The organism is Ruegeria jejuensis, from assembly GCF_041537905.1.
Taxonomy (GTDB): domain Bacteria; phylum Pseudomonadota; class Alphaproteobacteria; order Rhodobacterales; family Rhodobacteraceae; genus Ruegeria_C.
The window spans coordinates 1-56,130 of record NZ_JBGRUO010000013.1 but is presented as its reverse complement, the minus strand read 5'-3'; the positions used below and the strand labels follow the sequence as shown (position 1 = coordinate 56,130).

Annotated in this window: 55 protein-coding genes, 1 tRNA gene and 1 pseudogene (1 of these 57 only partly in view); 30 read left to right on the top strand and 27 right to left on the bottom strand. The window is 61.8% G+C overall.

Annotation, left to right across the window (positions count from 1 at the left end):
* The 3 genes from AB1E34_RS15485 to AB1E34_RS15475 form a co-directional block, all read right to left on the bottom strand.
* Window positions 1-380 carry the 5' portion of a Hint domain-containing protein gene (locus AB1E34_RS15485; protein WP_372573242.1) on the bottom strand. 298 nt of this gene lie to the left of the window's left edge, so only the first 380 of its 678 coding nucleotides appear in the window; it begins with the start codon at window positions 378-380; its stop codon lies off the left edge, out of view.
* 206 nt (window positions 381-586) lie between these two features.
* A complete protein-coding gene (locus AB1E34_RS15480; RefSeq protein WP_372573241.1) occupies window positions 587-1,234 on the bottom strand; it encodes a sulfotransferase family 2 domain-containing protein in 648 nt (215 codons plus the stop codon).
* A gap of 38 nt (window positions 1,235-1,272) precedes the next feature.
* Window positions 1,273-2,214 carry a DMT family transporter gene (locus AB1E34_RS15475; protein ID WP_372573240.1) on the bottom strand — a complete coding sequence of 314 codons (942 nt, stop codon included), beginning with the start codon at window positions 2,212-2,214 and terminating at the stop codon, window positions 1,273-1,275.
* Between the two features lie 126 nt (window positions 2,215-2,340).
* On the opposite strand from AB1E34_RS15475, the gene AB1E34_RS15470 reads away from it, so the two are divergent.
* Window positions 2,341-3,354, top strand: a complete 1,014-nt coding sequence (locus AB1E34_RS15470; RefSeq protein WP_372573239.1) for a PI-PLC domain-containing protein — start codon at window positions 2,341-2,343, stop codon at window positions 3,352-3,354.
* 4 nt (window positions 3,355-3,358) lie between these two features.
* Here the strand turns inward: AB1E34_RS15470 and AB1E34_RS15465 are convergent, their stop codons facing one another.
* The 6 genes from AB1E34_RS15465 to AB1E34_RS15440 form a co-directional block, all read right to left on the bottom strand.
* Window positions 3,359-4,123, bottom strand: a complete 765-nt coding sequence (locus AB1E34_RS15465) for an SPOR domain-containing protein (protein ID WP_372573238.1) — start codon at window positions 4,121-4,123, stop codon at window positions 3,359-3,361.
* 75 nt (window positions 4,124-4,198) lie between these two features.
* Window positions 4,199-4,831 (bottom strand): uracil phosphoribosyltransferase, encoded by a 633-nt coding sequence (gene upp / locus AB1E34_RS15460; protein ID WP_372573237.1) that lies wholly within the window; start codon window positions 4,829-4,831, stop codon window positions 4,199-4,201.
* Window positions 4,828-5,814, bottom strand: coding sequence for an adenosine deaminase (locus tag AB1E34_RS15455; protein ID WP_372573236.1), 987 nt, complete (start codon window positions 5,812-5,814; stop codon window positions 4,828-4,830). The genes upp and AB1E34_RS15455 overlap by 4 nt, the downstream gene beginning before the upstream one ends.
* Window positions 5,815-5,905: 91 nt before the next feature.
* Window positions 5,906-7,213 carry a thymidine phosphorylase gene (locus AB1E34_RS15450; RefSeq protein WP_372573322.1) on the bottom strand — a complete coding sequence of 436 codons (1,308 nt, stop codon included), beginning with the start codon at window positions 7,211-7,213 and terminating at the stop codon, window positions 5,906-5,908.
* A gap of 4 nt (window positions 7,214-7,217) precedes the next feature.
* Window positions 7,218-7,634 (bottom strand): cytidine deaminase, encoded by a 417-nt coding sequence (locus AB1E34_RS15445; protein ID WP_372573235.1) that lies wholly within the window; start codon window positions 7,632-7,634, stop codon window positions 7,218-7,220.
* A gap of 48 nt (window positions 7,635-7,682) precedes the next feature.
* Entirely contained in the window at window positions 7,683-8,768 is a 1,086-nt protein-coding gene (locus tag AB1E34_RS15440; RefSeq protein ID WP_372573234.1) for a cupin domain-containing protein, read from the bottom strand.
* 144 nt (window positions 8,769-8,912) lie between these two features.
* Between AB1E34_RS15440 and AB1E34_RS15435 the strand changes: the two genes are divergently transcribed.
* The 3 genes from AB1E34_RS15435 to prpE all read left to right on the top strand — a co-directional run bounded on the left by AB1E34_RS15435 (window position 8,913) and on the right by prpE (window position 13,731).
* A complete protein-coding gene (locus AB1E34_RS15435) occupies window positions 8,913-11,186 on the top strand; it encodes an NADP-dependent malic enzyme (protein WP_372573233.1) in 2,274 nt (757 codons plus the stop codon).
* A gap of 31 nt (window positions 11,187-11,217) precedes the next feature.
* On the top strand, window positions 11,218-11,607 hold the full coding sequence (locus AB1E34_RS15430; RefSeq protein WP_372573232.1) for a GFA family protein: 390 nt from the start codon (window positions 11,218-11,220) through the stop codon (window positions 11,605-11,607).
* Between the two features lie 234 nt (window positions 11,608-11,841).
* Entirely contained in the window at window positions 11,842-13,731 is a 1,890-nt protein-coding gene (gene prpE / locus AB1E34_RS15425; RefSeq protein ID WP_372573231.1) for a propionate-CoA ligase PrpE, read from the top strand.
* Window positions 13,732-13,766: 35 nt separating this feature from the next.
* Here the strand turns inward: prpE and AB1E34_RS15420 are convergent, their stop codons facing one another.
* Complete coding sequence (locus AB1E34_RS15420; protein ID WP_372573230.1) at window positions 13,767-15,146, bottom strand: peroxidase family protein; 1,380 nt, start codon at window positions 15,144-15,146, stop codon at window positions 13,767-13,769.
* A gap of 323 nt (window positions 15,147-15,469) precedes the next feature.
* Here AB1E34_RS15420 and AB1E34_RS15415 point away from each other — a divergent pair, with 323 nt between their 5' ends.
* Entirely contained in the window at window positions 15,470-16,924 is a 1,455-nt protein-coding gene (locus AB1E34_RS15415; RefSeq protein WP_372573229.1) for an amidase family protein, read from the top strand.
* Between the two features lie 352 nt (window positions 16,925-17,276).
* On the opposite strand, the gene AB1E34_RS15410 is transcribed toward AB1E34_RS15415, so the two are convergent.
* A complete protein-coding gene (locus AB1E34_RS15410; protein ID WP_372573228.1) occupies window positions 17,277-18,038 on the bottom strand; it encodes an NAD kinase in 762 nt (253 codons plus the stop codon).
* A gap of 169 nt (window positions 18,039-18,207) precedes the next feature.
* Here AB1E34_RS15410 and glyA point away from each other — a divergent pair, with 169 nt between their 5' ends.
* The gene (gene glyA / locus AB1E34_RS15405; protein ID WP_372573227.1) at window positions 18,208-19,503 is read left to right on the top strand and encodes a serine hydroxymethyltransferase; all 1,296 of its coding nucleotides are present in this window, start codon (window positions 18,208-18,210) and stop codon (window positions 19,501-19,503) included.
* Between the two features lie 70 nt (window positions 19,504-19,573).
* On the opposite strand, the gene AB1E34_RS15400 is transcribed toward glyA, so the two are convergent.
* On the bottom strand, window positions 19,574-19,948 hold the full coding sequence (locus tag AB1E34_RS15400; RefSeq protein WP_372573226.1) for a hypothetical protein: 375 nt from the start codon (window positions 19,946-19,948) through the stop codon (window positions 19,574-19,576).
* 92 nt (window positions 19,949-20,040) lie between these two features.
* Between AB1E34_RS15400 and AB1E34_RS15395 the strand changes: the two genes are divergently transcribed.
* A complete protein-coding gene (locus AB1E34_RS15395; RefSeq protein ID WP_372573225.1) occupies window positions 20,041-20,799 on the top strand; it encodes an alpha/beta fold hydrolase in 759 nt (252 codons plus the stop codon).
* Here AB1E34_RS15395 and AB1E34_RS15390 read toward each other — a convergent pair whose 3' ends face one another.
* Together AB1E34_RS15390 and rsgA are read right to left on the bottom strand one after the other, a co-directional pair.
* Entirely contained in the window at window positions 20,800-20,991 is a 192-nt protein-coding gene (locus AB1E34_RS15390) for a hypothetical protein (RefSeq protein ID WP_372573224.1), read from the bottom strand.
* A gap of 136 nt (window positions 20,992-21,127) precedes the next feature.
* A complete protein-coding gene (gene rsgA / locus AB1E34_RS15385) occupies window positions 21,128-22,216 on the bottom strand; it encodes a ribosome small subunit-dependent GTPase A (protein WP_372573321.1) in 1,089 nt (362 codons plus the stop codon).
* Between the two features lie 483 nt (window positions 22,217-22,699).
* On the opposite strand from rsgA, the pseudogene AB1E34_RS15380 reads away from it, so the two are divergent.
* From AB1E34_RS15380 to AB1E34_RS15370, 3 genes and pseudogenes are all read left to right on the top strand, one after another.
* Window positions 22,700-22,915, top strand: a pseudogene (locus AB1E34_RS15380) (hypothetical protein); the annotation flags it as partial.
* A 40-nt stretch (window positions 22,916-22,955) separates the two neighbouring features.
* On the top strand, window positions 22,956-23,639 hold the full coding sequence (locus AB1E34_RS15375; RefSeq protein WP_372573325.1) for a hypothetical protein: 684 nt from the start codon (window positions 22,956-22,958) through the stop codon (window positions 23,637-23,639).
* A 604-nt stretch (window positions 23,640-24,243) separates the two neighbouring features.
* Window positions 24,244-24,633 carry a hypothetical protein gene (locus AB1E34_RS15370; protein ID WP_372573223.1) on the top strand — a complete coding sequence of 130 codons (390 nt, stop codon included), beginning with the start codon at window positions 24,244-24,246 and terminating at the stop codon, window positions 24,631-24,633.
* Between the two features lie 147 nt (window positions 24,634-24,780).
* On the opposite strand, the gene AB1E34_RS15365 is transcribed toward AB1E34_RS15370, so the two are convergent.
* From AB1E34_RS15365 to AB1E34_RS15355, 3 genes are all read right to left on the bottom strand, one after another.
* A tRNA-Leu gene (locus AB1E34_RS15365) sits at window positions 24,781-24,866 on the bottom strand.
* Window positions 24,867-25,051: 185 nt separating this feature from the next.
* Window positions 25,052-25,618, bottom strand: coding sequence for a tetratricopeptide repeat protein (locus AB1E34_RS15360; protein ID WP_372573222.1), 567 nt, complete (start codon window positions 25,616-25,618; stop codon window positions 25,052-25,054).
* Between the two features lie 42 nt (window positions 25,619-25,660).
* Window positions 25,661-26,137 (bottom strand): Lrp/AsnC family transcriptional regulator, encoded by a 477-nt coding sequence (locus tag AB1E34_RS15355; RefSeq protein ID WP_372573221.1) that lies wholly within the window; start codon window positions 26,135-26,137, stop codon window positions 25,661-25,663.
* A 103-nt stretch (window positions 26,138-26,240) separates the two neighbouring features.
* On the opposite strand from AB1E34_RS15355, the gene putA reads away from it, so the two are divergent.
* The 3 genes from putA to AB1E34_RS15340 are packed head-to-tail and all read left to right on the top strand — an operon-like array spanning window position 26,241 to window position 30,789.
* On the top strand, window positions 26,241-29,642 hold the full coding sequence (gene putA / locus AB1E34_RS15350; RefSeq protein WP_372573220.1) for a bifunctional proline dehydrogenase/L-glutamate gamma-semialdehyde dehydrogenase PutA: 3,402 nt from the start codon (window positions 26,241-26,243) through the stop codon (window positions 29,640-29,642).
* Window positions 29,643-29,683: 41 nt separating this feature from the next.
* Window positions 29,684-30,427 (top strand): rhomboid family intramembrane serine protease, encoded by a 744-nt coding sequence (locus AB1E34_RS15345; protein WP_372573219.1) that lies wholly within the window; start codon window positions 29,684-29,686, stop codon window positions 30,425-30,427.
* On the top strand, window positions 30,424-30,789 hold the full coding sequence (locus tag AB1E34_RS15340) for a GFA family protein (RefSeq protein WP_372573218.1): 366 nt from the start codon (window positions 30,424-30,426) through the stop codon (window positions 30,787-30,789). Before AB1E34_RS15345 ends, AB1E34_RS15340 begins: the two co-directional genes overlap by 4 nt.
* Window positions 30,790-30,794: 5 nt before the next feature.
* On the opposite strand, the gene AB1E34_RS15335 is transcribed toward AB1E34_RS15340, so the two are convergent.
* From AB1E34_RS15335 to AB1E34_RS15325, 3 genes are all read right to left on the bottom strand, one after another.
* Window positions 30,795-31,586: an inositol monophosphatase family protein gene (locus AB1E34_RS15335; RefSeq protein ID WP_372573217.1), complete on the bottom strand. Its 792-nt coding sequence runs from the start codon at window positions 31,584-31,586 to the stop codon at window positions 30,795-30,797.
* A 92-nt stretch (window positions 31,587-31,678) separates the two neighbouring features.
* Window positions 31,679-32,584 (bottom strand): LysR family transcriptional regulator, encoded by a 906-nt coding sequence (locus AB1E34_RS15330; protein WP_372573216.1) that lies wholly within the window; start codon window positions 32,582-32,584, stop codon window positions 31,679-31,681.
* A gap of 6 nt (window positions 32,585-32,590) precedes the next feature.
* Window positions 32,591-32,785 (bottom strand): YqaE/Pmp3 family membrane protein, encoded by a 195-nt coding sequence (locus AB1E34_RS15325; protein WP_372573215.1) that lies wholly within the window; start codon window positions 32,783-32,785, stop codon window positions 32,591-32,593.
* 89 nt (window positions 32,786-32,874) lie between these two features.
* Here AB1E34_RS15325 and metF point away from each other — a divergent pair, with 89 nt between their 5' ends.
* From metF to AB1E34_RS15310, 3 genes are all read left to right on the top strand, one after another.
* On the top strand, window positions 32,875-33,741 hold the full coding sequence (gene metF, locus AB1E34_RS15320; protein WP_372573214.1) for a methylenetetrahydrofolate reductase [NAD(P)H]: 867 nt from the start codon (window positions 32,875-32,877) through the stop codon (window positions 33,739-33,741).
* Between the two features lie 59 nt (window positions 33,742-33,800).
* Window positions 33,801-34,286, top strand: a complete 486-nt coding sequence (locus tag AB1E34_RS15315; protein WP_372573213.1) for a PaaI family thioesterase — start codon at window positions 33,801-33,803, stop codon at window positions 34,284-34,286.
* A 298-nt stretch (window positions 34,287-34,584) separates the two neighbouring features.
* Complete coding sequence (locus tag AB1E34_RS15310) at window positions 34,585-35,430, top strand: hypothetical protein (protein WP_372573212.1); 846 nt, start codon at window positions 34,585-34,587, stop codon at window positions 35,428-35,430.
* A gap of 138 nt (window positions 35,431-35,568) precedes the next feature.
* On the opposite strand, the gene AB1E34_RS15305 is transcribed toward AB1E34_RS15310, so the two are convergent.
* Complete coding sequence (locus tag AB1E34_RS15305) at window positions 35,569-36,645, bottom strand: T6SS phospholipase effector Tle1-like catalytic domain-containing protein (protein ID WP_372573320.1); 1,077 nt, start codon at window positions 36,643-36,645, stop codon at window positions 35,569-35,571.
* A 343-nt stretch (window positions 36,646-36,988) separates the two neighbouring features.
* On the opposite strand from AB1E34_RS15305, the gene AB1E34_RS15300 reads away from it, so the two are divergent.
* The 4 genes from AB1E34_RS15300 to AB1E34_RS15285 all read left to right on the top strand — a co-directional run bounded on the left by AB1E34_RS15300 (window position 36,989) and on the right by AB1E34_RS15285 (window position 41,520).
* Window positions 36,989-37,849, top strand: a complete 861-nt coding sequence (locus AB1E34_RS15300) for a phytanoyl-CoA dioxygenase family protein (RefSeq protein ID WP_372573211.1) — start codon at window positions 36,989-36,991, stop codon at window positions 37,847-37,849.
* The gene (locus AB1E34_RS15295) at window positions 37,846-38,469 is read left to right on the top strand and encodes an HD domain-containing protein (protein WP_372573210.1); all 624 of its coding nucleotides are present in this window, start codon (window positions 37,846-37,848) and stop codon (window positions 38,467-38,469) included. The genes AB1E34_RS15300 and AB1E34_RS15295 overlap by 4 nt, the downstream gene beginning before the upstream one ends.
* Window positions 38,470-38,517: 48 nt before the next feature.
* Entirely contained in the window at window positions 38,518-39,267 is a 750-nt protein-coding gene (locus AB1E34_RS15290; protein ID WP_372573209.1) for a dienelactone hydrolase family protein, read from the top strand.
* 189 nt (window positions 39,268-39,456) lie between these two features.
* A complete protein-coding gene (locus AB1E34_RS15285; protein ID WP_372573208.1) occupies window positions 39,457-41,520 on the top strand; it encodes a Hint domain-containing protein in 2,064 nt (687 codons plus the stop codon).
* A gap of 29 nt (window positions 41,521-41,549) precedes the next feature.
* Here AB1E34_RS15285 and AB1E34_RS15280 read toward each other — a convergent pair whose 3' ends face one another.
* Entirely contained in the window at window positions 41,550-42,329 is a 780-nt protein-coding gene (locus tag AB1E34_RS15280; RefSeq protein WP_372573207.1) for a gamma-glutamyl-gamma-aminobutyrate hydrolase family protein, read from the bottom strand.
* 225 nt (window positions 42,330-42,554) lie between these two features.
* On the opposite strand from AB1E34_RS15280, the gene AB1E34_RS15275 reads away from it, so the two are divergent.
* Complete coding sequence (locus AB1E34_RS15275) at window positions 42,555-42,809, top strand: RidA family protein (RefSeq protein ID WP_372573206.1); 255 nt, start codon at window positions 42,555-42,557, stop codon at window positions 42,807-42,809.
* Window positions 42,810-42,926: 117 nt separating this feature from the next.
* Here the strand turns inward: AB1E34_RS15275 and AB1E34_RS15270 are convergent, their stop codons facing one another.
* Entirely contained in the window at window positions 42,927-43,352 is a 426-nt protein-coding gene (locus tag AB1E34_RS15270) for a GlcG/HbpS family heme-binding protein (RefSeq protein WP_372573205.1), read from the bottom strand.
* A 77-nt stretch (window positions 43,353-43,429) separates the two neighbouring features.
* Window positions 43,430-45,571 carry a malate synthase G gene (locus AB1E34_RS15265; protein WP_372573204.1) on the bottom strand — a complete coding sequence of 714 codons (2,142 nt, stop codon included), beginning with the start codon at window positions 45,569-45,571 and terminating at the stop codon, window positions 43,430-43,432.
* Between the two features lie 190 nt (window positions 45,572-45,761).
* Between AB1E34_RS15265 and pepN the strand changes: the two genes are divergently transcribed.
* The 6 genes from pepN to AB1E34_RS15235 all read left to right on the top strand — a co-directional run bounded on the left by pepN (window position 45,762) and on the right by AB1E34_RS15235 (window position 53,476).
* Complete coding sequence (pepN, locus tag AB1E34_RS15260) at window positions 45,762-48,314, top strand: aminopeptidase N (RefSeq protein ID WP_372573203.1); 2,553 nt, start codon at window positions 45,762-45,764, stop codon at window positions 48,312-48,314.
* Between the two features lie 3 nt (window positions 48,315-48,317).
* The gene (locus AB1E34_RS15255; RefSeq protein ID WP_372573202.1) at window positions 48,318-49,058 is read left to right on the top strand and encodes an SDR family oxidoreductase; all 741 of its coding nucleotides are present in this window, start codon (window positions 48,318-48,320) and stop codon (window positions 49,056-49,058) included.
* Window positions 49,058-49,486, top strand: a complete 429-nt coding sequence (locus AB1E34_RS15250; protein ID WP_372573201.1) for a hypothetical protein — start codon at window positions 49,058-49,060, stop codon at window positions 49,484-49,486. The genes AB1E34_RS15255 and AB1E34_RS15250 overlap by 1 nt, the downstream gene beginning before the upstream one ends.
* Window positions 49,487-49,625: 139 nt before the next feature.
* Window positions 49,626-50,897, top strand: coding sequence for a hypothetical protein (locus AB1E34_RS15245; RefSeq protein ID WP_372573200.1), 1,272 nt, complete (start codon window positions 49,626-49,628; stop codon window positions 50,895-50,897).
* A 77-nt stretch (window positions 50,898-50,974) separates the two neighbouring features.
* Window positions 50,975-52,486, top strand: coding sequence for an Asp-tRNA(Asn)/Glu-tRNA(Gln) amidotransferase subunit GatB (gene gatB / locus AB1E34_RS15240; protein ID WP_372573199.1), 1,512 nt, complete (start codon window positions 50,975-50,977; stop codon window positions 52,484-52,486).
* A gap of 15 nt (window positions 52,487-52,501) precedes the next feature.
* A complete protein-coding gene (locus AB1E34_RS15235) occupies window positions 52,502-53,476 on the top strand; it encodes a hypothetical protein (protein ID WP_372573198.1) in 975 nt (324 codons plus the stop codon).
* Between the two features lie 25 nt (window positions 53,477-53,501).
* On the opposite strand, the gene AB1E34_RS15230 is transcribed toward AB1E34_RS15235, so the two are convergent.
* Complete coding sequence (locus tag AB1E34_RS15230) at window positions 53,502-53,819, bottom strand: hypothetical protein (protein ID WP_372573197.1); 318 nt, start codon at window positions 53,817-53,819, stop codon at window positions 53,502-53,504.
* Window positions 53,820-54,043: 224 nt separating this feature from the next.
* Between AB1E34_RS15230 and AB1E34_RS15225 the strand changes: the two genes are divergently transcribed.
* Entirely contained in the window at window positions 54,044-54,520 is a 477-nt protein-coding gene (locus AB1E34_RS15225; RefSeq protein WP_372573196.1) for a DUF4177 domain-containing protein, read from the top strand.
* A 19-nt stretch (window positions 54,521-54,539) separates the two neighbouring features.
* On the opposite strand, the gene AB1E34_RS15220 is transcribed toward AB1E34_RS15225, so the two are convergent.
* Complete coding sequence (locus AB1E34_RS15220) at window positions 54,540-54,794, bottom strand: BolA family protein (protein WP_372573195.1); 255 nt, start codon at window positions 54,792-54,794, stop codon at window positions 54,540-54,542.
* Window positions 54,795-54,899: 105 nt separating this feature from the next.
* Between AB1E34_RS15220 and AB1E34_RS15215 the strand changes: the two genes are divergently transcribed.
* Together AB1E34_RS15215 and AB1E34_RS15210 are read left to right on the top strand one after the other, a co-directional pair.
* A complete protein-coding gene (locus tag AB1E34_RS15215; RefSeq protein ID WP_372573194.1) occupies window positions 54,900-55,523 on the top strand; it encodes a DnaJ domain-containing protein in 624 nt (207 codons plus the stop codon).
* Window positions 55,524-55,679: 156 nt separating this feature from the next.
* A complete protein-coding gene (locus tag AB1E34_RS15210) occupies window positions 55,680-55,949 on the top strand; it encodes a hypothetical protein (RefSeq protein ID WP_372573193.1) in 270 nt (89 codons plus the stop codon).
* 48 nt (window positions 55,950-55,997) lie between these two features.
* On the opposite strand, the gene AB1E34_RS15205 is transcribed toward AB1E34_RS15210, so the two are convergent.
* The coding region (locus AB1E34_RS15205) for a transposase (protein ID WP_372573319.1) at window positions 55,998-56,130 on the bottom strand (133 nt) is incomplete at its 5' end.

Genomic DNA, 56,130 nt, shown 5'->3' with positions numbered 1-56,130 from the left:
GCATTTGCCGGAACAACCGCATAGGGATCCCCCATGGCATCGCAAACCTCATCGCTTTCGATGATCACGCCCTGTTCGGGCATCAGAAAGGTCTCGTGATCGTTGAACAGCGCCCCGGCGGGCACGCGAACCGGTCGTTGATCGTCACGCAGGTTTCCTTCTGGCGGTGCAAAGACGTCGCGCTGAATGTCGGTGACGGTCTGCATCCGGTGATCGAATGTCAGAACCCTGTCGCCCAATGTCAGCGACTCGACCGGGCACCAGCCACGATGGGTCGCGACCGATGTTCCGCTGAGCAGGCCGGACCGACCGGTTATCAGAAACCCGCCCAACGCCGCAGAATCTTCACCGGACGCCAGCACCGCAGCGTCATCTCTCATGTTCCATCCGATCACGTGCCCGTCCTTCCCTGTGGCAGCAGCAAAGCCTGACTGGCCGGAGTGTTGACCTGGGGGAAGGAGCACCGATTCGCGTGCCTTATTCGTGCCCAAAGAAGGGCAAAAATGTGGCATTGATCGGGCAGAATTGGACAATGACACAACCAAAGAGTGATTGAACCACAACCAGAAACAACAGAACATGGGGTTCACTCAAAGTGATAGTTCAACCTGCGGATGTCATCGGCGCAGGCCTCGGCAAGCGCATCGACCATGGGAGGTGTATAATAACCCCGATAATCCGCCTGCCGTTCTGATCGGTTGACATGCGGCACCTCCAGCACAAATCCCAGATGCTGCCAAAGCGCTGCCGCGTCCGCCTCGATATGCTCTATACGAATAAGGTGATCGCCACGCTCGATACCTGCGGCGTCACGCATATAACTGCCATAGGGGTTGCTGCGAAAACTGGCCAGCGTATCGGGATGCAGCAGGAAGGCTTCAAATCCCAGCCGTTTTGACAAAGTGACCGCCGGATGGTCAAAACTCTGCTCTTGCAACCAGTGGTAGTAGCTGACCGCGCGATCCCAGGGGTTGCGCACCAATGTGAAAACAAAAAGGCGATCCAGCTCGGCAGCGCTGACCAGCCCGTCGATGTCCCGCAGCTTTGCATGCTTCCAAAGTCGCCCGCGCGCGGGCAGCGATTTCAGCCGGTGACGGCGGCGTTGGGCCTTCGGGGTGTCGCCGATCAGGATGTCATCTTTCATCGCCCGCGCCTCCAGCGCCAGCGCCAGCGAGGTGCCCCCGGTCTTGGGGATGTGAACAAAGATATAGGATCGGCCGCGCGAGATGATCATGGGGCCACGCTAACCGTATGTGCCGCCAGGCAAAACCTTTAACCGGATCGGAGTGCGATGGTGATCCCGGCGCAGGCGATCAGGGCGATCCCGAGGATCTGCAGCGCATTCAGCGACTGACCAAAAGCGACCCAGGCAAAGAGCGGCCCGAAGATCATCACCGAATACTCGAAAACCGAGACGTAAGAGGGTTCGGCCAGCTGGTAGGCCTTGGTCAGCATATAGACCGCGATCACCGATCCCATGGCCTGCAGCAGCACAAACGGGATCGCCGGGGTCATCGGCCAGACCCAACCTCGGGCGACAAACCCCTCGGGGCCCGGCGCAGCCTCAAGCGGAAACAGGGACAATCCCAAAAGGGCAACGCCCCCGATAAGCCCAAGCGCGCCAATCGCCGCCCCGAGCAGGACAACCGTGCTTTCCCCGGCACACAGGCTGCGGGTGCTGATCGCGCTCAACGCATAGAAGAAGCCGCCACAAAGCGGGATGAGCATGCGATAGTCGAAGGCGTTTGGATCGGGTTGCAAGACCAGCAGGATACCGGCAAACCCGATCAGCACCGCGCCGATCCGCCAGAAGCCAACCGGTTGGCGCAGAGCAAAAGCAGTGATCAGCAACACGAAGATCGGCGAACTGAACAGCCCGGCCAGCGCCTGCGCGATAGGCATGAAGGCCAGCGCGGTGAAATAGCACATCATCGCGGTCGCAAGCAGAAAGGACCGCAGCAGGACCGCCCAGTATCGCAGCGGTCGCAGCCCGCCCAGCCCCAGCAACGACAGACCCGCAATCAGCGGCAGCGCCACGATCGTGCGGGTCACATGGAACTGCCAGAGCCCGATAAACTCGGCCAGAACGACGATGTAATTGTCGATTACCCCAATGATCGCCATCGCCGCGATCATCAGCATGGCCGCGCTCAGCAACGCTCCCTGCGATGTTGGTTGCATATCTCGCCCCGCGCCCCATCCGATCCGGCCCATGCTGCGGCGCAAGCCCGGGTTTTGGCAATCCCGATTTCGAACCACTTTGCAGCCGCAAGGCGTTTGCGGGCCGGGCAGCCCACATGCTAGGCTGCGCCGAAAGACAAACGAGCAGTTTCAGCGCAAATGACCGCCCTTTCGCAATATGACCGGATCGAGGCCACCGGGCTCTGGCGTCCGCATCCTGATGAGCAGCGCCGCGAGGTTGTTGTCTCGATCGGTGAGGCGACGCTGACCATCTCGGATTTCAACGATCAGGCGATCACCCATTGGTCGCTGGCCGCGCTGGAGCGCCAGAATCCCGGCGCCTTCCCCGCTATTTTTCACCCGGATGGCGACCCGGATGAAACGCTGGAACTGGCCGACTCTGAAACCACGATGATCGAGGCGATCGAGCGGCTGCAAAACGCCATCGCACGGGCGCGCCCGCATCCAGGCCGCCTGCGTTGGCTTAGCGTGACGGGCGTGATCGCGGCGGTTGCCGCGCTCTTGGTGTTCTGGCTACCCGGCGCCTTGCAGCGGCATGTGACATCCGTGGTGCCCGACATCAAACGCGCTGAGATCGGGCGCGCCGTTCTGGGCCGCATCGAACGCGCCGCCGGTCGCGCCTGTTCCTCCACCGATGCCAACGCAGCCTTGGATGCGCTGGCGCGGCGCACCGGCGTCGACCGGCTTGTGGTGTTGCCCGGCGGCATTGCCGACACGCTGCACCTGCCCGGCGGCATCATCGCGATCAACAAGACCCTGATCGAGGATCACGAGGACCCCGCCGTCGCCGCTGGATATATTCTGGTAGAGCGCGCGCGCGCTCAGGCGATGGACCCGCTGGCCGAGTTGCTGGAGAGTGCGGGGCCCCTCGCCGCGTTCCGCTTGCTGACCACCGGCGACCTGACCCGGGACAGCCTCGATCACTATGCCGAGCAGGTGCTGTCCTCGCCCCGCGCCGAGTTGCCAAATGATGTCATGCTGTCGGTCTTTGGCCAGGCGGCGGTGCCCTCGGCCCCCTACGCTTATGCCCGCGATATCACAGGAGAAAGTGTTCTGGGTCTGATCGAGGCGGACCCGATGGCCGGTCGTACACTTGAACCGGTGCTGCCGGACAGTTCCTGGGTGCGGCTGCAGAATATCTGCGGCAACTGATCCGCTACTTGATCAGACGCGCCTTGCGGAACCCGGCCTTACGCGCCGTGACCAGCGCAGATTTCGCGGCAGCCTCGCTCTCGAAGGGACCGGCCAGTACCAGAGTCTGGCCCCCTTTGCGCGTCACGCCAAATCGCGTCGGCAGCCCTGCCGCCTGCACTTTGCCCGTGGCTGCGGTCGCTGCTGCCTTGCTCTCATGCGAGGAGATGCGCAGATAGAATGCAGGCTTTGGCGCGCCCGCAGCAGGGTCCGACCGGGTCGAGACGCGCAACACACCCTTTTCATCCGGCGTCGCCGCCAGCAGGTTATCAGTGTCGGGCAGATCATAGACGGGCTGATCGGTCGGCAGTTTCACCAGTTTGCGCGGCACGGTGCGCTGCCAGATCCGGTCACTCTGCGCATCGCCCGCAGGCGTGCGCAGCCCGCGCCGGGGGTTAAGGCGATCATCCTCACGCACCACATAGCGATATCCGCGCGGCACCTTGTAGGTCTGGCGCGTCACCGCAACCGCCGGGGCAATGGTGATCTCAGCGCGATGGGTGTTCAGCCGATCATCATCCCAGACCCGGCGATAGCCGGGCGGGACATACTGACCCGTGGTGTTACGCCGGTTGTCATAGACATGGCGCGGCACGATCCGCGTCCCCGGTTTCAACGTGATCGTCTGCGCCGCCGAGCCTTGAGGCTGGGTCGAGCTCTGCGCCAAGGCGTCCCCACCACCAATCAAGGCTGCGGCAAGTGCGGATACGATTGTTCCCGTTAACTTCATGACGACCTCGCAAGATTTTGAAAATCATGGCCTATCGGACGCCGCGAGTAAAGAACGCAACCGTTGGACTGCCCGCTACTTGGTGCCAAACATCCGGTCACCCGCATCCCCGAGACCCGGCATGATATAGCCTTTGGAATTCAACTCGCGATCCAGCGACGCGGTGACGATGGGCACCTCGGGATGCGCCTCTTTCATCCGCGCAACGCCTTCGGGGGCCGCCAGCAGGCAGAGGAACCGGATATCGGTCGCGCCCGCCTCTTTCAGCAGATCAACCGCTGCGGCCGAGCTGTTGCCGGTGGCCAGCATCGGATCAACCGCGATCACCATCCGGTCCTTCAGCCCCTCGGGCACCTTGAAGTAGTACTGCACCGGCTTCAGCGTTTCCTCGTCCCGGTAAAGCCCGACAAAGCCTACCCGCGCCGAGGGGATCAGTTCCAGAACGCCGTCCAGCATGCCGTTCCCGGCCCGCAGGATCGACACAAGAGCCAGCTTCTTGCCCGCCAGGATCGGCGCGTCCATCTCTTCCATAGGGGTCTCGATATGGCGCGTGGTCATGGGCAATTCGCGCGTAACCTCATAGGCCAGCAACTCGGTGATCTCACGCAAAAGCTGCCGGAACGTGGCGGTAGAGGTGCCCTTGTCCCGCATCAGCGTCAGCTTGTGCTGCACCAGCGGGTGATCAACAACGGTCAGATGTTCGCTCATGATGTCTCCAGTCTTTTTACAACGCGCGTGCGCGTGTCCTCGTCGCAGAATGCAGCCTGCAATGCGGTCTTGTTGATCTCTGCGAAATCTCCTTCTTCCCAACCGAAGGCCGCGTTCAGCATCTCATACTCGCGCGCCATGGTGGTATGGAAAAACGGCGGATCATCGGTCGAGACCGTGACCTTGACGCCCGCCTCGCGCAGGCGCTGGATCGGATGCGCCGCGATCTCGGGGTAAAGCCCCAGCACCACGTTCGAGCCCGGGCAGACCTCCAGCACGATCTCGCGGTCGGCCAGTTCCTTGACCAGTTCCGGGTCTTCGATGGCGCGCACGCCATGGCCCAGCCGCTCGACGCCCAGATCGCGCACCGCGTCACGCACGCTCTCTGGCCCGCCGAACTCGCCTGCATGGGTGGTCAGGCGCAGCCCGGCCTCGCGGGCGCAGTCAAAGCTCCAGGCAAAATCGCCCTGTTTGCCCATCCCCTCATTGCCGCCCATGCCAAAGCCAACGATCCGGTCCCCAGCGGTTTCCGCCGCACAAAGCGCACTGTCGCGCGCCAGGTCCGGCCCGCGATGGCGAATGCAGGTCACCACAGAGCGCATGGTGATGCCGAGTTTCCGCTCTGCCTCGTCGCCTGCCTCGTGAATGGCATGCACATATTCACGCCAGGCATGCAGATCGCCGCCACCACAGAAATCCGGGCTGACAAAGGTCTCGGTATAGACCACACCGTTCGCCGCGCTTTCTTCCAGAATCGCCAGGGTCAGGCGGCGGAAATCCTCGGGTGTCTGCAATACCTCGCAGGCAGCATCATAGACCGACAGGAAATGCGCGAAATCGCGGAACTCGTAAGTGCCGTCCGCGCGAAAAATCCGGCTCAGGTCGATCTTCTTTTCATGTGCCAATTGGCGAATGAAGGCAGGCGGTGCGGCCCCTTCGTGATGCAGGTGCAATTCAACCTTTGGCAATGCGGCAACGCTCACGGGACACTCCTTGTCATTCTCATCGCGCCGGCTCGCGCGGTCTCTGCGTGATCGGCGCTACCTATCACCTGTTTGCGCCCATGCAAGCGGCTCACGCCCGAATGACCTCGTGAATCAGCCCCGGTGCGTCGACCGGGTCTGGCGACAACGTGATCGCCGCGCGCACCGCCTGTTCCGCCCGCCGCGCCGCATCCTCACGCGCGGCATGGATCACCGCCAGTGGCGCACCCTTCTCGACCCGCTCGCCCAGCCGCACCACCGAGGATAACCCGACCGAAGGATCGACCACATCGCTTTCCACCTGACGCCCGCCGCCCAGCGCAACCACCGCAAGGCCCAGCGCCTCGCCATCAATAGCGCTTACATAGCCTGCCTCGCGCGCCGTCACTTCCTGAATCACATGCGCTTCGGGCAGGAAGCGCGCCCAGTTTTCGACAAACTGCACCGGGCCGCCCACGGCAGCGAGCATGCGCCCGAACCGTTCAGCGGCGCGGCCATCCGCAATGATCTGCGCCAGTCTTTCAGTGCCGGTTTCCGCATCTTCCGCAATTCCGGCATCGGCCAGCACCACGCCGCCCAGTTCCGCAGAAAGCCGCGACAATGGTGTCTCCGTGCCGCAGGTCAGCGCGCGCATGACCTCGTCCACCTCAAGCGCATTGCCCAGCGCGCGCGCCAGCGGCTGGTTCATGTCCGAGATCACCGCCGAGGTGCGACACCCGGCAGCATTGGCGGTTTCCGTCAGCGCCTGCGCCAGCGACCGCGCCTCCTCCAGCGTTTTCATGAACGCGCCCGAGCCCAGCTTCACGTCCAGCACCAGCGCATCCGGGCTGACCGCCAGTTTCTTCGACAGGATCGAGGCGGTGATCAGATCGAGGCTTTCCACCGTCGCCGTCACATCGCGAACCGCATAAAGCCGCTTGTCCGCCGGGGCGATCTGCGCCGTCGCCCCAACGATCGCCGCACCAGCGTCGCGCACGATCTGTGCCAAGCGATCCTGCCCCACTTGCGTGGTGACTCCGGGGATCGCCTCCATCTTGTCGAGCGTGCCGCCGGTATGACCCAGCCCGCGTCCCGAGATCATCGGTACATAGACACCGCATTCGACCAAAGCCGGGGCCAGAACCAGCGAGACGCAGTCGCCCACACCACCCGTCGAATGCTTGTCGACCACGGGCCCCGGCAGGTCCCAGCGCAACACATCTCCGCTGTCGCGCTTGGCCAATGTCAGCGCCGCGCGCCCCTCGGGTCCCAAGCCGCCCATGCAGACGGCCATGGCAAAGGCGCCCGCCTGCGCGTCGCTGACACTGCCATCAGCCAGACCTTGCGCGAACCAGGCCAGTTCCGCCGCCTCGGGCACCTCGCAGCGGCGCAGTTTCGCAATGATCGCCCGTGCATCCATCCGCTCAGTCACCCTGCATATGCTCCGCACCAAACGCGCCGGGCAGCAGATCGCCGATGGTCATGGTCTGTTCCACCCCACCTGTGGTCGCCATGGTGACGACCACATCCGGCGCGCCAAATTCCGACAGTTTCTGCCGACAGCCACCACAGGGAGGCACCGGCGCGGGGCTGCCTGCCACCACATAGACCTCAGTCAACCGAGTCTCTCCCGCCGCCACCATGGCCGCAATCGCCCCCGCCTCGGCGCAAGTGCCTTCGGGATAGGCGATATTCTCGACATTGCAGCCCGCATAGATCACCCCCGAGGCCGACCGGATCGCCGCTCCGACCTTGAAGTTGGAATAAGGCGCATGGGCGTTTTCGCGGACCGCAAGGGCACTCTCTTTCAAACTCATGGCGATTCCCCGGTTTTTGATCATCTGGTCAGGATTGAATATCGCAAAGCAAACCAAACGGCGAGAGTGGCGCTAAGCAAACTCGGTATTGAACACGCCCGGCAGCGTCACCTCCAACAGTTCCACATCCGCGCTCGGATCACTCAGCCTCGTCTTCATCCCCGGCGGGATCACAAAGGCGTCGCCCTGCTCCAGCCGATAGGCGTCGCGCCCCTCGCCCTCCAGCGTCACCGCGCCATCCATCACGAAGGTAAAGTGAATGTCGGTGTCATGGCTGGCCCAGACCGGGTCGCCCTGCCCCTTGCGCACCACCTGAACGCCTGCAACACCCTTGGTGTTCTCGGCAATCGTGGTGTCGCGGCAGATATAGCCCGGCAGGCGGAACGGGACCCACTTGCCCTCCGCGCCCTTGTTGAACACGAACCGTTGCCCCTGCCATTCGCGATCGGGGCGCAGATGCGGGGTGGGCAATGTCATGTCATGATCGATCTCGGTCACATGCTCGGCAGGCACGCCGATCTCGATCACCTGCACATTGTCCGATGCCTCCAGCACGCGATGCCGGATTTCGGGCGGCTGGATGAAACAATCCCCCGCATAAAGCCGCATCTTCGCTCCCTGATCCTCATAGACCACGTCGACCCAGCCGTGGATGCAGAAGATCAACTGAAAACCCACCTTGTGGAAATGCACCATATCCGGCACCGGGCCACCATCGGGGATGCGGATATGGCTGGCGATGATCGAGCCGCCCAGCCGGTCCGGCACCAGATCACGGTAATGCATCCCCGCGCGCCCGATGATCCACGGGGCCTGATCCTTGAGGCGGCGCACCACAAAGGAGTGCATTGTCTCGGGCATCACCATAGGCGGGTTACGCTCCTCAATCTCGATCCGTGTGCCGTTGGGCGCCGTCAGGGTGCGCGCGCCGTCCGCAAACCCGTCAGGGTCATCGGTGAGGATGCGGATCGTGCCGGGGGCCTCGGAAGCCTCCTTGTCCACGCGCAGCCGCAGCCCATGGCCTGAAAACACCGCAACACGGGGATCATCCGCAGGATAGATCATGTCCATCCGCATCCCCAGCACCTTGGTAAAAAAGGGAATATCATCGCGCAACTCCTGCGTCGGCAGGCGCATTTCGGCAATCGTGTCTGACATAGTGCTCGATCCTCCGGCACGGAGAGTGGCCCCGCCCCACCGCTTTTGCAAGAAGCCGCCCGCGCCAACTGTTGACGAAACCCGCCATTTCCCTCACGTAAAGGATAGTTTAAGGCTAAACTAAATTCAGTCGGGAGTTCAGGAATGTCGGACAGTCAGAAACTGCGCCAAACGGCGCTGGATTATCACGAGTTCCCGAAACCCGGTAAGCTTGAGATCCGCCCCACAAAACCCATGGCCAATGGCCGCGACCTGTCGCTGGCCTATTCACCGGGGGTGGCTGAGGCTTGTCTCGAAATCAAGAACAACGCCGAAGATGCGGCACGCTATACCGCACGCGGCAATCTGGTGGCGGTGGTCTCAAACGGCTCGGCGGTGCTGGGGTTGGGCAATATCGGCGCGCTGGCCTCGAAACCGGTGATGGAGGGCAAGGCGGTGCTCTTCAAGAAATTCGCCAATATCGACTGTTTCGACATCGAGGTAGATCAGGCCGATCCTGAAAAACTCGCCGATATCGTCTGCGCGCTGGAGCCGACCTTTGGCGCGATCAACCTGGAAGACATCAAAGCGCCGGATTGTTTCATCGTCGAACAACTCTGCCGCGAGCGGATGGGCATCCCGGTCTTTCACGACGACCAGCACGGCACCGCCATTGTGGTGGGGGCCGCCGCCAAGAACGCGCTGCATGTGGCGGGCAAAAGCTTTGAGGATATCAAGATCGTCTCGACCGGTGGCGGTGCTGCGGGCATCGCCTGCCTGAACATGCTGCTGAAGCTGGGCGTGAAGCGCGAGAATGTCTGGCTGTGCGATATTCACGGGCTGGTCTATGAGGGCCGGACCGAGGATATGAACCCGCACAAAGCCGCCTATGCCCAGCAAAGCGATCTGCGCACGCTGGACGAGGTGATCGACGGTGCCGATCTGTTCCTCGGCCTTTCCGGCCCCAACGTGCTGCAGCCCGAGATGGTCGCAAAAATGGCCACGCGCCCGATCATTTTCGCGCTGGCCAATCCCACGCCGGAAATCCTGCCACAGGCCGCGCGCGAGGTTGCACCAGATGCCATCATCGCCACCGGGCGCAGCGATTTTCCCAATCAGGTCAACAATGTGCTGTGTTTTCCGTTCATCTTCCGAGGCGCGCTGGATGTGGGTGCAACAGAGATCAACGATCAGATGCAACTGGCCTGTATCGACGGTATCGCCGAACTGGCCCGCGCCACCACCAGCGCCGAAGCCGCCGCCGCCTATCGCGGCGAGCAACTGACCTTTGGGCCGGACTACCTGATCCCGAAACCGTTTGATCCGCGGCTGGTCGGCGTCGTCTCCTCCTCCGTGGCCAAAGCGGCGATGGAAAGCGGCGTCGCAAAACGACCCATCGAGGACCTTGAGGCCTATAAGCAGAAACTGAACCAGTCGGTGTTCAAATCCGCCCTGCTGATGCGTCCGATCTTTGATGCCGCGCGGATCGCGTCGCGCCGGATCGTCTTCGCCGAGGGCGAGGATGAACGCGTGTTGCGCGCCGCCCAGGCCATTCTTGAGGAAACCACCGAAACGCCGCTCCTGATCGGCCGCCCCGAGGTCATCGAGGCCCGCTGCGAGCGTCTCGGCCTCGACATCCGCCCCAGCCGGGACTTCCAGATCGTGAACCCGGAAAACGACCCGCGCTACTACGATTACTGGAATTCCTATCACGAGCTGATGATGCGGCGCGGCGTGTCGCCCGATATCGCCAAGGCGGTGATGCGCACGAACACCACCGCTATCGGCGCGATCATGGTGCATCGCGGCGAGGCGGATTCGCTGATCTGTGGCACGTTCGGCGAGTACCGCTGGCATCTGAACTATGTGAACCAGGTGCTGGGGCGCGGTGGTCTCTACGCCCATGGCGCGCTGTCGCTGATGATCCTGGAGGAAGGCCCCCTCTTCATCGCCGACACCCATGTTTATCAACTGCCCAATCCCGAACAGTTGGCCGAGATCGCCATCGGCGCGGCCCGCCATGTCAAACGGTTCGGGATAGAGCCGCAGATCGCGCTCTGTTCGCAATCACAATTCGGAAATCAGCGCGAAGGGTCCGGCAAGCGTCTGCGCGAGGCGCTCGCCATTCTCGATAGCAAGGCCCGGGATTTCGTCTACGAGGGCGAAATGAACGTCGATACCGCGCTGAACCCGACACTGCGCCAGCGCATCTTCCCTCATAGCCGGTTGGAGGGCGCGGCCAATATCCTGATCTTCGCCCATGCGGATGCGGCCAGCGGCGTGCGCAATATCCTCAAGGCCCGCGCCGGCGGGCTTGAGGTCGGACCGATCCTGATGGGCATGGGCAACCGCGCCCATATCGTCTCGCCTTCGATCACCGCGCGCGGGCTGCTGAACATGTCGGCGATTGCCGGAACGCCAGTGACCCATTACGGTTAACCCGTCTGAGTTCAACGGGAGGTGTGTTCAGATGAAGGGACATTGCCATTGCGGCGACGTGCGCTGGGAAAGTGACGGCGCGGTCGCCTGGAGTTGTTACTGTCATTGCGCCGATTGCCGCCGCAATTGCGCGGCGCCGGTGACGGCGTTCTTCGGCGTTCCCCATGACAGCGTGCGCTGGAGCGGGGCCGAACCGCGCATCTATCGCTCGTCGAAACCGGTCGAGCGCCTGTTCTGCGGCACCTGCGGCACGCCGATGGCCTTTCGCCACGCGGAGGATCGCGACAACTTGCATCTTTATATCGCGACGCTGGAAAACCCCGAGGATATTGCACCCCAAACGCATGTGTTCCACGCTGAGCACATCAAGTGGCTGCAGATCGATGATCGCTTGCCGAAATATGCAAGTATCCCTGGCTAGGATGGGCGAATCTGGTGGCGGCACCCTTTGCACGGCGCGTCGTGTGGTTTGCAAAGTGCCACAATCAGCAAACACAAACCGCTAATAACAAGGGGGTTTGCAGAGTTTAGCAGACCTCCAAACGTCTAAATTGCAAATTCTTGCGATAATGTGACGCAACGGAACTTAAATTCCTTGCCCAGTCCGACGCGCGCTCACTAACACCTGTCCGAGACGAATGGAGGAGAGAGGCACATGGGCTATCAGGACGTGTATGACAGCTGGAAGAATGACCCCGAAGCGTTCTGGCTTGAGGCGGCCAAGGGGATCGACTGGGTCGAACCGCCGACCAAAGCGCTCTTTGACGACAACGCGCCGCTTTATGAATGGTTCTCGGATGCCAAGGTGAACACCTGCTGGAACGCGGTGGACCGGCATGTGGAGGCCGGGCGCGGCGAACAGATCGCCATCATCCATGACAGCCCGATCACCCAGAGCAAGCGGCAGATCTCTTATATCGAGCTGCGCAACCGCGTCGCCTCGCTGGCCGGGGCGCTGCGCGCCAAGGGCATCGAAAAGGGCGACCGGGTCATCATCTACATGCCGATGATCCCCGAAGCGCTGGAGGCGATGCTGGCCTGCGCCCGGCTGGGTGCGGTGCATTCGGTGGTCTTTGGCGGCTTTGCCAGCAACGAGTTGGCGGTACGGATCGACGATGCCAAACCAAAGGCGATCATCGCCGCCTCTTGCGGGTTGGAACCGGGCCGCGCCGTGCACTACAAGCCGCTGCTCGACGGGGCCATCGATCTTGCCGAACACAAACCCGAGTTCTGCGTCATCTTCCAGCGCGAGCAGGAAGTCGCGCAATTGATCGAGGGGCGCGATGTCAACTGGCACGGCTTCCAATATGGGATTGAACCGGCTGACTGTGTGCCGGTCAATGGCAATGATCCGGCCTATATCCTTTATACCTCCGGCACCACCGGCGCGCCCAAGGGGGTGGTGCGCCATACGGCAGGCCATCTGGTGGCGCTGAACTGGACGATGAAGAACATCTATAATGTCGAGCCCGGCGACGTGTTCTGGGCGGCCTCGGATGTGGGCTGGGTCGTGGGCCATTCCTATATCTGCTATGCGCCGCTGATCCACGGCAACACCACCATCGTGTTCGAGGGCAAACCGGTTGGCACCCCGGATGCGGGCACGTTCTGGCGGGTGATTTCCGAGCATAACGTCAAAAGCTTCTTCACCGCCCCCACCGCCATCCGCGCGGTCAAGCGCGAAGACCCCAATGGCGAGTTGATGGCCAAATACGATCTGTCCTGCCTCAACGCGCTGTACCTGGCGGGCGAGCGCGCTGACCCGGATACGATCGAATGGGCACAGAATGCGCTGGACGTGCCGGTGATCGACCATTGGTGGCAGACCGAGACTGGCTGGGCCATTGCGGGCAACCCGCTGGGGATCGAGGAACTGCCGGTGAAACTTGGCTCTCCAGCCAAGCCGATGCCCGGCTATGACGTGCGTATCCTGGATGAGGGCGGTCACCCGGTGAAAGCCGGTGAATTGGGCGCTATCGCGATCAAGCTGCCTCTGCCCCCCGGCACGCTGCCGGGCCTCTGGAATGCCGAGGACCGGTTCCGCACATCCTACCTCAACCAGTTCCCCGGTTACTACGAGACCGGCGACGCGGGGATGATGGATGAGGATGGCTATCTCTACATCATGGCGCGCACCGATGATGTGATCAACGTGGCGGGCCACCGCCTGTCGACCGGCGGGATGGAGGAGGTTCTGGCCGCCCACCCGGACGTGGCCGAATGCGCGGTGATCGGCGTCTCGGACCAGCTCAAGGGTCAGATGCCGGTGGGGTTCCTGTGCCTCAACGCCGGGGCCGCGCGCGATCCGTCCGAGATCACCGGCGAAGTGGTCAAGATGGTGCGCGACAAGATCGGGCCAGTGGCGGCGTTCAAACTGGCGGTGGTTGTGGACAGGCTGCCCAAGACCCGCTCGGGCAAGATCCTGCGCGGCACCATGGTGTCGATTGCCGATGGCAAGGATTACAAGATGCCCGCAACTATCGACGATCCAGCTATTCTGGGCGAGATCGAGACCGCGCTGCAAAGCATCGGCTACGCGCAATAGGCATCCGGGGCGCCTGCTGGCGCCCCGCTTTTTCTTCAGGCGAATCCGATCCCGTCAGGCTTCAGCCCCGCAAGGCGGATGATCGACGCCAGGCTCCAGGACGGATCGTCGATCTTGTCGCACTCTTCCAGCAGCGGATCGTCATCGGGTGTCCAACATGGCGCGACATTGATCCACGAACAGGGATCGCCCTTGAGCAGCCCGGCAAAGACCGCCGCGACGATGATCGAGCCCACAGCGCCCAGCGAATTGCCACCCTCCAGATCGGCCTCGCGCAGGATGTAGTACCACAGCGAATCCGGCTCACTCTCACAAAGCTCAATCGGGTCGACGCAGAATTTGCGCGCCACATCCGTCCCTGCAGGCAGCCCCATCTGCATGCTCCGCTTGAGATTGCGGAAGGCAAGGATGTTCAGATCGTCCCCGGCCGGGCCTTCATGCAGGAAGGACAGCGCATTGCTGAGTTTGGGGTCGATCTTGCGCGCCATCTGCGGGAAGGGTGGCCGCGATGTTGTCATCGGCAGGAACCAGTCCCACTGGATCGAATTCTTGGCCAGCATCGGCCGGAAGCCTTTCAGATCATCCGGATCAGGCGCACCGGAATTGTCAAAGATCGGGGCAAAATCATCGTCACCGCGCACCGCGGAATTGGTCTGATAGGCATTGCGCACCATCGAATGGCCAAAGCGATAGGCCGCGACCGAGAACTCCACCGGCATATAAGGCTGATGCTTCCAGCTATAGATATCATCCAGCCCGCAAACCCAGTGCTTGCGACCCCCGCAGGCCTCTTCGAGCGCCAACGCACAGTAATGGGTGCCGGGCAGAAGGATGCGGCGCAGGAAGTCATGCCAGACGATATGCTGATAGAGCCAGCGCAGCGTGGTACGTGCCGCCTCAAACGCGTCCGACGTGCTGATCCCGGGCGTAACGGCGCGGGCCCGATCGACCAGTCTGTTATGGGCCAGCAGGAACGCCAATTGCAGCTGGCTAACCATCGAGTTCTCATCATTGCGCATGTCGCCGATTACGGCGGTCCCGTTCAGGCGCGGCAGGTCAGGCAGCGCGGCATCGTCAGACACCGCGCCAATGGCGAGCTTGGCCTTGTCGGCAGGGTCATAAAGATAGGGTTGATCCGCCGGTCCGCGCCCATAGACATTGTCCAGATCCAACCGCGGCGTGCGGAAATTCAGCAGCCCGTTGGGATCGGTGCGGCGCATCGACAGGGCTGTGGGATCGAATGTGATGTCATGATCGACGAACTGGCCAAAATAGGTATAGCCCGCCGGGATGTCCGATCCGAACTGATCCTCCAGATCCTCGATCGTCTTGGGGTCGGTCAACTCTCCGGGCGTCTTTCCCGGCACCTCGACCATCAGATTGTTGGCGACCTGTTTCAGTTCCGCATCCTCCATGCCCGTCCATGCGGGAAGATCGGGGCAAATACGACCAAACGGGCCGTGGTAGAATTTTGAACGGGGGGCAAGAATGTCGAAATGTCTTGAGCCATGGGCCATGGTAAAATCCTCTTTAAAGTAAGCTAATTGTTAAAATGTGTATTTATATGCGCATTAATTCGCTCATTGAGTGTGCAAAAGGCCGCTCGCAACCACAACATGTCGGCGCGGGCGGGTAAAAGTTCGGCGGGTTTCCGCCCAGCAGGGTGCGCAACCCGCGTGCCCGGTTTCGCTTGAACTTATGCCGCGCCCGGCTAGGCTGCAGCGTCGGGAGGATGGGCATGAATATCACCGAGATCTGGCAGCTTACCGCAAACGAAACGGTCGAAAAAACTCGCTCGGGCGATCTGAGCGTTGAGGACGCGGTCGCCGCAAGCCTTGACCGGATGGCGGCCGTGAACCCCGCGCTGAACGCCGTGGTCGACAGTTGCGCCGAGGACGCGCGCGCGCGCGCTCACGCGCTCGACAAGGCGCGCGCGGCTGGCGACCCCCTCGGCCCGCTGCACGGGGTGCCGGTGACCATCAAGATCAACGTGGATCAGAAGGGCTATGCGTCCTCGAACGGGATTCCCGCGCTCAAGGACCTTATTGCACCTGATGACGCGCCGGTGGTGCGCAACTTGCAGCGGGCGGGCGCGGTGATCATCGGGCGCACCAACACGCCCGAGTTTTCCTTTCGCGCCGATACCGACAACCCGCTCTTCGGGCGCACCCATAACCCCTGGGGAGATCACGTCTCGGCTGGTGGCTCCTCCGGTGGGGCGGGGGCTGGGGTGATGGCTGGGATCGGCGCGCTGGCGCATGGCAACGATATCGGCGGCTCGTTGCGCTTTCCCGCTGCTGCCAACGGAGCGGTGACGGTCAAGCCGGGGATCGGTCGTGTGCCCGCCTGGAACCCCAGTCAAAGCGCCGAGCGCGGCATGCTGGCGCAATCCATGTCGGTGCAGGGGCTGTTTGCCCGCGCGGCTGAGGACCTGCATCTGTCCATGCCATCCCTGATCGCCGCCGACCCGCGCGATCCGTTCCATGTGCCGATGCCCTGGCGTCTGGACCCGCCCGAGATCCCGCTGCGCGTGGCCTTCACCCGCGAAACCTATGGCTATGATCTGCACCCCGAGGTCGAGGCCGCTTTGCTGAGTGCGCGCGACGCGCTGATTGACGCCGGGTATCAGGTGGAAGAGGTCGAAACGCCGGATGTCTTCGCCTCTGGCCGGGCGGGGTATCGCGCGCTGATGGGCGAGGTCTATTCGATGATGAAAGCGGATGTGGACCGGGTCGGTTCACAACAGATCCGCGATATCTTTGCGGTCTATTTTCAGGAATTTCCGCCCTATCTTGGGCAGGAGCTACTTGAGATGATGGCAAAGCGCAGCTTTTACACCCGCGAATGGACGATGTTCCAGCAGCGCTACCCGCTGGCCCTGACCCCGTTCCTGCCGCAACCCTTCTTTCGTCCCGACTGTGACACCGAAGGCGCGGAAGGTGTGGATGAGGTGCTCGGCAGCGCGCTCTGGTCCTATTCGATGAATTTCATGGGGCTGCCCGCGGCCAGTGTTCCGGCCCGTCTGTCGGAATTGCCCGCCGGGGCGCAGCCGATCAATGTGCAGATCGTCGCCGCGAGATGGCGCGAGGATCTGGCGGTGGATGCGGCCCTGGCCATAGAAAAACGGATCGGACGCATGTGTTCCCATCTTTGGCAACGCATGGGCCGACCCGGTCTTAGCCCCCAACTATAATATCAAAGCCCCCCAGCCTTAATACGTGCCGTGTGGCGTCCCCCCGGACTCGCCATTAAATTCACGGCTTTGTGGCGGGCCCCGGATGAAACCACTCAACCTCCATCCGGGACCACTTCACTTCAAACCGCCGACTTTTGACGAACACAGGTGCTACCCCCCGGCTTTCCCTGCGCCCACTCATGCAAAACAATGCATACTCGTTAGCGAACGCGTCCCCGAATTGCCACTCACTCAATTTGTCGGGACCATGTCGTCGGCAAGATCAAAACTAGCTGATTCTTGCCGACCGGGCTGTGACCTGCTTCACAGAGCTTTCAAAAAGTTGAAAATTCTTTTCATCGGAACCGTATCAAGTGAACTGTTCCGAAATCAGCCGCTCTTCTAGACCATGGCCGGGATCGAACAGAATCCGGTGCGCGACCGAGGCGTCGGAGCGGATTTCGACCCAGTCGATATCGGTGATCGAAATCGAATCCGCGTCCGCCATGACAGGGCGCTTTTCCGGGTCCTGCACGTCAAAGCGCACCATCGCGGTCTTGGGCAGCAGCGCCCCGCGCCAGCGCCGGGGCCGGAACGCGGCAATTGCCGTCAGAGCCAGAACATCCGCCCCGATAGGCAGGATCGGTCCATGGGCGGAGTAATTATAGGCTGTCGATCCGGCAGGTGTCGCCACCAGCGCACCATCACAGACAAGTTCCGCCAGCCGCACCCGGCCATCAATGGTGATCTTCAGCCGCGCCGCCTGCGGCCCGGCCCTGAGCAGTGAGACCTCGTTGATGGCCAGCGCCTCATGGGTCTTGCCGTGTTGATCCTTCGCCCGCATTGTCAGCGGATTGATGATCTCTTCCTCGGCTTCGGCCAGCCGATCCAGCAGGTCGCTTTCGCTATATTCGTTCATGAGAAAGCCGATCGTGCCGCGATTCATGCCATAGACCGGCATGTTCAGATGCTGCGTGCCATGCAGCGTGCGCAGCATGAACCCGTCGCCGCCCAGTGCCACGACGATCTCGGCCTTTTGCGGGGCCACATCACCGTATCGGCCGATCAGGGCGGCGCGCGCGGTCTGCGCCACAGGCGCATCGCTCGCCAGAAAGGCGATTCTCTTTGTCATGTATTTGGGTTTCCGGTGCTGCGCATATGGTTCCGAAACAAGCATACCTTTCCACATTAGGCCAGACTTGACGCCCCCAAAGGTGGAATAGTCGCTTTACAGCCTTTCTCCCCCGGTCGGTTTCCGATAGGAAATCCGCCAAATCACACCCCAACCAGTCGGAGCGACCATGAACGTCAGCCTACGTGATACCGGTTTTTTCACCCAATCCCTTGCCGACCGCGATCCTGAGCTGTTTGCCTCGATCACGTCCGAGCTGGGGCGCCAGCGCGATGAGATCGAGCTGATCGCGTCCGAGAACATCGTCTCCGCCGCCGTGATGGAGGCGCAGGGTTCGGTGATGACCAACAAATATGCCGAAGGCTATCCGGGGCGGCGCTATTATGGCGGCTGCCAGTTTGTCGATATCGCCGAGAACCTGGCCATCGACCGCGCCAAGCAGCTGTTTGGCTGTGGCTTTGCCAATGTGCAGCCCAATTCCGGCAGCCAGGCCAACCAGGGCGTGTTCCAGGCGCTGATCAAGCCCGGCGACACCATCCTGGGCATGAGCCTGGATGCCGGTGGCCACCTGACCCACGGCGCGCGCCCGAACCAGTCGGGCAAGTGGTTCAACGCCGTGCAATACGGCGTGCGCCAGCAGGACAACATGCTGGACTATGATCAGGTCGAGGCGCTGGCGAAAGAACACCAGCCCAAGCTGATCATCGCAGGTGGTTCGGCCATCCCGCGCCAGATCGACTTTGCCCGCATGCGCGAGATCGCCGACATGGTCGGCGCCTATCTGCACGTGGACATGGCGCATTTCGCCGGTCTGGTGGCCGCAGGCGAACATCCCAGCCCCTTCCCGCATGCGCATGTGGCGACCACCACCACCCACAAGACCCTGCGCGGTCCGCGTGGGGGCATGATCCTGACCAATGATGAAGATATCGCTAAGAAAGTGAATTCAGCGATCTTTCCCGGCATTCAGGGCGGCCCGCTGATGCATGTGATCGCCGCCAAGGCGGTCGCCTTTGGCGAGGCGCTGCGGCCCGAGTTCAAGGGCTATATCAAACAGGTCGTGACCAACGCGCAGGCGCTCAGCGATCAACTGATCAAGGGTGGTCTGGACACCGTCACCCACGGCACCGATACCCATGTGGTGCTGGTCGATCTGCGCCCCAAAGGGGTCAAGGGCAACGCCACCGAGAAGGCTCTGGGCCGGGCGCATATCACCTGCAACAAGAATGGCGTGCCGTTTGACCCGGAAAAGCCGACGATCACCAGCGGCATTCGCCTCGGCAGCCCCGCCGGCACCACCCGCGGCTTTGGCGAGGCCGAGTTCCGCCAGATCGCCGACTGGATCATCGAGGTGGTCGACGGCCTCGCCGCCAATGGCGAGGACGGCAACGACGAGGTCGAGGCCAAGGTCAAAGCCCAGGTCGCCGACCTCTGCGCAAAATTCCCAATCTATCCGAACCTGTAAGACGGGTCCGAAAGAAACCCATGGTGGCGCTCAATAGCGCCGCCTTTTATATTTCTCAATAGGTTACCGCTCAAACATAACCCTGCCAGAACAGCACCAAAAGTAGCAGTAGCGCAAATAGCAGCAGGTTGAAGACCAACCCGCCCAGCATGCCCAACAGCCAACCCTTGCGACGCTCGGTCAGGCTGATCGCGTCAAGATAGGCTTGTACTTTTTCCGCCGCTTCGGCCAGCTTGGGACTGTCAAGCGTCAGGCGCAGTTTCGGATGCGCGGCGCGATCCTCGACCTGCGCCAGCAACAGGGCCTGCTTGTAGATGCGCCTGGGCAGACGATGCCGCGCACGACGCAACGCGGCGGCCAGCGTCTTGCCCCGCACACCCAGCTTGGCGCGCAACATCGCAATGGTCTGCGCAATCTGCTGTTCGACACTGATCTGTTCGGCCATCTCAAACTCACTCCGACGGGCAAACTACACCGGCGACCGGGCGGCGACAATGGGGGCTGGCGGCGGCGATCCGCCATGGCTATCAAAGAGCCATGTTGAACATGATCCTGCACGGCACGCCCACCGACCGCCCCCCCTTGCTGATTGCCCATGGCCTTTATGGCTCGGCCCGGAACTGGGGCGTGATCGCCAAACGGCTGTCCGATACACGGCAGGTGATCGCCGTAGATATGCGCAATCACGGCGAAAGCCCCTGGACCGACAGCCACAGCTACCCGGACCTGGCCGAGGATCTGGCCGAGGTGATCGAAGATTTCGGCGGGGTGTTCGATGTGCTGGGCCATTCCATGGGGGGCAAGGCGGCGATGATGCTGGCACTGAGCCATCCCGATCTGGTCCGGCGGCTGGTCATCGCCGATATCGCACCGGTGGCCTATGGCCATTCGCAACTGCCCTTCATCGAGAAGATGCGCGCCGTTGATCTGGATGCCGTCACACGCAAATCAGAGGCCGCCGCGCAACTGGGCGTGTTGGGCGTGGAACCGGCATTGCAGAGCTTCTTCACTCAGTCGCTTGATGTGGCGGGCAAGCGCTGGCGCTACAATCTCGACGTGCTGGCAGCCGAGATGCCCAAGATCATGAGCTTTCCCGACACCACCGCGCATTGGGACGGCCCGACACTATTTCTGACCGGCGCGGAGTCGGATTATGTGCTGCCCGAGCACCGGGACAAAATCCGCGCCCTGTTTCCGAAAGCGCGGTTTGCCAAGATTCCCGGCGCTGGCCATTGGCTGCACGCCGACAAGCCCCGTGAATTCGAGGCTAACCTGCGCGCCTATCTGGACGCCTGATCAGCCGCGCGTAGCGGTATAGATGCGCTTGGTGATCAGCCAGGTCGCCGGGATCGCCAGCACAAACCCCGCCGCCGCCGCACCGAGGATCGCGGGTACGGTGAAATACCCCATGGACAGCACGGCAATCACTCCGGCACCCGCCAATGCAGAGGCCACAAGGGTAAATAGGACTAAGGCTAAGCGCAGCATGGATTCGCTCTCCGGGTTGTGGGTCTTGGCGGAATTTATCGCCTTGCATCCCGGCCAGCTTTGATCCGGATCAGATCGCAGATGGCCCTGGTACAAAACGGGCGCATCCCGAGACCCGGATTCGCCCGCCTCGCGACTACCGCCTGCCCCGCCCCGGCTTCTCTTTCATGACCCGCCGGACCATCTTGCCAAAGGCTTTGTCCTTACTGCGGCGTTCGGCAAGGCTTGCCGAGTTGAACGCCTCCTCTGCCGCCAGCTTGCGCCAACGCTGCAACCGGGCCTCGTCCAGCGCATCAGCCTCAATCGCCGCGCGCACCGCGCATCCCGGCTCGCTCTGGTGCTGGCAATCGTTGAAGCGGCATTGCTGCGACAGTTCCTGGATGTCGGCAAATACATCACTCAGCCCCGAGGCCGCACCGGTCAATTGCAACTCTCGCATGCCCGGCGTGTCCAGCACCAGACAGCCCGCCGATACCAGATGCAACTGCCGCCGCGTTGTCGTGTGTCGCCCTTTGGCGTCGTCCTCGCGAATGGCTTGCGTTGCGATCGACTGCGTCCCGGACAACGCGTTGGTCAAGGTCGACTTGCCCACGCCGGACGATCCCAGAAAGGCCACGGTCTGCCCCGGCTGGCACCAGCCCGACAGCATCGTCTGAGGCGCATCACCCCGCGCATCCAGCGCGACCACTGGCACCCGGTCGGAAATCGCGCCTGCCTGATCGACATAATGCTGCGTATCCGCGACCTGATCGGCCTTTGTCAGAACGATCACCGGTGCGATCTCTGCTTCAAAGGCCAGGGCGATATAGCGCTCCAACCGGGCGATGTTGAAATCCTGATTGCAGGACGTCACAACAAAACAGGTGTCGATATTGGCCGCGATCAACTGCTCCTGCCGGTCGGTTCCGGGCGCGCGGCGCTTGATCACCGTCTTGCGATCCAGAAGCTGGCTCATCTGCGGCTGATCACGATCCAGCAGCAGCCAGTCTCCAACGGTCACACCCCGAATTGGCGGAATGGTCCGGTCAATGCCCTCGCCCAGCACATGCAGCGCGTTTCGATGCACCTCAACAACGCGCACCGGTGGCGTCTCGGTCAGCGCGTCGATGCCGATCTGCTGAGCAAAAAACGCCTGCCAGCCATAGGTTTCAAGGAAAGAGGGCTGCCGGTCGTTCGATCGGCTCTGCGCGGTTTGCGGTAGAAATGCGGAATAGTCCCGTGTCATTTGGGTCAACTTTCATGTCCGGGTCCCGAGGCGGGCTCGGGCGTAGAGTCTCAAGGATATCTGAGATCGCAAATCAACAGACCAACCGAACCGCGTTCAGCAGGTGCTTGCCTTGTTGATCCTGCAACGAGAGGCACAGTGCCTCCCCTCCTCACCGGGACATAAAATCTCCATTCCAGACTTCCGAGATAGGTCAGGGCTGCCTGTCTTGCAAGCCCTGCCCGGAAGCCGCCTGAGCAGATCCTTCATACGTCACAGCGTTGTTTTTAGTCTCTGGTACCCGCGGCCGGACTCGAACCGGCACGGCGTTTCCGCCTGGAGATTTTAAGTTACTGAATCCATGATATTTTATCGCCTCATAGCACCTAATGAGGGTCCGCGGAGCCAAGAAAACAAGACATCATTGCCTCATAGCACGTCCTGAGACCTGTCAGGACCTACCCAAAATATGGCCTGAAACATGGCCTACGGAGGCGACTTGAAATGACGACGAAACTCACACAGGCCACGGTATCGCGGCTCGCCGAAGATCACCCGCCAGGCGCTCAGATCTACGACAGCGAGGCGAAGGGCCTCCGGCTCGTGGTGGGCAAGCGAGGCATCTCCTACAAGCACGTCGGTCGCATAAACGACGGCACCGACCGGTACGTGTCCGTCGTGATAGGCAGGACGGACGAGGTGTCACTGCGCAGCGCCAGGGAGCGCTCGGCGGAGCTCCGGCTGGCATTGCGACGTGGTGATGATCCCCGACGCCCACGACGTTGCTGGATCAGGACGCACACTTGCGCTGGAGCGCATCAAGATGGTGACCGGTGGCGACGAAGTCGACGTCAACCGCAAACACAGAGCCGTCGTCCAAGTCACATTGCCGACGAAGCTCATGGTGGTTGCAAACAAACTTCCGAAATTCATTGATGAAAGTGGAGCGCTGGCAGCAAGAAATCTGATCGTCCGCTTCGATCAATCGTTCTTGGGCAGGGAAGATCACGACCTTGGGCGGAAGCTCATCGACGAAATGCCTGGCATCGCAAACTGGGCCCTAGCGGGGTTGGAGCGCCTACGTTCGAATGGGCTCAAATTCACTATCGGCGAAGCGGGTCGTATCGAGGCAGCTTCCTCGCAGATGAGCCAATCGCCCGCGCTCCGCTTTGCTTGTGCCAGACTTGAGGTCACCGGGAACCAGGTTGATGCTGTCGCCATGCGCGAGGTCTACTCGGCGTATCGGGACTGGGTATTCAGCGAAGGACTATCTGGCGGTGAGGTTCGCAATCAGACCGATCTTGCCTCCGACCTGAGCGCAGCGCTCCCCAAGGTAAAGTACAGACAGCGACGCCTGAAGTCACGCGTGGGCAAAGCAGGAAAGCCAACCTACTGCCTAGTTGGCGTCAGAACCGTGACTGCTACGGAGGATTTCGACGACTAGACTAAGCGTCACCTGACGGTGTTACGCGTCAAATTACACCTATGTTGTTGATGTTAATGCGCAAAAAATCACTCCCAGGTGCCAAATGAAACTAGACCAAAATGCGCTTGCGAACGGTTTGGGTGCACGTTCGCACTTTCCGATTGAAGAGATCGGTATATGGCTGTTCTTATTTCCAAACTGTCAAATGACGCCCAAAAAGACAGTACATGAACGAACAAAAACAAAGCCTTATGCGTCATGTGACAGTGTCACTTAGCGTCACAAAGGCGGAAAGGATAGCGCAATTGGTTTGGGAAGTACTTCTCATCTCGTAAGCAACGCTGGCATCGTCGCCCCGACACACCTAGCATATCTGTTCGAGACGGATGAGGCGATCCGACAAATTTTTTTTTCGCCTATGGACTAAGGACACTGGATCCCTCGTCCCGTCTGGGGCTCCGAAAAGCCCAACCGAAACAAGGCCCTGCATGTGGCCGAATTCCAGGCCCTGCCGTGGGCCCGACGCAGGTGAACTATGGGGAATGCAGCTATACAGATCAGGCCAGCCGCAAAGGCCGACGCGCCGAGCCGGTACCGAACCCGTTCCGACATACCTTCGGACGTGGACGAGCGGTTCCTGTCGGCACTGTCCGAGTTCGGCCAGGTCACCTATGCGGCGAACGTATCCGGAATGGCGCGGCGCTCCCTCTACGAGCGTCGGCGGCGTGACCCCGACTTCGCGGCTCGGTGGGACGAGGCGATCGACACCTTCGAGGAGACGCTGACGCAGAGGGTGATCGCCACGGCGCTCCACATGGGCACCGGCCGCTGGGTCCCTGCCGTCGACCCCGAAACTGGCGAGGCGGAGCTGGACGAGGACTTCGAGCCGGTGATGCGGTTCGACTGCTCCAACGTGGACCCGAGGATCGCTGTCCGCCTCATCGGCCTGAGGATACGGCCTGACCAGACTGGACGAGGCCATATCACCGAAAATGTCCTCAACGTTTCGTAAGTACGCTCCCGGTTCCCGCGTAACGCCGTCCACCATTTGGCAGATGTAATAAAGGTCTACTGTCGACACACTTTGTAGCTGCGAAACCAAGGTGCAAAATCCCTACGAACCAGATTTCAAACCCGCTAGGCCGACAAAAGTGAGATTTGGTACCCGCGGCCGGACTCGAACCGGCACGGCGTTTCCGCCTGGAGATTTTAAGTCTCCTGTGTCTACCATTCCACCACGCGGGCTTAGCGTGTCGGGCCTATTTCGGGCCTCGAAAACTCAGTAAGGCCACAAGGCCATGAAAACAATGCGCTTTGCAGGCGGAAGCGAGGGATTTTAAGTCTCCTGTGTCTACCATTCCACCACGCGGGCACCTTCTGATGCCGTAAACCGGAACAGAAGCGATCTCAATGTGATAAAGCGGCTCTTTTCAGATGTCCTGCCCCTTGCGTTCCAACGGTCCTCCCGGCGCGGCCAGGTTGCGCTCTGGCAGCCATGGGTTGAGCTCAAGCGCTTCATCCAGAATCAGGCTGGCCTCATCGGTCCGGCCCAGCGCCATCAGCGACAGGGCCTTACCGCTCATCGCGGCCACATGACGGGGCGACAGTGTCAGCGCCCGGTCCAGATCAACAAGCGCCATCGCAAAATCCTGGCGCAGGAAGTTGACGAAAGCCCGCTGGTTGTAGCCTTCGGCATAGTCCGGGCAATAGGCGACCAGCCGGTTGAAATCCTCCAGCGCACCCAGCAGGTCCCAGGCCGCGCGTTTCGACATGCCGCGATCCAGAATGGCCTGCGATTGCTCATTGGGTGCATCGGCCCAGAATTCCCACATCTGGTTCGAAATCTGCCGCGCCTGCGCCTCGGTCGGGGCGCGCTGGATCTCAACAATCAGCGCGTCCAACCTGGCAGAATGATCGGGTGCCATCGGACAGGTCTCGGCCACGGCACTTGAGGTCGCAGCGAGACAGGACAGCATGAAAGCAGCAAGGTGTCGCATAGTCCAAGCTTGGCGCAGATTGGTTTTGCGTCAAGCCCCGCGTCACAACGGACCCAGCACGCCGGTCTCTTTCACCGCCTCCATCGCCACAAAGGTCGACGTGCTGGAAACATGCGGCAGGGTCGAAATTTTCTCGGCCAGAACAGCGCGATACTGGCTCATGGATTGGGTTCTGATCTTCAGCAGATAGTCGAAATTAGACGCGATCATATGCGCCTGCTCGATCTCGCCCACCTTACGCACCGCGGCGTTGAATTCTGCCAGTGCCTTTTCCCGCGTGTCCTTCAGACGCACTTCGACAAAGGCCACGTGATCCAGCCCCAGCCGGATCGGATCGATCAGGGCGCGGTAGCCCGCGATCATCCCATCCGCCTCAAGCCGTCGCAGCCGGGTCTGGGTCGGGGATTTCGACAACCCGATCCGCCGCGCCAGATCGGCAATGGAAATCCGCCCCTCGCTGGACACGATCTTCAGAATCGCCTGATCAAAGCGATCCATCCCGGGAAAGTCTATCTGCATGATCTTTGCCCTCTAATTCAGGTGATCCGCCTACCAATATCACAATATCAGGCGATCCGCCTTCATATTCGTCGATATACTACCCGCAACGACCGGAGGGATCATGTCGCAGCACCTGCGCAACACCATCGACCAGTTCACCTATGCCGATCAGGCCGCCATGTTGGCCAGCCTGACTGAAACGGCAGCGCTCAGCGCGACCGACCGCAGCGCGATCTGCGCAGCGGCAGCCCAGTTGGTGCGCGATATCCGCTCCACCACCGCGCCCGGTATGATGGAGGTATTTCTGGCCGAATACGGGCTGTCCACAGATGAAGGCGTGGCGCTGATGTGTCTGGCCGAGGCGCTGTTGCGGGTACCCGATGCTGACACGATCGACGCGCTGATCGAGGACAAGATCGCGCCGTCCGACTGGGGTAAGCATCTGGGGCAATCCTCCTCCTCGCTGGTCAATGCCTCGACCTGGGCGCTGATGCTGACCGGCAAGGTGCTGGACGAGGGCAAATCGCCGGTCGGCGCACTGCGCAGCGTGATCAAACGCTTGGGCGAGCCGGTCATCCGCACCGCCGTTGGACAGGCGATGAAAGAGATGGGCCGCCAGTTCGTGCTGGGCGAAACCATCCGCTCTGCCATGGATCGCGCCCGCGGCATGGAGGACAAGGGCTATACGTATTCCTACGACATGCTGGGCGAGGCTGCACGCACCGAAGGGGATGCCGCGCGCTATCACCTGTCCTATTCCCGTGCGATCACGGCCATTGCCGAGGCCTGCACCCATGACGACATCCGCGCCAATCCCGGCATCTCGGTCAAGCTCTCGGCGCTGCATCCCCGCTATGAGGTCGCGCAAGAGGCGCGCGTGATGGACGAGCTTGTGCCCCGCCTGCGCGCGCTGGCACTGCTGGCCAAGGCGGCGGGCATGGGTTTGAACGTGGATGCTGAGGAAGCCGACCGCCTATCGCTGTCACTGCAGGTGATCGACGCGGTGATGGGCGAACCGGCGCTGGCCGGTTGGGACGGGTTCGGTATCGTGGTGCAGGCCTATGGCCCCCGCGCCGGGCTGGTGCTTGACACGCTTTATGAGATGGCCGAACGCCATGACCGCAAGATCATGGTACGGCTGGTCAAGGGCGCCTATTGGGATACCGAGATCAAGCGCGCTCAGGTCGAGGGTGTCGCTGGCTTCCCGGTCTTCACCAACAAAGCGGCCACCGACATTTCCTACATCGCCAATGCCCGCAAACTGCTGGGAATGACCGACCGCATCTATCCGCAATTCGCCACCCATAACGCCCATACGGTCAGCGCCATCCTGCATATGGCGCAACACGGGCAACCTTATGAGTTTCAGCGCCTGCACGGGATGGGCGAGACCCTGCACGGGCTGGTGATGGAGCAGGCAAACACTCATTGCCGTATCTACGCCCCCGTCGGGGCGCATCGCGATCTGCTGGCCTATCTGGTGCGGCGGCTGCTTGAGAATGGCGCCAACTCCTCTTTCGTGAACCAGATCGTGGATGAGGACGTCCCCCCCGAAGAGGTCGCCGCCGATCCGTTCGACCTGATCCAAGCAGAGGCGCAGCCAATCCCCACCGGGCCAGAGCTTTTTGCCCCCGAACGCCCCAACTCCATGGGCTTCGATCTGACCCATGCGCCCACACTTGAAACCATCGAGGCCGCCCGCACCCCGTTCAAGACCCACACATGGGCCGCCGCGCCTCTGCTGGCCGGAGAGGCGCAGCCGAAGGCACCCGAACCGGTGATCAACCCCGCCCTGCCGCAAGACGCCCCCGGAGCGGTGGCGCCTGCCAGCGGCGAGGATATCGAGCGCGCGCTGACCTTGGCCAAGCCATGGGATGCCGCACCGGCAGAGCGCAAGATGATCCTGAACCGTGCCTCCGACCTTTATGAGGCCAACTACGGAGAGCTATTCGCGCTGGTCGCCCGCGAGGCAGGCAAATCGCTCAAGGACGCGGTGGCCGAACTGCGCGAGGCCGTCGATTTCCTGCGCTACTACGCCGCCAACATCTCCGCAGGCGGACCGGCAGGCACCTTCACCTGCATCAGCCCGTGGAACTTCCCGCTGGCCATTTTCACCGGCCAGATCTCGGCAGCGCTTGCCACCGGCAACGCGGTTCTGGCCAAACCCGCAGGTCAGACCCCGCTGATCGCCCATCGCGCCGTGCAGCTGATGCACGAGGCCGGTGTGCCCCGCGACGTGCTGCAACTGTTGCCCGGCGGGCCGGAAGTGGGTGCTGCGCTGACCTCGGACGCGCGGGTGAATGGTGTGGCCTTCACCGGCTCGACCAACACGGCACTGAAAATCCGCGCCGCCATGGCCGAGACCATGACCCCCGGCAGCCCGCTGATCGCGGAAACCGGCGGCCTGAACGCAATGATCGTCGATTCCACCGCCCTGCCCGAACAGGCCGTGCAATCGATCATCGAAAGCGCGTTTCAGTCGGCTGGCCAGCGCTGTTCGGCGCTGCGCTGCCTCTACCTGCAAGAGGATGTCGCCGAGGACGTATTGACCATGTTGCAGGGCGCGATGGATGCGCTGTCCCTGGGCGATCCGTGGTGGATCAAAACCGATTGCGGCCCGGTGATCGACGCACAGGCCCGTCAGGGCATCGCCGATCACATCGCCAGGGCCCGCGCCGAGGGACGGGTGCTGAAAGAACTGCCCACCCCGCCCGAGGGCATCTTCATCGCCCCCACCCTGATCGAGATCAGCGGCATCGCCGCGCTGGAGCGCGAAATCTTTGGCCCTGTCCTGCATGTGGCCCGCTTCAAGGCCTCGGAACTGGATCAGGTGATCGACGCGATCAACGCCACCGGCTACGGGCTGACTTTCGGGCTGCACACCCGGATCGACGACCGCGTGCAGCACATCACCGAGGCCGTACATGCAGGCAATATCTATGTGAACCGCAACCAGATCGGTGCCATCGTCGGCTCGCAACCCTTTGGTGGCGAGGGGCTTTCCGGCACCGGCCCCAAGGCGGGCGGCCCGCACTATGTGGCGCGTTTCCTGGCCCCCGACCGCAAGATCACGACCGAAACATGGGACCGCCCCATGAGCACACCGCCTGCCCCCACCGGCCCGCTGGGTGAGGTCACAACCCGCTCCCTGCCCGGCCCTACCGGCGAATCGAACCGGCTGAGCGAGATACCGCGCGCACCGCTTCTGTGCCTCGGCCCCGGCACCTCCGCCGTCGAGGCGCAGGCAAAGGCTGTGATGGATCTGGGCGGCATGGCGATCCGCGCCACCGGAGCGCTGGCCCCCGAACAGCTTGAAACGCTGGACGGCATCGCAGGTGTGCTTTGGTGGGGCGATGCGGAGACCGCGCGCAGCATCGAGCGGCACCTCTCCAGACGCGAGGGGCCGATCCTGCCGCTTATCCCCGGCCTGCCCGACCGCGCGCGCGTGCTGGGGGAGCGGCATGTCTGCGTTGACACCACGGCGGCAGGCGGGAACGCAGCGCTGTTGGGCGGGGCCGGATAACCCGCCTTGACGCTGGGCCGGTTTCAGCCCAGCGTCGCGCCATGTTACCCATTCGCGACCACAACCCGTCCGGGCGCACGCCTTACGTCGTCTATGCGCTGATGGCAGCCAATCTGCTCTTCTTCCTCAGTTATGTCGGCGTCATGGACGACCCCCGTCAAATCAACCGCATCTTCTTCGACTATGCGCTGATCCCGGCACGCGCCTCGGATGGTGTGGCGCTTTATACCTATGTGACCTCGATGTTCATGCATGGCGGCTGGCTGCATCTGGCGGGAAACCTGCTGTTCCTTTGGATATTCGGGGACAATATGGAAGATGAGATGGGGCATCTGGGCTTCCTGATCTTCTATCTGGCCAGCGGCATTGGCGCGGCATTTCTGCATGTGCTGGGCGCGCCCGGCTCAATCGTGCCGATGGTGGGGGCATCCGGTGCCATTGCAGGCGTGATGGGCGGCTATCTGCTGCTGTTTCCGAAGGCCCGCGTCGATATCCTGCTGATCCTGATCATCTATTTCCGAGTCTTCGCCATTCCCGCCTATGTGATGCTGGGCGTCTGGCTGGGGATGCAGTTCATCGGCGGGCTCAGCGCGAACCCAGATGAGGGCGGGGTGGCCTATTGGGCTCATACCGGCGGTTTCTTTGTCGGGCTGGTGCTGAGCATTCCGCTCTGGCTGAAACTGGGCGGGCCTGCCTTCTGGCGCAAGACCCACGGCCATCCGCCACATCCCGAGCATGAATACTCGTTCAGCCCCAGCCGCATTCCGAAAGTGCCTCGCAAATGACCGTACTGAAAGCCACCTGCCATTGCGGCGCCGTGGAGATCGAGGCCGAGTTTCCCGAAGGGCTCGCCTCAGCCACGCGCTGCGACTGCTCCTTTTGCCTGCGCCGGGGCGCGGCGGCAGTGACTGCTTTAACCGCGTCCCTCAAGATTCTGAAAGGCGAAGATAATCTGACGCTCTATTCTTGGGGAACCCACACCGCCAAGCATTACTTCTGCAAGACCTGCGGCATCTACACGCATCATCGCCGCCGCGCCGACCCGCGCGAATGCGGTGTCAATCTGGGCTGCATCGAAGGTGGCAATCCCCGCACTCACGGGGACATCCCCTGGACGGATGGTGTGAACCATCCATCCGACCGCTAGGCGGATCAGGTGTTGCGGATCACCTTGGCGAACTGGTTGAAGATCGGCTCATTGGCGCAAAGCACATCGCCGCTTTCCAGAAGCTTCTGCTCGGGGTTCACCGCCTCGACCAGACCGCCCGCTTCGCGTACCAGAAGGATACCGGCGGCGATGTCCCATTGCTGCAGGCTGCGCTCCCAATAGCCCTCGTAGCGGCCCGCCGCGACATAGGCCAGATCCAGCGCGGCAGAGCCCCAGCGACGTACGCCTGCGGTCACCGGCAAGATGCGCGCCAGATCCTGCAACGTCTCGGGCAGATCGCCCGAGCGCGCCCCGAAAGGCAGACCGGTGGCAAAGACCGACTCGATCATGCGGCTGCGCGAGGACACCCGGATGCGGCTTTCGTTCAACCACGCACCCGAACCCTTCTCGGCCACGAACATCTCGTCCTTGGCGGGGTCGAACACCACCGCCGATACGATCTGGCCCTTGTGTTCCAGCGCGATGGAAACGGCCCAATGCGGCATGCCGTGCAAGAAGTTGGTGGTCCCGTCCAGCGGATCAACCAGCCAGCGGCGCGTCGGGTCCTCGCCATCCTCGGCGCCGCCCTCTTCGGCGATCCAGCCATAGGTGGCGCGCGCGTTGCGCAACTCTTCCTTGATGATCGCCTCGGAGGACAGATCGGCCTTGGACACGAAGTCGCCCGCAGCCTTGGACGAGACCTGCAGGTTCTCCACCTCGCGGAAATCCTTGACGAGCGACCGGCCCGCCTTGCGGGCAGCCTTGATCATGATGTTGAGATTCGCGCTGCCATTCATTGGTCAAAGGCTCCTGTCCGGGTTAGTGCGCGCGTATATAGCGGCCCCAATGCCTTGCCAAGTGGCGCTTTTGCATAGCGGCCCTGCGCCGGTCACTGGCTTTGCAGCTTGCGCGCCTCGACCCGAGCCAGATCGACCAGTTCGCGCACGAAGGGCTTCTCCATATCCTCCGACCGGATTGCCGCATAAAGACGCCGTGTGATGCCGGTCTCCGTCAGGGGTCGTGTCACATAATCAGAGCTGTATTTCACCTCGCGCACCACCCAATCGGGCAGCACCGAGATGCCCCGGTTCGATGCCACCAGCAATAGGATCACCGCCGTCAGTTCCACCTGCCGGATGGCCGCGGGTTCCACCTTGGCCGGGATCAGCAACTGGCTGAACACATCCAGCCGTGAACGTTCTACCGGATAGGTGATCAGGGTCTGGCCGCGAAAATCCTCGGCATCGACATAAGGTTTCGATGCCAGCGGATGCGACGCAGCCGCCACGAAAACGGCATTGTAGTCAAAGAGTTCCACGAACTCCACACCCGGCAATTCTTCGGGATCAGAGGAGACGACCAGATCGACATCCTCTTTCTGCAGCGCCGGCAGCGCGTCGAAGGCAAGACCGGGGCGGATATCGACATCCACATCCGGCCAGCTCTTGCGGAACCCCTCCAGCACCGGGAACAGCCATTCGAAACAGGCATGGCATTCGATCGCGATATGCATCCGCCCCGAGCGCCCGTCGCGCAGTGAGGAAAATTCGGACAACGTCGCCTCGACTTGCGGCAAGACCTGTTCGGCCAGCCGCAGTAGCCGTTGGCCTGCCGGTGACAGCCGCATCGGTTTCGAGCGGCGCACGAACAGCTCGACCCCGGCCTGATCTTCAAGCCCCTTGATCTGGTGGCTCAGCGCCGATTGCGTGATGTTCAACTGATCAGCCGCGCGCGCCAGACCGCCATATTCATGAATGGCCTTGATGGTGCGCAAATGGCGAAATTCGATATGCATGTCAGGTCAGTTCCTGCGCCCGAGACTGTCTTCGATCTTGCGCTCGGTCTTATATTGGCTGAGCGAATAAACCGCCCAGATCGCCGCCGGAATCCAGCCGATCAGCGTCAGCTGCAAGATCAGGCAGAACAACCCCTGCCAGGGCCGCCTGATCGTGAAGAACACGGAAAAGGGCAGCAGTATCGCCAGGATCAACCTCATGTTCACCTCATGTTATACTTGAGTGTTATGAAATTGTTTCACAATGCTGCATGTGCGACAAGAGGGGAAATCTATTGAGGACACCCGTCATGAGCACGCCCGATATCTCCTTCGAATTCTTCCCGCCGCAATCGCTGGAGGCCTCGTTTCGGCTGTGGGATACGGTTCAGACGCTGGCACCGCTTGATCCGCGCTTTGTTTCCGTGACTTATGGTGCGGGTGGCACCACCCGCGATCTGACCCGCGACGCGGTGGCGACCCTGCACAAGAACTCGGGCCTGAGCGTGGCCGCGCATCTGACCTGCGTGAACGCCACCCGCGACGAGACCCTGAAAATCGCCCATGACTATGCCGAGGCCGGGGTAACCGACATCGTCGCCCTGCGCGGCGACCCGCCCAAGGGCGCAGGCCCGTTCCGCGCCCATCCCGAAGGCTTCGCCAGTTCGGTCGAGTTGATCGCGGCGCTGGCGGATATGGGCAAATTCAACATCCGCGTCGGCGCTTATCCCGACCTGCATCCCGAAGCGAAAGATGCGCAGAACGACATCGACTGGCTCAAAGCCAAGATCGACGCGGGCGCAACCGAGGCGCTGACCCAGTTCTTCTTTGATGCCGAGACCTTCTTCCGCTTCCGCGATGCCTGCGAAAAGGCCGGGATCGACGCGCCGATCACACCCGGCATCCTGCCGATCGAAAACTGGTCCGGCGTGCAGAGTTTCGCCAAACGCTGCGGCGCGCATGTCCCCGACTGGCTGATCAATGCGTTCGAAAAGGCCACCCGCGACGGGCGCGAGGACCTGCTGGCCACCGCGGTCTGCACCGAACTTTGCTCGAACCTGATCGATGGCGGCGTCGACAAGCTGCATTTCTACACGCTCAACCGCCCCGAACTGACCCGCGATGTCTGCTTCGCGCTGGGGATCGTACCGCAGGTGGACTTGCAGAACGTCGCGTAACGCCTTGCCAGGCGATCTTTTCTGCCTAACGTGAACACATCATCACGGCAGGAGGTGGCATGTTCTACGCTGACGGACCAAACGAGTTACTCAGCCCTTCTGATCTCGCCACGATGTCAGGGCTGGACTTCATCCGCGGCATTCTCGACGGTCGCCTGCCCGCGCCTCCTATCGGCAAGACACTGGGCTATCAGATGCATACGGCCGAAGAAGGGCGGGTCTGCTTTCGGGGGACCCCGACCTTCGACGTCTGCAACCCGCTGGGCACCGTGCATGGCGGCTGGTACGGCACGCTGCTGGACAGTGCCATGGCCTGCGCGGTGCAAACTCGGGTGCCCGCGGGCGCGGCCTATACGACGCTGGAATACAAGATCAACATCATTCGCGCGATCCCGCTGGGCACCGAGATCGAATGCGAGGGGCTCGCCGAACATGTCGGCCGCTCCACCGGCGTGGCACGTGGAGAGATACGTGGCGTCGAAGATGGACGGCTTTACGCGACAGGCTCCACCACCTGCATCGTGCTGTCGCTACCAAGGGGCTGAGACCAGTCCATTGCCGGACGACCCGACGCTTAAACACTTGCCAACATATTCATTTGCCTTCGAAGGGGCGCTGAATGAAGCTCTGGCTTGGCCTGCTGTCAGGTCTCTTCGCTCGCAATTCAAACGAAACAAAAGCAGCCCTAGGCAAACCACAAATCCAACGTCGGCGATGCGGACTATGCTGCCGTTGAAGTTGAGGCGTGATCTGCACTAGAGTCATCAATGACTGGCTTCTTTGAGATTGCAACCATACCAAATGTCTTTTCGAAAACTTCAAGCAATCATTGACTTGCGGAGAGTGGCGATCAAGCACCTTGAACATTCTTCCCTCGCTTCATCTCTCGAACCTAGCCTGCTAAAAGCGTTGCGACACTCAATTTCTGGATGTGTACCACACTGGCAACTTGAACTGACTTCGGAGGTCTACCGCGAAGTACACTTGAGAGTAGCTTCCGCAGAGAGTGATCCCGAATTCCTCGGCGCGACCTGCGTTCTTTTGCTTGATCGCTTCGAGAACTCTGAACGCGGTAGTGATTTTGAATGGGAGTGGGACGCATTCGCTACACGTTACCAACGGGCAGATGCTCCAACTCGGGCTGCGATAATGAACGGCTTGGATCAAGGGCGTAAGTATTCCTTAGTATCTGATAAGGTGAGGCCAAGTATCCCTGACTGCACTACAAAACCTGTTCATGATGTTGTCCGTCCGCTTCTTCAGTTAGCGAAGTCGTTAACAGAAGAAGAGCGAGAGTGGATCGCGAACGCCGATTATGGTGAAGATGTCAAAACGCACCTGAGAGCTCTAAATGAGTTGTTAGAAACCGGCGACTGTATCTATCCACCCGGAGAAACCTGGTTTCCTGCTGAGGTGGTCGAATTGGTGTCTCATGGCGACGAAAACCCCGGTTTTGTTGGCTGCACTGCGCTAGTGCTAATCAACGCTATTGCCGATAATGACTGCCGAGCCAACGCTGACTTCCGTTGGAAGTCCCATCGGATTTCTTACAGTTCTCTTGCACCAAGCCAACGGTGCGCAATCCAAGGTGGATTTCGCCATCTCTACGAAGTGATCCGAGACTGGAACCCATATTCCGACCAGTCCGCGCCAGAGCGACTGCCCACTGATAGCTTTCTCCCGCTTTAGCCTTGGTAGGTTTGGGCTCACACCTGCCACTTTCTGCCTGGCGCGCGGACGGCTGTTTTCGGGGCGGATCACCCCAGAATTCAACTAGCTCGCGGACAGAAGCAAAAAAACCGTGAGGCCATATACCGAGGACGGCTCTCAGTTGGCCAGATGAGATTGCAGCGACAGAGCCTCTCCGGCGTTTTCCAGAACCTCGCGCGGGATCGATTCGTGCAACCGCTCCGACGGGTCCTGACCAATCCGGCGCCTGCCGCGTAGCAGGAATATCTTGCCCCAACCGCGCCAGGTCCCCGCTGACGGAGCGGCAGCATCGGTGGCAAACCGCATGCGCCAGCCCTGCGGCAGCGGCAGGCCGTGCGCCTTGGCATGATCCAGCATCCAGAGCAGCGAGATATTCGAAAGCGGGCGCGCCGCCTCGAACCTGCCTAGCTGGCCGCCGACATCGCCATGTGAGCCGCGGAACCAGACCTGTTCCACATGCCCCTCAAAACTGGGGTCACATTTCCACAGCACCGGCTCGAATACTTCGCGCGTCTCATCCAGCGCCAGCGCGTGATAGCCGTGCCGCACATTGGGACCCAGTTGATGGTTGTGAAAGGCGTGGCGCGCCTCAGCCCAGCGCCAGAGCAGCGGCAGGCGCAAGCCTAGCGCTTTGACCGTATCCCAGACCCCGATCATCTCGATCGGCACCTCGTCATGGCAAAAGGCGCGCACAAAATCCGCCGCGTGAGTGCCATGCGGATTGCATTCATAATGCCGGTACGCCTGCCTGATATTGCGCTCGGTCGCGTGTTCGGCCTTGAGCAGCCCGACCATGTCCAGCACACCCGCAAGGCTGCGTACACCATAAGCCCCCCGCGAATATCCCATCAGAAAGATCTTGTCGCCGGGCTTGTAGCGCGAGGCGAGATAGCCGTATGCGCGCCGAATCTGCCGGTTGATCCCGCGACCCACCAACACATCCGTGGTTCTGCGCCAGCTTTGCCACTGCACGCCGGATTCATAGAAAACCGAAACCTGCCCGCCCATCTCGCATAGCAGGCGATAGGTCATGCCCGCATGGGTCTCGTGACCGGGTTCAAGCGTCGACATGGTGCCATCCAGAATGATGACATGCACCTTGGGCTCGCGATGTGCGGATTCGGCAGAGTGCTCGGAGCGCAGGGGCTTCCCAAGCCATCCCAACAATTTTCTACTCAGACCCGAGAAACCCATATCGCACCCGTTCTCCAACACTCTGGGGCAAAACTCTCCTTCCAGAACCGCATCGGTGGCCCCTCACCCGTGCGGGGAAAATGTCATGGTATATTAAACCATGGGCACCGGGGCCGTCTGCGACAAGATACACATAAGCCACGTTGCCGTGAGTCGTTGTAACCTTGCAGCACAGCCTAACCGCCAGATCGGGCGCAAATACGGCGATATCCGGGCGCGGACGACACCCGTCGCCAGGGCTTCGGATGCGACATCGTCGATGTCGGAGTTGGCGTGGACATCCCCTCAGACTCGATACGACAGTGGTGCCATGCCAGAACCGCAGCGGGTGGAGGACCAGCTCATGACACAGGCACAATCAAACCAGACTGCAGAGGCCTATTGGCGGGATGGGTTCCTGTTCCCGCTGACTGTGATGAAGCCGCAGGAGGCTGCAGAATGGCGCGCGGAACTTGAGCAGATCGAGCGCGACTGGACCGATAGCGACCTGCCCCGCCCGCTCAACACCTACAAAAAGATCAACGCCCATTGTGTGATGCCCATGGCCTATCAGGTTGCGATGGACCCCAGGATACTGGATGCGGTCGAGCCTATTCTCGGCCCCGATATCCTGATCTATGCGGTGGAGTTCTTCATCAAGGAACCCCGGACCCGGCATATGGTCACCATGCATCAGGACCTGACCTATTGGGGGCTGGGCGAGATCGACGGGCTGGTCACTGCCTGGCTGGCACTGTCGCCCGCCACGACCGCCTCGGGCTGCATGGATTTCGTCGCGGGCAGCCACAAGAACCCGATCCTGCCGCATGAAGACACCTTCAGCGACACCAACCTTCTCAGCCGCGGGCAGGAGATCAAAGTGGATGTCGCTGATGAAGACAAGGTCGCCATCGAGTTGCAGCCGGGCCAGATGTCGCTGCATCACGGGCTGACCATCCATGGCTCTGGCGCCAACAGGTCCGATGACCGCCGGATCGGTCTGGTGATCCGCTATTGCCGACCCGATATTGCCCAGCAGGTGGCCGACCGCGATTACGCCATGCTGGCGCGCGGGGCAGACCGGCATGGCAATTTCACCTTGATGGCCCCGCCCGAATCCCTGTTCGCGCCACGCTCCATGGCGCTCTACGAAGAGGTGATGAAGGCCGAGCTTGCCGCAAAGATGGCCGGAGCCAAGGAAATGAAAGGGGTCTATGCCGGATGAAACAGGTCAAGTTCACCCAGATGAAAGACGGCACGCGGGAAGAGTACGAATTCCTCACCGCGCATGAGATCGACCACACCAGACATACCGCCGACCGGCTGCTCAAGGCATTGGTCGAACTGGACGAAAGCCTGTCGGGCTATCAGGTCACCCGGCTGGGCCATTCACTGCAATCAGCCACCCGCGCCTGGCGCGACGGGGCCGATACCGACTGGGTCGTCTCAGCCCTGCTGCACGATATTGGCGATATCTATGCGCCCTACAATCACGACGAATACGCCGCCACGATCCTCAGGCCTTTCGTGCGCGAGCAATGCGCCTGGGTGGTCCAGACCCATGGTGACTTCCAGATGCTCTATTACGGGCACCATCTGGAGGGCTTCGACCAGAACAAGCGCGAGCGCCATCGCGGCCATCCGTGTTTCGACGACAATGCCGCGTTTTGCGAGCGCTGGGACCAAGCCTCATTCGATCCCGACTATGACACCCTGCCACTGGACTTCTTCGCGCCCATGGTTCGCGAGGTGTTTGACCGCAAACCTTACGATGCCGAGGTGATCCGCCCCGGCCATCGCGAGCCCCTGACCAACCCCGAGATTGCCAAAGGAAGGGCCGCTTAAGCCCGCCGGGCGCTTGGATATCTGCGCGGCCCTGTTACACTCGTCATCATGTCCAACTGGCCGCATGACACCCGCTATACCTTCTCGGCACCGCTCTCGACCGGTGAGAAGGCCACGCATGACGTCTATGTCAAGGGAAGCGGCCCGCCAATCCTGCTGCTGCAGGAAATGCCCGGCATCGGGCCCGAGACGCTGTCACTGGCCGACCGACTGGTTGCGGCGGGCTTCACCATCTACCTGCCGCATCTACTGGGCACCTTCGGTAAACTCACACCCCTGCGCATCACCGCCCGTCTGTTCTGCGTCCGGCGCGAGTTCAACATCTTCGCCAGAGGCCGCCAGAGCCCTATCGCAGGCTGGATGCGTGCCCTCGCCCGTGACATCCGCGACCGCGAAAACGCCGAAGGGATCGGCGTGATCGGCATGTGCCTCACGGGCAGCTTCGCACTGACCCTGATGGCGGAAGAGGCCGTCCTGGGCGGGGTTGCCTCGCAGCCCGCCTTGCCGATGCTGGGCGGCGACCACCTGCACATGAGCCAGCAGGACATCGACGCGGCGCGAGCGGGCATGGCGGCCTCGGGTCCCGGCCTTGCCTTGCGCTTTGAAGGTGACCGTATCGCGACCAAGCGGCATATGCAGGCACTGAAAAGGGCGTTCGGGGATGACCTGCTCACAGAGCAGTATTCCGGCAAGGATCACTCGCTGCTGACGCTGGATTTCCATGACCCGGCCTATCAGCGGGTCGAGGCCTATTTTGCCGAGCGCTTTGCAGCGCTCACAACGCAACCGCCAAGCTGATCGCCCGCCACTGCCTGCCATTTCCTGAAAGCATTAAGGCAGAATTCACCAAAAACTCCCAAAATCCGTCTGAATCGCTGCCTGTTTTGGCCATATCCGCACAATAGGACTTGGCCCTGGGGGCGCATTTACTGCGCTAAGAAGGCCGCGCCGCGCATATTTTTGCAGGGCGCAGAGAGGGGAGAGAGGATGCCTGACGGGTATCTGGTCACGCTGGGGGCGGACCTGGCGCTGTCCAATGGGGACGGCATCTCGGATCCGCTGACAAGCTTTGTCACCGACCAATCACTTGGGGCGGGGGAATGGACCTTTACCGGCACCTACCTGACCACCAATTACGTCGATGAAACGGAACCGGGCGAGTATTTCCTGGCCCAGGACGGCAATGTCTATTTCGTTCCCGATCTTGGCCCCGTCACCACGATCACCACCGCCGTCACACTCGACCCGCCCGCTTATGAGCCCTCAACAAGCGTTGAAGGGACCGATGGCGATGACACGATCGACGACACCTATACCGACGCTGATGGCGATCAGATCAATGATGCGGTCAATGACGCCGATCTGGTCCACGGCTTCGCTGGCGATGACGAGATCAGCAGCCTGGCGGGTGACGACACGATCTTTGGCGGCTCGGGCAATGACACGGTCTTTGGCGGCGCGAGTGAGGACGAGATCTATGGCGATGGCCAGACCGGCGGCACGGAATCGCTCAGCTGGATTGCCGAAGGCGCGGACGAGGCCGATATCAGCGCCGGTTTCACCCAGAATACCGGCGATATCGACGTCAGCGTCAGCTTTGCCAATGACGGCAACAACAACCCGACCTTCACGGTCGAAAGCGATGATCAGCAATATGTGGCGAGCGGCGAGAGCTTTGATGACGATTCCTCGCTTGCCCTTTTCGGCAATGGCGATGGGGACACCTCGACCACCAGTATCGATTTCGCCGCCGCTGCGGATGCGGATGTGCAGGGCGAGGTGGAAAACGTCACCTTCCGCATCAACGACATCGACTTCTTCGGCGGCAATCACCGCGATGTGGTGACGGTCGAGGCGTTCGACGCCAATGGTGACCCGGTCCCGGTGACCCTGACCGCTACGCCAAACGGTGCCAACACCGATGTGGTCAGCGGCAATACCGTGACCGCCGGCGATGCGCTTGAAGATCCCGACGACGCCACCGGCTCGGTCCTGGTCGAGATCGCGGGCCCGGTTGCGCAGATCCAGATCTCTTACGGCAACGCGCTGAATGGCACCCAGGGCATCAACCTGAGCGATGTCTTTTTCGACACGATCCCCAATCCCGACGGCAATGATGATCTGGACGGCGGCGCGGGCAGCGATACGCTGGTCGGTGGCGGCGGCGATGACGTCCTGTCCGGTGGCACTGAGGCCGACGACCTGCAAGGCGGCAGCGGCAACGACACGCTCAACGTAGCCGAAGGTGACACCGCAACGGGCGGCGATGGCGACGACCTGTTTGTGCTCACCGATCTGGGCGAGGCAGGCAGCGCCGCGATCACCATCACCGGCGGCGAAGGTGGCGAGATAGGTGGCGACACGCTGAACCTGAACGGGCTGGCCGACAAATCCACGCTGAACCTCACCACCGATACCGCGGATGAAAAGGCCGGTACGGTTGAACTGCTGGATGGCACGCTGGTCAGTTTCTCGAATATCGAGAATATCATCTGCTTCACCCCCGGCACCGTGATCACCACCGCGCAAGGCCCCCGCAAGGTCGAGGATCTGTCACCGGGCGACCTGATCCTCACCCGCGACAATGGCCTGCAACCGCTGCGCTGGATGGGCCGCCGCAGCGTGCCCGGCCGGGGTCGTTTTGCGCCCATCGAACTGAACGCAACGCTGCTGCCCGGGGCCACCGCCAATCTGCTGGTCTCCCCCCAACATCGGCTGCTCTGGTCCGGAGCGCGGGCGCAGATGCTGTTTGGCGAAAGCGAAGTTCTGGTCGCCGCCACCCATTTGCTGGATCATCCCGCTGTGCGGCAGGTCGAGACTGAGGAGGTGACCTATCTCCACCTCATGCTGGACCGGCACGAGGTGATCTATGCCAATGGCGCCGCCACCGAGAGCTTCTATCCCGGCGACACCGCGCTCACGGCGCTCAGCGACCAGAGCCGCCACGAAATGTTCGAGCTTTTCCCGACGCTGCGCAGTCATGCTGGCAGCTTTGGTGACACCGCGCGCGCCTGTCTGAAAGCCCATGAGGCACGACTGCTGGCGGCGTGAGGCGAAGGCTGGACGATTATCCACCCCGCTCAAGCGGATTTCTGATATCCCATCCCGCGCCGTGATGCCGACCAATCCCGCACCGCCGCGCCGAACGCCTGAAAGAGCGGTCGCGACACCGGATCGCTGCCCGGGTTCCATTCCGGATGCCATTGCACCGACAGAGTAAAGCCCGGCGCGTCTTCGATATAGATCGCCTCAGGCGTGCCATCCGAGGCGGTGCCGTCGATCACGATCCGCTCGCCCGGTGTCTTGATCCCCTGCCCGTGCAACGAGTTCGTCATCACCTCGCGCGTGCCCAGAACCTTGTGGAACACCCCGCCCTCGCGCATCGTCACAACATGGCGCAGCGCAAATTTCTCTTCCAGCGTGCCATCGGGCGGCATCCGGTGGTTCATCCGCCCCGGCAGATCGCGGATTTCAGGGTAGAGCGTGCCGCCCATGGCGACATTGACCTCTTGAAAGCCCCGGCAGATGCCAAAAAACGGCTGCCCCCGCGCGACACAGGCCCGCACCAAAGGCAGCACGATCGCATCGCGCGCCCGGTCGAACTCACCATGCGCGGCAGTTTCCGCCTCGCCATATTCGGCCGGGTGCACATTGGGCCGCCCGCCGGTCAGCACAAAGCCGTCGCAGACCTCCAGCAATTCCTCGACCGTGACAAAGCGCGGGTCCGACGGGATCAAAAGGGGCATGCATTCCGCCACATTGGCCACCGCATCTGAATTCATCGTCCCGCCCGCATGGGTCGGATACTGATCGTTCATCAGATAGGAATTGCCGATTATGCCAACGACCGGACGGGCCATGGATGCTCCTGCACTGGGTTTCGCGTTTCGATTCACAGTATTACCGCCCTGTGAGCTTCGCAACAATGCACACCCTGCGTCATGGCGCAGGCAATTGTGGAACCTTGCACATCAATGACGCACATTCGGACAACCGAGCCCAATATATGAACTGCGTCGCTCGAAGGGCCGGTGTCATCCATCGAAGTGGCGTGTCACAATGCGTGCCTGAAGATGGAGAAACCAATGACACCAAAGCGATTTCCCTATGAGGGTCTGGGCCGGTGCGAGGCCGTCGTGTCGGACGGGCTTGTCTACGCGGTGGCAACGGACCCGCAAGGGGCAAGCGGCATCCTTGAGCAGACCAGAAACACGCTCGACGCGCTGGAGCGTGTTCTGAGCAAGGCGGGCAGCGGAAAACCGGGCTTGCTTCAGGCAACAATCTATCTCAGCGACATCACGCAAAACCGGCCATGGACAGCATCTGGATCGACTGGATAGGAGCTGAGCAGAACCGGCCGCAACGCGCCTGTATCGGCGTCGATCTTGACGAAGGGTGCCTCATCGAGATCGTGGTGACAGCAAAACTACTCTAAATCCCAATGCCAGCACGGCGGGTCAGATCTCTCCGGTTAACCCAACCGCTTCGATCGCCGCAAGAGCTGCTGCCGCGTCGTTATCCGAACTGTCACCCGTGACGCCAACTGCTGCGATCACCGCGCCCTTCTTGTCGCGGATCAGCACGCCGCCCGGTACCGGCACAACCTGCCCGCCATAGACACCGTTCACAGCGGCCATGAAATAGGCCTGCCCTTCGGCGCGCTGCATCTGTGCGGTGCCCGCCATACCCAGCATCACCGCACCATAGGCCTTGCCATGCGCGATCGCAAAACGCCCCGGTGCCGCGCCATCCTCACGCTCGAAAGCTTGCACATGCCCGCCCGCATCCAGCACCACGACCGATAGCGGCTTCAGCTCCATCTCACGCCCCTTCTCCAAGGTCTTGCGAATAATCGTGCGCGCGCGCCTCAGTGACAATGCCATGACATGATGCCTTTCATCTGACTGTAAATATCCTCGGGGAGCGCGAGGGGCAGACAGCCCCGCGCGCTTGTCCTCTCTCAGCCGCTGGCCTTAAGTTCCAACCGCCGCGCATGCAGCACCGGCTCGGTATAGCCCGACGGCTGCACCCGGCCCTTGAACACAAGATCGCAAGCGGCCTGAAAGGCGATGCCGTCAAATCCCGGCGCCATCGCCGTATAGTCCGGGTCATCGGCGTTCTGGCGGTCCACCACCTCGGCCATCTTGCGCAGGCTGGCCATGACCTGCTGGGCATCCACCACACCGTGATGCAGCCAGTTCGCGATATGCTGGGCCGAGATGCGACAGGTGGCGCGGTCCTCCATCAGGCCGATATCGTTCAGATCCGGCACCTTGGAACAGCCCACGCCGTGATCGACCCAGCGCACCACATAGCCCAGAATGCCTTGCGCATTGTTCTCGACCTCGCGGGTGATCTGCTCCGGCGTCCATTTGCGGAAGGCGGCCAGCGGAATGTCCAAGAGCCCATCCAGATGTGCGCGCCGTCCGCCTGCGCGCAGGCGCCGCTGCACCGCCATCACATCGACCTTGTGATAGTGCAGCGCATGCAGGGTCGCAGCCGTCGGGCTGGGCACCCAGGCGCAGGTCGCGCCCGCTTTGGGATGCTCGATCTTCTGCTCCAGCATTGCTGCCATCAGATCGGGCATGGCCCACATGCCCTTGCCGATCTGCGCCCGGCCCTGCAATCCGCATTCCAGCCCGATATCCACGTTCTGGGTCTCATAGGCCCCGATCCAGCCCTTGCGTTTGATGAAATCCTTGCGGCTGAAGGGGCCTGCCTCCATCGAGGTATGGATCTCGTCACCGGTCCGATCCAGAAAGCCGGTATTGATGAAGGCCACCCGCGATTTCGCCGCGCGGATGCATTCCTTGAGATTGGCGCTGGTGCGGCGTTCCTCATCCATGACACCGATCTTCACGGTGTGGCGCGGCAGGCTCAGGATGTCCTCGACCGCGTCGAAAATCCGATCGGCAAATGCCACCTCTTCCGGCCCGTGCATCTTCGGCTTCACGATATAGACCGAGCCATGCACCGAATTGCCGCTTTCGCGCTGCAGGTCATGCATGGCGATCAGTGTGGTGGTGAGCCCGTCCAACAGCCCCTCAAAAATCTCGCCCCCGTCACGGTCCAGCACCGCCGGGTTGGTCATAAGGTGGCCGACATTGCGCACCCAGAGCAGCGCCCGGCCTTTCAGGACCACCGACGCGCCATCCGGGCCGGTAAACGCGCGATCCGCATTCAGCGCCCGGCTGACCGTCTTGCCGCCCTTCTTGAACGAGGTCTCCAGATCGCCCTTCATCAGCCCCAGCCAGTTGGAATAGGCCAGCACCTTGTCCTCGGCATCGACACAAGCGACGGAATCCTCGCAATCCATGATCGCGGACATCGCGCTTTCCAGCAGCACATCGGCCAGCCCGGCCTGATCGCGGCTGCCAATGGGATGCGCGCGGTCAAAGACCAGTTCCACATGCAACCCGTTGTTGCGCAGCAGAACCGCATCCGGCGCTTTGGGATTGCCGCGAAAGCCGATGAATTTTTCCGGCTGCATCAGTGGCTGATCATCGATCAGCAGCGCGCCATCGCGCACATGGTAGCGGCGCACATCCGCGTGGCTGGTGCCGTTGATCGGAAACGCCTCATCCAGAAACACCCGCGCCCGCGCCACAACCCGCGCGCCCCTGCCCCTATCATACCCGCCCGAGGGCGCAGGCGAACCCATCGCATCGGTGCCATAGAACCCGTCATAGAGCGAGCCCCACCGCGCATTCGCGGCGTTCAGCGCATAGCGCGCATTGGTGATCGGCACCACCAGCTGCGGCCCTGGAACCTGCGCGATCTCGGGATCGACATTGGCGGTGTCGATCTCGAAATCCTCGCCTTCCGGCAGCAGATAGCCGATATCGGTCAGAAATGCCTTATAGGCTTCGGCGTCATGCGGCGCGTCTCGATGGGCGATATGCCAGGCATCGATCTGCTGCTGGAGATCCTCACGCTTTTGCAGCAAGGCGCGGTTCTCCAGCCCGAACTCATGCGCCAACCGGCTCAGCCCGGTCCAAAACGTATCTGCCGTCACGCCCGTGCCCGGCAGCGCCTCTTGCTCAATGAACTCCGCATATTCGGTTGCAACCTGCAATCCGTCCTTCTCGACCCGCGCGCTCATTGCCGCCCTCCGATTGGTAATATTTTCTATCCACCTTGATTTAAAGAATGAGTTTCCGATAGGCAACGGGCGAATGCAATCGGGAACTTTCGCAGATACAAAGCCGACCCGCCGGATCGCCTGTCTCAATCCGCTTGCGCCCCTGCCTGCCTGCGATACATCTGTCTAGACCACGCCAAGGGAGCCTATCATGCGAGACGCAGCACCTCAGACGATCTACCTCAAGGATTACACCCCGTTCGGCTTCGACGTGCGCGAGGTTAACCTGATCTTCGATCTTGCTCCGAACGCCACACGGGTGACCAGCCGAATCCGTTTCGCCGCGAAACCCGACGCTGAAAACCGCGAGTTCTTCCTACATGGCGAACAGTTGAAGCTGATCCGCGCCAGCATTGACGGCGCTGAGATCACACCGACGCTGACCGAGACCGGCCTGACCTGCGAAGTGCCCGAGGGGGAGTTCACCTTCGAGGCCGAGGTCGAGATCGACCCGGCCAACAACACCGCGCTCGAAGGGCTGTATATGTCGAACGGCATGTATTGCACCCAATGCGAGGCAGAAGGCTTTCGCAAGATCACCTATTACCCGGACCGCCCCGATGTCATGTCCACCTTCACCGTGCGGGTGAATGGCGACCTGCCGGTGCTGCTGTCAAACGGCAACCCGGTTGATCAGGGCGAAGGTTTCGCCGAATGGCACGATCCCTGGCCCAAACCCGCCTACCTCTTCGCGCTGGTGGCGGGCGATCTGGTCGCCCATTCCGATCACTTCACCACCGTCTCGGGCCGCGAGGTTGATCTGAACCTCTATGTCCGCCCCGGCGATGAGGGCAAATGCGCCTTCGGGATGGAGGCGCTGAAAAAGTCGATGAAATGGGACGAGGATGTCTATGGCCGCGAATACGACCTCGACGTGTTCAACATCGTCGCGGTGGACGATTTCAACATGGGCGCGATGGAGAACAAGGGGCTGAATGTCTTCAACTCATCGGCTGTTCTGGCCAGCCCCGAAACCGCGACCGATGGCAATTTCGAACGCATCGAGGCGATCATCGCCCATGAGTACTTCCACAACTGGACTGGCAACCGCATCACCTGCCGCGACTGGTTCCAGCTCTGCCTGAAAGAGGGCCTGACCGTGTTCCGCGACGCGCAGTTTACCTCCGATGTGCGCAGCGCGCCGGTGAAACGCATCGGCGATGTGATCGACCTGCGCGCGCGGCAATTCCCCGAGGATAACGGGCCGCTGGCCCACCCGGTGCGACCCGAGAGCTTTCAGGAGATCAACAATTTCTACACCGCCACCGTCTATGAGAAAGGCGCCGAGGTGATCGGCATGCTCAAGCGGCTGGCGGGCGATCAGGCTTATGCCGAGGCGCTGGATCTCTATTTCGCGCGCCATGACGGGCAGGCCTGCACCATCGAGGACTGGCTGAAAGTGTTCGAGGATGTGACCGGGCGCGACCTGAGCCAGTTCAAGCTCTGGTACTCGCAGGCGGGCACGCCGCGCGTGAAGGTCGAGGAGGGCTGGGCGGACGGCACCTATTCTCTCACTCTGTCGCAGAATATCCCCGACACCCCCGGTCAGGTGGGCAAGCAGCCGATGCACATCCCTGTCGCCGTGGGTCTGCTTGGCCCCAATGGCGACGAGGTGCACGAGACCCAGACGCTGGAACTGACCGAGGCGCGGCAGAGCTTCACCTTTGACGGTCTCGCCGCGAAACCCACGGCCTCGATCCTGCGCGAATTCTCCGCGCCGGTCATTCTGGACCATGATGTCAGCCGGTCAGAGCAGGCCTTCCTGCTGGCCCATGACACCGACCCCTTCAACCGCTGGAGCGCCGGCCGCACACTGGCCACCCAGACGCTGCTCGACATGATCACCGACGGCAAATCCCCCGGCGCCGACTATCTGGACGGCGTGCTCAGCGTGCTGCGCGACGACGCGCTTGATCCGGCCTATCGTTCGCTGATGGCCGGGCTGCCAACGCAGTCGGAACTGGCGGGCGCACTGGCCGATCGTGGCTTAATCCCTGATCCGATGGCGATCTGGACGGCGAGCGAGACGCTGAAACAGGCCATGGCGCAGCATGCCCAGGACCTGCTGCCGCGCCTGCACAGCCAGATGCGCGTCGATGCCAGCTACAGGCCTGATGCCGAGCAATCGGGCAAACGGTCGCTGGGCGCGGTTGTTCTGGCCATGACCACCCGCCTTGACGGCGGCGAGTTGGCGGCCAGCGAATATGCGCGCGCTGATAATATGACGCTGCAACTGTCCTCGCTTGGCGCGCTGCTGCGCGCGGGCAAAGGCGCGGCGGAACTGGCCGGTTTCTACAGCCAATGGCAGGATGACCGGCTGGTGATCGACAAATGGTTCGGCCTGCAGGTCTCGCTGGCCAATCCTGACCAGAGCTGTGCCGTGGCGCAGAAGCTGACCGAACATCCTGATTTCCACTGGAAGACCCCCAATCGCTTCCGCTCGGTTCTTGGCCCGCTGGCAATGAACCATGCCGGCTTCCACTATACGGATGGCAAATCCTACGCGCTGCTGGCGGACTGGCTGATCCGGCTTGATCCGGTGAACCCGCAGACCACGGCGCGGATGTGCTCGGCCTTCCAGACCTGGAAACGCTATGATGCCGACCGGCAGGCGTCGATCCGGGTGCAGCTTGAGCGCATCGCCGCCACACCCGACCTGTCGCGCGACACAACTGAAATGATCAGCCGCATTCTGGACGCCTGAGCGATGCGCCGCACGCTGCTCATCACCGGGGCCAGCGCCGGGATCGGGGCCGAGACCGCCCGGCTGGCGGCTGCGCGGGGCTATGATCTGGCGCTGAACTACCGGCAGGACCATGCGGGCGCCGCAGCCGTTGCCGAGACGGCGCGCGCGGCGGGTGCCGCGGTGGTGCTCTGCCCCGGAGATGTCAGCGACCCGGCGCAGATCGAGCAGATATTTGCCACGCTCGACGCAACCTTTCCCCGGCTTGACGCGCTGGTGAACAACGCTGGCATTGTCGATCTGCATATCCGCATGACCGAGGTGACCCACGCCCGGCTGCGGCGCATCTTCGATACCAACGTGATCGGCGCGATCCTGGTGGCCAGCACAGCAGTCAAGCGGATGCAGGCCCATGGACAGGGTGGTGCGGTGGTCAACCTGTCCTCGGGCGCGGCGCGGTTGGGATCGGCCAATGAATATGTCGATTACGCCGCCTCCAAGGCCGCCATCGACACCTTCACCAAAGGCTTTGCCGATGAGATGGCCGGGGACGGCATCCGCATCAACGCCGTCCGGCCCGGTTTTATCGATACCGAGATACACGCCAAGGGCGGAGATCCGGGCCGTGCGCATCGTATCGGCGCATCCCTACCGCTCAAACGCGCGGGCACGGTGGCGGATGTGGCCGAGGCGATCCTGTTCCTGCTCTCGGACAAGGCCTCCTACATCACCGGCACCACGCTCGATGTCACGGGTGGGCGGTGATGGAAGAGTTTCAGTATCACCACCGCAGCCGCAGCTGGCGCGCGCTGGCCATTCTGGGCGCAATCTATGTTCTGCTGCTGGCAGGGGTTGTTGCCATCGATCTGGTCTGGTGGATCGCTGCAATTGCCGTGCTCTGCACTCTGCCCGCCGTTTACGAGTTCTTCACCGACCGGCGCGCGGGGCTGACCCTGAGCGCGCAGGACTTGTGCTGGTTCACCGGCACGCTGACACAAGAAGTGCCCCTTGATGACATCAAGAGCGTGCGCTTTGATACCCGCTGGGACCTGTCGGTGCGGGTCACGCTGATCCTGCAAAACGACCGCAAACTGCGCCTGCCCCATGAATGCCTGCCGCCGCATCGCGATTTTGAGAGCCGCCTGAAACAGGCCGGATTGCGCGTGGAACGGCATCATTTCGCGATCTTTTGACCGATTGATGCCGAGGCCGGAACGGCACCCTTAGAATACCCCAAAACCTGTCCCGCCCGGTCCCGTCCGGGCCACGTTTGTGCCTCAAACCACCTGCAGTTTAAGCCTCAGGAACGAGAAGGCGCGAGCAGGACAGAGAATGTTAAAACGAATTGCACCGATCGCATATCGGCTGGGATCGCTGCTGCCGCGACGGCAGACGCAAGCGCCCGAACGCCCGCGTGTCAGGCGGCTGAGTGTGCCTGCGGCCCTTGTCGCCGAGGACCGGCTGAATATCCCGGTGAACGAGCGCGCTCTGGAAGAATGCGAGGCTGACCTGATCCGCGAGCGGGGCCGGTTTCTCGTCCGGCAGGAGCGCTGGTCTGAACTGGCGCAGGAGATGCGCAAAGCCGAAGCGCAGCGCGACAGCACGCAAGGCGGGTTACCTTCGGTTGACCTATTGGGTTTCGGGGCCCGCGCAGATGTGGTCGAAACGGTCGCGCAAGCGCTGACCTCGCCAAGAGGGCGGGATGAAAGGCTGCTGCTGGACGGGGTGATGGGGTTCGAGGCCGCCTTGCAGGAACACAAGGGCGACCCGATGATCGCGCTGGTGGTGGCGCTGACCCATATCGATCTGGGCTGGGTCTGGCGCGGCGAAGGCTGGCCCGAAGCCACCCCTGCCCGTCATGAAAAGCGCGCCAATGCCCATTTCGACCGCGCCAGAACGCTGCTGTCGCGCCATTGCGGCGCAACCCTGCAAAGCCCGGCCCTGCTGGCGGCCCGCTGTGCCGCGCGCGCGGGCGGATCCGATAGCGCCATGTCCGTTGCTGACGACTATGAGACGCTGATCGATCTGGCCCCGGAAAACCCCCGTCACATGCGCGCGCTTGGCAATCATATGCTGCCGCGCTGGTTCGGCAGCTATGCCGCGCTGGAGCTTGAGGCTCGCCGGACCGCCGCGCGGACCCAGTTCATGTGGGGAACCGGTGGCTATGCCTGGGTCTATTTCGACGCCATCGCGCTGGATGCGGGGGCCTGCGCGCGGGTGGATGTCGCCTTCTTTCTGGACGGGCTGCGCGACATCCTGCGCGCCCGCCCCGATCAGGAGATGGTCAACCTGCTGACCGCCTATTGCTGTGTTGCTCTGCCCGGTGGGGCCGGTGGGAACGATCCGGGTCGCGATAATCGCGCCCGGATCGCGGCCGCCGCCGACTGGCTGATCCGCGACCACCTGACCGAGATCCACCCGATGGTCTGGGCCCATGCCTCGGACCGGTTCGTGAACAATCTACATATACGCTCGCCCCGGCAGTTTGCCTCGCGCGGGCGGGCGGATGCGCTGCGCTGCCTCTCGACGCGGTTCGAAGATGAAATCCGCCAGGGCCAGCGGGTCACCTTCACCCCCGACGGGCTGCGGCTGGAGGCTGTCTGAACCGCATTGCCTCTTGCCCATGACCCGAGCCGGGCCTAGAAGGCGGGTCGAACCTGATGCGGACAAAAGGCGCACCCATGCTGGACCTGACCTACGACACGCCCAAAGTCAAAACCATTGCCGGAGCCAAGCACGATTGGGAACTGGTGATCGGGATGGAAGTCCATGCGCAGGTCTCGTCCAACGCCAAGCTGTTCTCGGGTGCCTCGACGCAATTCGGAGCAGAGCCAAACTCGAACGTGGCCTTTGTGGACGCGGCGATGCCGGGCATGCTGCCGGTGATCAACGAATACTGCGTCGAACAGGCGGTGCGCACCGGGCTGGGGCTGAAGGCCGGGATCAACCTGAAATCGGCCTTTGACCGCAAGAACTATTTCTACCCCGACCTGCCGCAGGGCTACCAGATTTCCCAGCTCTACCACCCCATCGTGGGCGAGGGCGAAGTGCTGGTCGAGATGGGCGACGGCACCGCGCGCCTGGTGCGGATCGAGCGTATCCATATGGAACAGGACGCAGGCAAGTCGATCCACGACATGGACCCCAATATGTCCTTCGTGGACCTCAACCGCACCGGTGTCTGCCTGATGGAAATCGTCAGCCGCCCCGATATCCGTGGCCCCGAAGAGGCCGCCGCCTATATCGCCAAGCTGCGCCAGATCATGCGCTATCTGGGCACCTGTGATGGCAACATGCAGAACGGCAACCTGCGGGCCGATGTGAACGTCTCGATCTGCCTGCCGGGTGCCTATGAGAAGTATCAGGAAACGCAGGATTTCAGCCATCTCGGCACGCGCTGCGAGATCAAGAACATGAACTCTATGCGGTTCATCCAGCAGGCCATCGAGGTCGAGGCCCGCCGTCAGATCGCCATTGTCGAGGGCGGCGGCACGGTCGATCAGGAAACCCGGCTCTATGATCCCGACAAGGGCGAGACGCGGTCCATGCGGTCCAAGGAAGAGGCCCATGATTACCGCTACTTCCCCGATCCCGACCTGCTGCCGCTGGAGATCGAGCAGGCCTGGGTCGACGATATCGCCGCGAAACTGCCCGAGTTGCCGGACGAGAAAAAAGCCCGCTTCATCGGCGACTTCGGCCTGACCGATTATGATGCCTCGGTGCTGACGGCCGAGGTGGAATCGGCGGCCTATTTCGAAGAGGTAGCGAAGGGCCGCAGCGGCAAGCTGGCCGCGAACTGGGTCATCAACGAGTTGTTCGGGCGTCTGAAGAAAGAAGATCACGAGATCACCGACTCGCCCGTGTCACCCGCGCAACTGGGTGGCATCATCGACCTGATCGCCTCGGACGCCATCTCGGGCAAGATCGCCAAGGACCTGTTCGAGATCGTTTATACCGAAGGCGGCGATCCCGCTCGAATCGTCGAGGATCGCGGAATGAAGCAGGTGACCGATACCGGCGCCATCGAGGCCGCCCTGGACGAAATCATCGCCGCCAACCCCGCGCAGGTGGAAAAAGCCAAGGTGAACCCGAAACTGGCGGGCTGGTTTGTGGGTCAGGTGATGAAAGCCACCGGCGGCAAGGCCAACCCCAAGGCAGTGAACCAGTTGGTGGCGCAAAAGCTGGGAGCGTAAACCAGGGTGGCCCGGGTGGATTTGACCCCTGAAAGGACGACGATCCTGCTCCATGTGGGCATTCACAAAACCGGCTCGACCTCATTGCAAAAGAACTTCGCCAAACACCGACCTTTGCTCAGAGCAGGTGGCATCCGATTTCTCGGTCACGGCGGGCCTTACCGGAACCTCTACTCCGCCTTCCTGACCGACCCTATGCGTTTCTTTTGGAACAAGCAGTCAAAGCTGAACGCCGAGCAGATCCGGCTGCGCGATCAGCAAACCTTGGCCGATTTGCGCACCCGGCTGACCCGATGCCAAGGACAGACGATCATTATATCAAGCGAACGGCTGTCAATGCTTCAACCTTCGGAATTGCAGGCATTGAGGGGCTTCCTGACTCCCTACGGCACTGTGAAAGCCGTCTTTTTCTACCGCGAACTCGATAGCTGGATCTCGTCCAACAGCCAAGAGATGGCTAAGTCCGGAATCGCAACAGAGCCCACCGACTTCACCCTCGCGCTCAGGCGCATCCGAGAAATGCCCTTGCGAGTTGCCGACGCGTTCGGGCCTGACAACACCACCTTTATTCGCTTCGAAGACGCCATTCAGTCCGGTATTTGCGATACTTTTTTGTCAACCTTCGGCCTGCCGACGCTCACTGAACTGGGCGGCGAGGAGGTTATTGCGAACCAATCGATCTCTGACGCAGCGGTTGAGGCTCTGTTCGACTATAACCGGCAGTTTCCGTTGGGCAATCCGGAGAGGAACCCCAAAGAGGTGGCCCGCATCATGGCCTTGCCCGGCAAAAAATACCAGGCCCCCGGGTTCAGCCGCAAAGAGATCGCACAATATGCTCAAGCAAGGGCAGAGGTCGGCAACACACTGGGGTTTAGGCTTAAAGCCCCCGAGCACCTACCCGTTCGCCGGATCGAGGTGACAGACCTGTTCGGGCGGGCAGTTCAATCTGCCGAACAGCGGATCCTGAAAATCCTAGGAAAGGCTTCCTGAGGTCAATCGGGTATCCCGTAAACCTTCACCCCGTCGGCACCATCAGCAGAACCCATTCGCCGATCGTGTCGACCTGTGTTGCACCTTCGTCAAGGCGCTCTTCGATCAGAACGGTCTCCACCACCGGGCAACCGACAAGTACCGAGGCGTCGCCGAGATATTCGCCGGTCAGGTCGTTTTCTCCGATCACCTGACAGACACCATTGGCATCCGGGTAGGGCCCTGCGGTGACCAGGCCCGAGGTTTCGGGCGGGCCGTAGCTTGCGGAGCCGGAGGAGGGGCTGGTGTCACAACCGGGCAGCGTTGCGATCAGGAGGGCGGCGGCGAAGGGGGTATAATTCATGATAAGCATGTCTTTCTGATAATCCGGGTCCGGTCGACCCTGTTCCTGTTTAGGCGCAAACCGGCGAAAAATCACCTGTTGCGGGTCGGGCGCTGCTGCGGGCGGTGTTTTGCGCATCCCATCCCGCGACGGGCGGAAGCCGGGGCTTTGGCGGCCCTGCGCAACGGCAGGACTTTTCGTGCGGGGGCAATCTTGTTACACCGCTCCGGCAACCGGAGAATATGATGGCCCGCTACGAGTACAAAGTTGTCCCCGCCCCCGCAAAGGGCACCAAGGCAAAAGGCATCAAGACGCCCGAGGGGCGGTTTGCGCTGTCCCTAGAAGAACTGTTGAACCTGCAGGCCGCGGAGGGATGGGAGTATCAGCGAGCGGAACTGCTGCCCAGCGAGGAGAAATCCGGTCTGACCGGGTCAACCACCAATTGGCGCAATGTCCTGATCTTTCGCCGTCTGCTGGACGCCGATGACGAACGCGCGGTGTTGGTGGCTCAGCCGCTGGAGGCCCCGAAACATGACGCCGATGGCATCCCGATTGCCCGCCCGATCCCCGGCCCCGAGGATACCCGCGCCCCTGCCCCGATCGCCGAAGAGGTCAACGACCCGCCACTGAACCGCACCGAGAGTGACGCGGGCGCGCGCACGCCGCCGCTGGTGGCCCAGCCTCCGGTCCAAGGCGATAAGGGCGGGTCATCAGAAAGCTGAGCCGCCTCAGGGCTTTGCGTCAGGCGTCGATATCGAGCGCCAGCGCATGGATGCGCCCGACGAGGTCGCCCAAAGCGGCATGCACAGCCCGGTGACGGGCGATGCGGGACTGACCGGCAAAGGCGTCGGCCCGGATGCGCACGTTGAAATGCGACTGCCCGCCTTCGCGATAGCCCGCATGGCCGCGATGGCTTTCGCTGTCATCGACCACCTCCAGCTCTCGCGGGGAAAACGCCTGTTGCAGGCTGTTGCGGATTTCGTCGGTTATGGTCATCTTTCGCCAGTCGGCAAAATAATTGCCGCCCCCTCTTCTATCTTCCGTCACTTGGATTAAACTGCTGCCTCCGAGTCGTGAAGCCGTGTTCGAAAGGTGCCCCTGATGTCCAAATCCGATCCGTTTGGTTTCGACATGTCCGTCTCTTCTGCCAAGAAGAAAAACCCGCGCGGTCGGCGTGGCATGTCCGGCGCGTCCGAGACATCGGTGCGCCTGTGCGATCATGAAGGGTGTCAGGAGGCCGGCAAGTTCCGCGCCCCCAAGGCGCCGGATGTGCTGGATGATTTCTTCTGGTTCTGCCAGCAGCATGTGCGCGAATATAACCAGAAATGGAATTTCTTCGACGGCACCACCGAGGCCGAGTTGAACGCCCAGATGTCCAAGGACAAGGTCTGGGAACGCAAGACACGCCCCATGGGCGACCCCGAGGCCAAGGCCTGGGCACGGCTGGGCATCGAGGACCCGCATCAGGTGCTGGGGGCCAATGCCACCCAGAATCCCGGTCGCGGCTCAACCGGAACCAAGCGCCTGCCGCCCACCGAACGCCGCGCGGTGGAAATCCTGGAAGCGCAGGATCACTGGAGCAAAGCCGACGTGCGCAAGGCCTACAAGAAGCTGATCAAGGTGCTGCACCCGGACATGAATGGCGGCGATCGCAGTCAGGAAGAACAGCTGCAGGAAGTGGTCTGGGCCTGGGACCAGATCAAGGACAGCCGCAACTTCAAGTAAGCACATTTTGTGACGCCTCGGACTTGATCCGTCCGTGCCCTCCGGGCCGGGCGCGATGGGGTGTGTGGGTTCGCATTTAGGTGGAAACTTGCCAAGGCACGCAACTTTCGGTAATTTACCCTGTATTTACAAGGTCTCTTTTCCAGAGGTCTCCTGATGAAAACTGTTTTGTGTCTGGCCATTTTTCTTGGCCTTTTGATTTCTACTGGCGCGTCGCTCAATGCCCAATCCTATCCGATCGGGGCCTGTATTCTGCCGAGCGGCCAATGGTGCATTCCCCCTTCGACGGGTTACCCGGGCTCGATTTGTTCATGCCTGACCGAAGATGGCTGGATGGAGGGGATCCAGAACCGACCGGAGGGTCGCATGAAATTGACGGAAAAACCCGAGGTCCGTGACCTATTGACGGCGGCGCGCCTGACCTGAGCCCCTGAATCTCCTCCAGCTTTGTATAGAGTCCGCCCAACTGAACGACTACCGACTGACGTCGGTAGGATCGGCGATGTGGTTTTCGAGGTATTGCAACACGACGTCTTCGGTGATGGCGCCGTTGGTCGTTGAGAAATACCCTCGCCCCCAGAACCGGCGTCCCCAATAGCGCTTGCGG

Bases quoted from the DNA above. Each gene is read 5' to 3' on its own strand.
- AB1E34_RS15345 (WP_372573219.1), top strand. From the start codon at position 29,684: ATGTTACCCATTCGCGACCACAACCCGTCCGGGCGCACGCCTTACGTC.
- rsgA (WP_372573321.1), bottom strand. From the start codon at position 22,216: ATGACACGGGACTATTCCGCATTTCTACCGCAAACCGCGCAGAGCCGA.
- AB1E34_RS15465 (WP_372573238.1), bottom strand. From the start codon at position 4,123: ATGAAGTTAACGGGAACAATCGTATCCGCACTTGCCGCAGCCTTGATT.
- AB1E34_RS15275 (WP_372573206.1), top strand. From the start codon at position 42,555: ATGACACCAAAGCGATTTCCCTATGAGGGTCTGGGCCGGTGCGAGGCC.
- AB1E34_RS15325 (WP_372573215.1), bottom strand. From the start codon at position 32,785: ATGAGGTTGATCCTGGCGATACTGCTGCCCTTTTCCGTGTTCTTCACG.
- AB1E34_RS15435 (WP_372573233.1), top strand. From the start codon at position 8,913: ATGTCGGACAGTCAGAAACTGCGCCAAACGGCGCTGGATTATCACGAG.
- pepN (WP_372573203.1), top strand. From the start codon at position 45,762: ATGCGAGACGCAGCACCTCAGACGATCTACCTCAAGGATTACACCCCG.
- AB1E34_RS15480 (WP_372573241.1), bottom strand. From the start codon at position 1,234: ATGATCATCTCGCGCGGCCGATCCTATATCTTTGTTCACATCCCCAAG.
- AB1E34_RS15335 (WP_372573217.1), bottom strand. From the start codon at position 31,586: ATGAATGGCAGCGCGAATCTCAACATCATGATCAAGGCTGCCCGCAAG.
- AB1E34_RS15315 (WP_372573213.1), top strand. From the start codon at position 33,801: ATGTTCTACGCTGACGGACCAAACGAGTTACTCAGCCCTTCTGATCTC.
- gatB (WP_372573199.1), top strand. From the start codon at position 50,975: ATGCTGGACCTGACCTACGACACGCCCAAAGTCAAAACCATTGCCGGA.
- prpE (WP_372573231.1), top strand. From the start codon at position 11,842: ATGGGCTATCAGGACGTGTATGACAGCTGGAAGAATGACCCCGAAGCG.
- metF (WP_372573214.1), top strand. From the start codon at position 32,875: ATGAGCACGCCCGATATCTCCTTCGAATTCTTCCCGCCGCAATCGCTG.
- AB1E34_RS15225 (WP_372573196.1), top strand. From the start codon at position 54,044: ATGGCCCGCTACGAGTACAAAGTTGTCCCCGCCCCCGCAAAGGGCACC.
- AB1E34_RS15300 (WP_372573211.1), top strand. From the start codon at position 36,989: ATGACACAGGCACAATCAAACCAGACTGCAGAGGCCTATTGGCGGGAT.
- AB1E34_RS15230 (WP_372573197.1), bottom strand. From the start codon at position 53,819: ATGAATTATACCCCCTTCGCCGCCGCCCTCCTGATCGCAACGCTGCCC.
- AB1E34_RS15280 (WP_372573207.1), bottom strand. From the start codon at position 42,329: ATGGCCCGTCCGGTCGTTGGCATAATCGGCAATTCCTATCTGATGAAC.
- AB1E34_RS15245 (WP_372573200.1), top strand. From the start codon at position 49,626: ATGTTAAAACGAATTGCACCGATCGCATATCGGCTGGGATCGCTGCTG.
- AB1E34_RS15250 (WP_372573201.1), top strand. From the start codon at position 49,058: ATGGAAGAGTTTCAGTATCACCACCGCAGCCGCAGCTGGCGCGCGCTG.
- AB1E34_RS15290 (WP_372573209.1), top strand. From the start codon at position 38,518: ATGTCCAACTGGCCGCATGACACCCGCTATACCTTCTCGGCACCGCTC.
- AB1E34_RS15265 (WP_372573204.1), bottom strand. From the start codon at position 45,571: ATGAGCGCGCGGGTCGAGAAGGACGGATTGCAGGTTGCAACCGAATAT.
- AB1E34_RS15330 (WP_372573216.1), bottom strand. From the start codon at position 32,584: ATGCATATCGAATTTCGCCATTTGCGCACCATCAAGGCCATTCATGAA.
- AB1E34_RS15255 (WP_372573202.1), top strand. From the start codon at position 48,318: ATGCGCCGCACGCTGCTCATCACCGGGGCCAGCGCCGGGATCGGGGCC.
- AB1E34_RS15360 (WP_372573222.1), bottom strand. From the start codon at position 25,618: ATGCGACACCTTGCTGCTTTCATGCTGTCCTGTCTCGCTGCGACCTCA.
- AB1E34_RS15450 (WP_372573322.1), bottom strand. From the start codon at position 7,213: ATGGATGCACGGGCGATCATTGCGAAACTGCGCCGCTGCGAGGTGCCC.
- AB1E34_RS15270 (WP_372573205.1), bottom strand. From the start codon at position 43,352: ATGGCATTGTCACTGAGGCGCGCGCGCACGATTATTCGCAAGACCTTG.
- AB1E34_RS15375 (WP_372573325.1), top strand. From the start codon at position 22,956: ATGATCCCCGACGCCCACGACGTTGCTGGATCAGGACGCACACTTGCG.
- AB1E34_RS15215 (WP_372573194.1), top strand. From the start codon at position 54,900: ATGTCCAAATCCGATCCGTTTGGTTTCGACATGTCCGTCTCTTCTGCC.
- AB1E34_RS15445 (WP_372573235.1), bottom strand. From the start codon at position 7,634: ATGATCAAAAACCGGGGAATCGCCATGAGTTTGAAAGAGAGTGCCCTT.
- AB1E34_RS15400 (WP_372573226.1), bottom strand. From the start codon at position 19,948: ATGGCCGAACAGATCAGTGTCGAACAGCAGATTGCGCAGACCATTGCG.
- glyA (WP_372573227.1), top strand. From the start codon at position 18,208: ATGAACGTCAGCCTACGTGATACCGGTTTTTTCACCCAATCCCTTGCC.
- AB1E34_RS15390 (WP_372573224.1), bottom strand. From the start codon at position 20,991: ATGCTGCGCTTAGCCTTAGTCCTATTTACCCTTGTGGCCTCTGCATTG.
- upp (WP_372573237.1), bottom strand. From the start codon at position 4,831: ATGAGCGAACATCTGACCGTTGTTGATCACCCGCTGGTGCAGCACAAG.
- putA (WP_372573220.1), top strand. From the start codon at position 26,241: ATGTCGCAGCACCTGCGCAACACCATCGACCAGTTCACCTATGCCGAT.
- AB1E34_RS15410 (WP_372573228.1), bottom strand. From the start codon at position 18,038: ATGACAAAGAGAATCGCCTTTCTGGCGAGCGATGCGCCTGTGGCGCAG.
- AB1E34_RS15440 (WP_372573234.1), bottom strand. From the start codon at position 8,768: ATGTCAGACACGATTGCCGAAATGCGCCTGCCGACGCAGGAGTTGCGC.
- AB1E34_RS15475 (WP_372573240.1), bottom strand. From the start codon at position 2,214: ATGGGCCGGATCGGATGGGGCGCGGGGCGAGATATGCAACCAACATCG.
- AB1E34_RS15470 (WP_372573239.1), top strand. From the start codon at position 2,341: ATGACCGCCCTTTCGCAATATGACCGGATCGAGGCCACCGGGCTCTGG.
- AB1E34_RS15430 (WP_372573232.1), top strand. From the start codon at position 11,218: ATGAAGGGACATTGCCATTGCGGCGACGTGCGCTGGGAAAGTGACGGC.
- AB1E34_RS15285 (WP_372573208.1), top strand. From the start codon at position 39,457: ATGCCTGACGGGTATCTGGTCACGCTGGGGGCGGACCTGGCGCTGTCC.
- AB1E34_RS15355 (WP_372573221.1), bottom strand. From the start codon at position 26,137: ATGCAGATAGACTTTCCCGGGATGGATCGCTTTGATCAGGCGATTCTG.
- AB1E34_RS15415 (WP_372573229.1), top strand. From the start codon at position 15,470: ATGAATATCACCGAGATCTGGCAGCTTACCGCAAACGAAACGGTCGAA.
- AB1E34_RS15340 (WP_372573218.1), top strand. From the start codon at position 30,424: ATGACCGTACTGAAAGCCACCTGCCATTGCGGCGCCGTGGAGATCGAG.
- AB1E34_RS15295 (WP_372573210.1), top strand. From the start codon at position 37,846: ATGAAACAGGTCAAGTTCACCCAGATGAAAGACGGCACGCGGGAAGAG.
- AB1E34_RS15305 (WP_372573320.1), bottom strand. From the start codon at position 36,645: ATGGGTTTCTCGGGTCTGAGTAGAAAATTGTTGGGATGGCTTGGGAAG.
- AB1E34_RS15210 (WP_372573193.1), top strand. From the start codon at position 55,680: ATGAAAACTGTTTTGTGTCTGGCCATTTTTCTTGGCCTTTTGATTTCT.
- AB1E34_RS15420 (WP_372573230.1), bottom strand. From the start codon at position 15,146: ATGGAGGATGCGGAACTGAAACAGGTCGCCAACAATCTGATGGTCGAG.
- AB1E34_RS15395 (WP_372573225.1), top strand. From the start codon at position 20,041: ATGTTGAACATGATCCTGCACGGCACGCCCACCGACCGCCCCCCCTTG.
- AB1E34_RS15220 (WP_372573195.1), bottom strand. From the start codon at position 54,794: ATGACCATAACCGACGAAATCCGCAACAGCCTGCAACAGGCGTTTTCC.